This is a genomic window from Spirosoma litoris (assembly GCF_054776755.1).
Genome location: NZ_BAAHBI010000065.1, coordinates 1 through 57,671, shown reverse-complemented (window position 1 = coordinate 57,671; position 57,671 = coordinate 1). Strand labels below are relative to the sequence as shown.

Below are 57,671 nucleotides of genomic sequence, written 5' to 3'. Positions count from 1 at the left end.
TTTATTTTTACAATAATAGTCATATCGTTCTGCCTACCCTCTTTTCTAAAGAGTACTGCTCAGGCGGCTTCCATTGACTCGTTGCGCGTAACAGTCACGGAGGGAACAAATATGGCAGCAGACCTCTCGCCCGATAAAAAATCTATAGCCATTGATTTGCAGGGAACGATCTGGGTTTTACCCGCTTTGGGCGGAACCGCGCGTCCTGTAACCGACCCACTCGGTGATTGTCGGCAGCCGAGTTGGTCGCCCGATGGCAAGCAGATTGCGTTTCATGCCTTTTGGGATGGTCGCTATCACATCTGGGTAGTTTCTAAGGAAGGTGGTAAGCCCAAACAGCTGACTACGGGCATTTATGACGACCGGGAACCTCACTGGTCGCCCGATGGCAAGCAACTGGTTTTTGCTTCTGACCGTAGCGGCAATTACGACATCTGGCAGCTCAATTTGGCCGATGGAAAACTTACTCAGCTTACTAACGATTCGGGCAATGATTTCAGCCCAGCGTTTTCGCCAGATGGGAAACAAATCGCGTTCGTTTCTGACCGGACAAATGCGCCGGGTATTTATGTAATCAACCCTGGACAACCTGAAAAACTGGTTTCGTCGACGAAAGGGAAACTGGTCGGGCCAGCCTGGCAGCCCGATCGATCGCACCTGTTCTATAATGTGCTGAATAATTCACAAAGTGGCTTAGAAGTCGTTTCACTGGCCGACGGCAAAACCCAGATGCTAACCGAAGCGTCGGAAGATGTATTCCCGTTTCGGGCAAGCTGGTTCTCGTCCGATGAATATTTATATACCAGCAGTGGTTCCTTGAAACGACGAAAAATTGGTAGCTCAACTGCGCAGATCATTCCATTCCAGGCGTTAATTAACCTACCCAAAACGACCTACAAACGAAAAACTTACGACTTCGATAGTCGGAAGCCACAACCCGTTCTTGGCATTAAAGGCCCCGCCATTTCGCCCGATGGAAAACAGATTGCGTTTGCGGCTCTAGGTGATTTGTGGCTCTTGGCAAAAGGGACAAAAAAACCTGAACGTCTAACTCAGGGGCAATCGATGGAATTGGAACCAAGCTGGTCACCAGATGGAACCAAACTGGCTTATACGTCGGACAGAAATGGCAACATGGATGTCTGGATTCGGGATCTAAAAACAGGACAGGATCGGGTTTTGGTGGATATGGGAGACGATTTACACTTTCCGAGCTGGTCGCCCGACGGTAGTAAAGTTGCTTTTTATCAGAGTGACCCTCGCAATGCCTGGGGCCGCAGTACGCTCTACACCGCTGACGTTACTTACACCGCTGATGTAACAGTGCCCAAAACCCAAAAACTGCACGAATCGGTGTTTGTACCCAGTCAGGCAAGCTGGTCGGCAGATGGGAAAACGATTGCTATATCGGCCCTTCACCCCTACTCGTCGCGCTATCGCGAGGGGGTGAGTGAAGTACTACTGCTTTCGTTCGATGGCAAAAACGACCGATACGTATCACCCGCACCAGGTCATAGTCTGGCAACACGGAGCCAGAACGGTCCCATCTGGTCGCCCGATGGCACAAAGATGGCCTATGTTCTGGATGGTCTGTTGTGGATTACAGACGTGCAACCTGACGGAACGATTATAGGAAAACCCCGCCAATTAACCACAGAACAAACTGATACGCCCACCTGGACGGGCGACTCGAAGAGCCTGTTATTTCTGGCAACCGACGTATTAAAGCAGGTTTACCTGGCCGACGGACACATTGAAACGCACCCGATGGACCTGACCTGGCAAATTAATCAGCCAGCTGGTCAAGTAGTAGTTCACGCGGGGCGGTTATTCGACGGCAAAGCGAACACCTACCGTACCAATGTCGATATTCTGATTGAAGGTCATCGAATCAAGTCCATTTTACCTCATCAGGCTGGTCGCCCGGGAACGCTAGTTGATGCATCAACGAAGACGGTTATTCCCGGTCTGTTCGAGATGCACACGCACCAGCACTCGATGGTTGGCGAAAAAATAGGCCGCTTGTGGTTATCCTTTGGCATTACCTCCATTCGGGAACCTGGTGCCGATCCATACGACGCCCTCGAACGAAAAGAATCGTGGGCGAGTGGTGTTCGACCTGGTCCGCGCCAATTTTTCACAGGTGGCTTAACCGACGGAACCCGAATTTATTACGGCGCAGCCACCAGCATCAACTCCGACGAGCAACTTGATCGAGAACTGAATCGCTCAGTTAAATTGGGTTACGATCTCATTAAAACCTACGTTCGAATGCCTGATGCAATGCAGCAACGCATCACAACCTTTGCGCATGCGCATGGGATGCCCGTATCGTCGCACGAAATTTTCCCGGCCATGCGCTACGATGTCGATGCGGTTGAGCACATTGGTGGTACCAGCCGACGTGGCTATTCGCCCAAGATTACGGCCATGAACCGGAGTTATCAGGATGTTATTCAACTGCTCGCCAAATCGGGCATGAATATTACGCCAACAGCTTCCTTGCAAGGCGGTTTTGCCGTATTGACGACCAAAGACCCAAGTTTGCTGGAGAATCGGCAGTATAAGGCGTTTTATTCCGAAGAGTTCACGAATGCCTTACAGGCTGGGTCGGCTCAATATGCCAAAATAAGCCCCGGCTATTTAAGTAATTTCGGGAATCTTCAGAAAGGCGTAAAAGCGTTGGTTGATGCGGGTGCCCACGTTACTACCGGAACCGATAGTCCATTTGTCCCCTACGGCATGAGCCTGCATACCGAACTTCAGGTATTTGTCGATGCAGGGTTGACTCCGTATCAGGCGCTCCGGTCTGCCACGCTTTGGGCTGCCGAGACAGTAGGTGTTAGTAAAGATCTAGGTTCCATCGAGCCGGGCAAGCTAGCCGATTTAGTCATCGTCAACGGCGATCCACTCACCAATGTGCGCGACGCCCTGAATGTGGAACAGGTAATCAAAAATGGCGAGGTTTTGCCAATTGATCGCCTGCTCACGCGCCCTTAAGCATAAACAGTGTCTAAAACCAGTCGTCATAAAGCAGATAGATACCTAGCAAACAAAAGTCCCCTCGTTCGACCATGAGCGAGGGGACTTTTGTTTGCTAAGACCTCCGTCAAACAGCGCCAAAGAAGCTTATTCAAAATTTACTCATACTGGTAAAATCTTCAAGTATGGTATAACTACAAAAATGGCAATCAATTAGAGTAATTATACCATTTATAAAGATGAGCATTAACACATATATACTACTGATTACCAGTAATTTTATAGAGATACGCGCAACCTACTAAGATTAAAATTCGATAAAAAGAAGGTTAAAATACCTAGTATTTATACCTAAATAATAAATAATTCTAAATAAAATCATATACCTAAAATATAGTTTCTATATAATCATATTTATTAGAATAAAATTTCGTAAATAGTCAATTGAATACTATTTCATAGAACAAAAACCGCATTTGTTAACTTAAACTAAAACTATGATGAAATCACTACTCATGAGCCTATTGCTGGTGGGCTTAAGTTGTTCATGTGTGTGGGCGCAGGGCCGTAAGATAAGTGGTACTGTTGCTGCCGAAGAAGGCGCAGGGGGGTTTGCCGGTGCTACGGTCGTTATTAAAGGGACAACCATTGGCACAGTCACCGATGTAAAGGGTGAGTATAGCCTAAATGTCCCACCATCGGGCACCACACTGGTTTTTTCCGCAGTAGGTATGCAAACGGTTGAAGAAGTCATTGGCGGACGGGCGGTCATTAATGTTCAGCTGAAGACCGATACCAAACAATTATCGGAGGTTATCATCACCGCGCTTGGCGTTAAAGAAGAGCGCGACAAATTTGCGTCATCCGTTTCGACGGTGGAAGGGAAAAGCATCGCCAAATCAGGTGAAACGAGCCTTCTGACTGGTTTAAGCGGGAAAGCCTCGGGGGTAATTATCACCCGAAATGGTGGTGACCCAGGCGCAGGCGCTTACATTCAGATTCGTGGCCAGAATACAATCAACGGTAACGCCCAACCACTCTTTATTGTCGATGGAATTCCTGTCAGTAACTCCAGCGACAATACCGGGTCGGCAGCAGGGAACTCTATCGTTCAGCAGTCGCGCATTAACGATATCAACCCCGAAGACATCGAAAGCATGGAAGTACTGAAAGGTGCTTCGGCAGCGGCTTTATGGGGCACACGGGCGGCTAACGGGGTAGTTGTTATCACGACTAAAAAAGGGAAAGACAGTAAAGGGAAAGTGAATATCACCTTCAAGTCGACCGTTTCGTTCGACCGGGTGAATAAAATGCACCCCCTCCAGACAACCTATGGCCAGGGTACCAATGGCCGATACAGCCAGGGAAACAAAGTTAGCTTTGGCGACCTGATTTCCAGTCGGGCGGGTGGGGCCGATACGTACATAACAGACCCGACAGCAGCTGGTTATCAGGGATTTGTAACGTTCCCGGATGGAACCAAACGCTACGCCATTGCAGCCGGAACAGCCGCTAATCCGCATGGTGGCAAAAACTCAAGAGACGTTTTTGATCACGTCAACGACGTGTATCAAACCGGTCATTTTACGGATAACAGCATCAACCTGAGTGGAGGAAATAACCGGTCTAATTTCATGATCAGTTATTCCAACCTCAACCAGGAAGGTATTGTAAAAGCCTTCAGTAATTACCAGCGCAACACCGCTCGGGTCAATGTAGCCAGCCAATTCACCGAATGGTTTCGGGCTTCGGCCAACGTGGCTTACTCGAAAGTATTTTCATCGCGTAACCAACAGGGTGACAACCTCGACGGTATTCTGTTAGGCGGAACCCGTACTGCTCCTGATTTCGACAACTCGTATTATACCGGCACGTATACCGATGTAAATGGTCAGGTTTTCGCCAACGAGCACGTTTCGTACCGAAACCCGCTGGGTAAAGATCAGAACTCGATTTACTCGAACCCGGTCTGGAATATTAACAACAACAAAAATACCACCGACGTTGACCGGATTACGGGTAACATTGAATTAGGAATTACGCCAACTTCCTGGTTAAGCATTACAGGCCGGACCGGTATCGATAACTTCACCGACGCTCGTCTGGAACGTTTTGCCCGTAACTCATCGACCTACCTTGGCGGTTATTTGTCGAAAAACTGGATTACCGAGAAGCAATTCAACACTGACGTGTTTGCCAACGCCAACAAAACATTCAGCAATAACTTTAGTGGTTCGCTGTTAGTTGGTGTTAACTACAACAGCCGCCGGAAGGCTATCCTGACTGATGCGATCACGAATCTGATTGTGCCCACAGCTCCTGATATTCTGACCAATGCCTTAAACTCGAACCTGTCGGCATCTAACTACAACTCCCTGATCCGCACGTATGCCTACTACGCACAGGCCGAAGTACAGGCATATAACATGCTGTTTTTGACCCTGACAGGCCGGAGTGAAAGTGCTTCGACATTTGGCTCTAAAACAAACAGTAGCTTCTTTTTCCCATCGGCGGCCCTTGCCTGGCAATTCAGCAAGTTAAAAGGGCTGGAAACGAGCTCGGTGCTGAGCTTTGGTAAACTACGCCTGACCTGGGGGCAAGTGGGTATTCAGCCACAACCTTACCAAAACTTCACGACCTTCTCGCCAGCCTCTTATGGCGACTCCTTTGCGGGTGGTTTATCATCGGCCAGTTCGCTCTATGGTGGCGGTTATGTTCGGAGTACAACGGCTGGTAACGACTTCCTGCGTCCAGAACGCAAAACGGAATCGGAAGTTGGGGTCGACCTCCGTTTCCTCAACAACCGCATCAATTTCTCGGCAACAGCTTACAGCAACAACACGAAAGACGTAATTCTATCGCTGAACGTTCCGAACGAAACAGGGTACACCGTCCGGAACATCAACGCGGCCGAATTATCGAACAAAGGACTTGAACTCGAAGCTGGTGCCGATGTAATGACCCTGGGCAATTTCAAATGGAATCTGTCGGCCAACTTCTCCCTGAACCGTAACAAGGTTATTTCATTGGCGGGAGCCAGTGTGTATATATTACCTGACAGCTATCAGGAAAATGCATCGCTCATTCCGGGACAACCGTTTGGCGTTTTCTATTCGACTGACTTCCTGAAAGATGAATCGGGCAAGTACAAGCTCGATGCCAACGGTTTCCCACAAGGTGGTACTGATAACGAAATCATCGGCAATCCGAACCCGAAATGGCGGGGTGGCTTAGGAAGCACCTTCTCGTACAAAGGATTGTCACTTTATGTATTGTTTGACCGGGTTGCGGGTAATGATTTTTACAATGGCACACGCGGTGCGCTGTACAACATTGGCACTCATGGCGATCAGGGACATACGGTGGTAGCGCCAACAGGTGGCTTAAAAGATGTGACCGGTGCTACGATAGCTGCAGGTACTTCGTTCCAGGGTGAAATCAAAGATTTCGGCGCAGGGCCAGTAGCCATCAACCAGGCTTGGTGGCAAGGGCGGGGAACGGCTTTCAACTCAGCTTCTTATAAGCAATTTATTGAAGATGGTAGTGCTACCCGCATGCGCGAAATAACGCTTAGCTACAGCCTCCGCAGCGCAGGGTTCCGCCGGTTCACGCACCTATCGAACGTCGATTTCAGCTTAACGGGCCGTAACCTTGTTTTATGGACCAACTATACCGGCACCGATCCTGAAGTAAACATTACGGGAGCTGGCTTATCGCGCGGTCAGGACTGGTTTACTAACCCCAACACAAAGTCACTGCTGTTCTCCCTGAAAATCACGTACTAACCCTGGTTAAGGTTTTCAGCGATTCGTCGCTCTGGTTCATGGCACGTTCGCCAATGAATCACCTGAACTAGTAAACTCATTTAGAACCATGAAAAAATCATTTTCTCATAAAGTTGTCATGGCAATGCTGGGCGTTTCGCTCTTAAGCAGTTGCAGTGATTTGTTTAATGAACAGAATATTAAAAGCAACCCGAATGCGGTTACGGATGTAGACGTAGCTACCCTTTTGTCGGGAACGCTTCTGGGTGTTTCCATGCTGCATGAGGATACCGACGTGCGGATTTCGGCCATCTGGGCAGGCGAGTTGAACGGACTGGCCCGGCAGCATCAGGGCTATGCCGAATACATTGTTTCCTCCCAGAATTTCTCCTGGAATCCACTTTACCCGGCTGCCAGTCAGGCACGGCTGATTCAAACAAAGGCGGATGCTCTCGGCGATAAATGGACCAAAGGCGTTGGGCAGGTATTGGAAGCCCTGCTGATTGCCAAAGCGACGGATCTTTACGGCGATGTTCCTTATAGCCAGGCGTTTGACGATGTCAAATACCCAACCCCCGTATTCGATAAGCAAGCGGACGTTTATACGGCGCTCCATACGACGCTCGACAACGCGATTCAGAATCTGTCGGCATCGGCGGGTTTAGCCTTTGCCACGCAGGATTTCATTTATGGCGGTAATGTTTCCAAATGGAAAGCGGCTGCCTATACCCTGAAAGCCCGGCTTTATCTGCACACCGGCGATTATGCCAAAGCCGTTACCAATGCAGCTTCAGGAATCAGCAGTACGGCAGGCGATGCGCTGGTTCCGCATGGTACCAGCCAAGGGGTCGATTATAACCAGAACTATGATTTCTTCCGGGTAAACCGGGCGGGCGATACGGGCTTCGATGGCGCTTATCTGCCAACTCTGATAAACTCCCGAATTAACTCAGCCAATACCAAAACGGACGAAACGGCGCTCTATAATTTCTATTTCAAGACGGGCATAACGGCAACGGGTAGTCTAGATCCAAACGTTGTTGATGGGGCATTTAAGTCAACCGCTCCGCATCCTATTCTCACGTACTATGAGAATCAGCTGATTATAGCAGAAGCACAGGCTCGTTTGGGCGACACCGATAAGGCATTAGCGGCCCTCAATCTGGTCAGAAGTGGACTTGCCAAAGGGTATCTCAACGGGCAGACTATGTCGACCACGGGCCTTAAATACGACGCTTACGTAGCATCCGACTTCGCTCCTACCGGTCTGGCCAATCCAACGAAACTGGCAACAGTGCAAACAGCTATGCTCTATGAAATTGTTACGCAGCGCTACATTATTTTCCTGATGCAGTACGAGGCTTTCAATGATGTGCGCCGAATGGCAAAGGCAACCCCAGTTGTTCAATTACCGATTCCGCTCTATGCGGGTACGCAGAAGCCGCAACGGTTCATTTATCCACAAGGTGAGGTTAACACCAATCCAAACGTGCCGAAACCACTTCCCGATCAATTTACCAAAGTGTCAATCTTCCAATAAATACGTTTAGTTGTTAGGCAACACTAGTTAAAAGGCTACCTTTTTAGGGTAGCCTTTTCTATGCTTTCGTTGTAAATTTGTCCAATCCATCAATAATCTATTTTCAGCCTGTGTCGCTCAGAAAACGCCTGCCTGCCTTACTACTTGGTCTTTCGCTTAGTTCAGCTTTAGTTGCTCAGGTTCCTTATGGACCAATTAAGCCAACTCCTTCCAGTGAAATCCTCTCGAATCTGAAGAAACTGAACGTTCTCGGCACGGTGCTCTATGTAGCCGCCCACCCCGACGACGAAAATACGCTACTCCTTGCTTACCTGGCCAAAGATCGACTCGTTCGAACGGGTTATCTTTCCTTAACACGGGGCGATGGCGGTCAAAATCTGATTGGGCCAGAGCAGGGTGAAAATATTGGTGTTATCCGTACCCAGGAACTTCTGGCGGCACGTCGGGTCGATGGGCCTGATCAGTTTTTCAGTCGGGCGTATGACTTTGGGTTCTCCAAATCGACCAATGAAGCCGTGCGGACCTGGGGACAGGATAAAGTTCTGGCCGATGTGGTCTGGATGATTCGCAAGTACCAGCCTGATGTGATTATCACCCGATTTCCACCCGATGCCCGCGCGGGTCATGGTCACCACAGCGCATCGGGTTTTCTGGCCGAAGAAGCGTTTAAAATCTCAAATGATCCGACCAAATTCCCGGAGCAGTTGGCCTTCGTGAAGCCCTGGCAGGCCAAGCGAATTTTCTGGAATATGTTCATTCCGGGCGCTTTCCTGAGCAATAAAAAACCCGACGAAGCGGGCAATCTGGTTGGTGTTGAAACGGGACTATATAACCCACTGTTGGGTAAGTCGTATGGCGAGATTGCCTCCGAAAGCCGCAGTCAGCACAAAAGCCAGGGATTTGGCGTAGCGCCAAATCGGGGTGAAAAAGTTGATTACTTTCTGCTAAAAGGCGGTGACCCTGTTCAAAAAGATCCGCTCGAAGGCATCGATATAAGTTGGAAACGGGTTAAAAATAGCGACGCTGTGCAATCGCTCGTCACCCAAACAATTGCCAGCTTCCGACCCGACCAACCTGCCGCTTCAGTTCCGGCATTGGTGCAGCTTTATGGCGCGATCAGCAAGCTAGACACGACCAATATCTATGTAAAAGCCAAACGTCAGGAAGTACAAACGCTCCTTCAGCAATGTCTGGGCCTTTGGTTCGAAACGAATCCTGCCGACTATGCAGCTACGCCCGGTGAAACCATCAAAATTTCGACTAACGTTGTCAACCGGGTCAATGCGCCCGTTAAGCTGGTTAGTATTCACTATTCAACTGGTAAAGACACTACGCTCAATCTGGCGCTTAAACCCAATGACGTTATCCTTTTCCCAACTACACTGGCGATTCCTAAAACGCAACCAATTTCGCAACCTTACTGGCTTGAGAAACCAATCGATAAAGGCTTGTTTCAGGTCGATAACCAGCAGTTAATTGGCCTTCCAGAAAACCCGGCAGCGGTAACGGCCAGTTATACTTTCGAGATTGGTGGTCAATCGTTTACGTATAGCCGTCCCGTTGTTTACAAATCCACCGACCCGGTTGATGGGGAAATTTATCGTCCGTTCATCATTCAGCCTGCCGTAACAGCCAACCTCACCGAACGGGTGTATGTGTTTGCTGACAATACAGCCAAAACGGCTGAAATTGTGGTAAAAGCTGGGCAAGCGAATCAAGTAGGAACGCTTAAGCTCGACGTTCCAACAGGCTGGCGCGTAGAACCAGCATCTGCTCCTTTTTCACTAACGAACAAGGGCGATGAGCAACGGATAACCTTTAGTCTGTCGCCAACGGCACAGGCCAAAGATGGCAAATTACAGGCCATTATGACGACGGCTAGCGGCACTTTTACAACCGGTCTGCGCCTGGTTGCTTACAAGCATATTCCAACGCAAACGCTGTTTCCGCCTGCTTCGGCCAAATTGGTTAAGCTCGATGTAAAAGTAACCGCGAAAAACATTGGCTACATAGTTGGTGCGGGCGATGAAGTGCCTGCCGCGTTACAGCAAATGGGTTGCCGTGTTACGTTGCTTGGCCCCAATGATTTAATTGGTAACCTTTCGGGTTATGACGCCATTGTCGTAGGCGTTCGGGCTTACAACACCAATAGCTGGATGGCTCGGGCTCAACCCCAATTGATGGATTACGTCAAAAACGGCGGAACGATGATCGTGCAATATGTTACGCCCGTTAACTCGTTCTTCCGGAATGAAGCCCCCCTACCCCAACTTGGCCCCTACCCATTTAAAGTCGTAAATGAGCGTGTTACGGAAGAGGATGCACCGATGAACTTCATCAATCCGCAGCACCCGCTACTCAATTATCCGAATAAAATTACAGCCGCTGATTTTTCGGGCTGGATTCAGGAACGCGGCATTTATTTCGCGCAGGATTGGGACAAAGCCTACGAACCCATTTTCTCGGCCAACGATCAGAACGAAGCGCCCAAACAAGGAAGTTTGATTTATGCCAAATACGGCAAAGGCCACTTCATGTACACAGGTCTAGTCTTCTTCCGCGAATTACCCGCTGGTGTACCGGGCGCTTACCGTCTGTTCGCCAACATGATCTCAGCGGCAAGTGATTCTGCGGCTTCGGTGTCGGGTTCTTCGAGCAAGAAGTAGAGACATATGTATGGCCTTCGTGGCGTCGATGACTCTCGTGGTGTCGGGTTCTCAAACCCGACGCTGTGAGGTTTCTTAAAACCGAATGACATCTATTCTCGAGGTTTTGAGAAACCTTGCCGTGTCAGGTTCTTCAACCTGATACCACAGCAACCACAGCAAAACATTTCCGAGACGTGACGTCGGGTTCTTCAACCCGACATCATACATTTTGCCATCAGTTCTGGTTTAGCTGCTGTAAACGCAAATACTGTAACAGCATGATCGTCTTACCGTCCATGATATCACCGTTTTTAATCATGGCCATCGCCTGACTAACAGACAGTTCCAATATGTCAATTTCTTCTTCGTCGATGCCGCCCCCTGCATTTCGCTCGGTGTCGGCGGTGTAGTGAGCGAGATAGAAGAATAGCTTTTCGGTCACAGAACCTGGGCTCATATAGGCTTCCATGATTTTCTGGACCGATTGAATCCGGTAGCCGGTTTCTTCCTCCATTTCCCGTCGGATGGCATCGTCCGGATGCTCATCGTCGAGCAGACCTGCGCAGGCTTCAATCAGCATACCCGACTGGTTACCATTCACGAAGGTTGGTAATCTGAACTGGCGGGTCAGAATCACCGTATCGGTTTGCGGATTGTGTAACAAAATAGTAGCCCCATTGCCCCGGTCATAAGCCTCGCGTTGTTGCGTAGTCCATTTTCCATTCTTACCCAGATAATTGAATGTAAACCGTTTAAGAATGTACCAGTTGTCAGAAAGCAATTTCTCCTCCGTTATTTGCACACGTTCAGTAGCCATTTGTTTAAAATTGTTCAATTTTGTTTATTTTTGAACAAAAGAAGTAAATCGGGTATGAATTTCCAACAGCGAAAGCAACTTATTGTACAAACGGTCGAGGAACGTGGCTCGGCGGATGTGGGTGAATTGGCCGAATTGGTACAAACGTCGGAGATGACTATCCGGCGGGATTTGGTTCAATTGGCGGCTTCAGGTCTGGTTTACCGAACAAGAGGTGGCGCCATGAAAGTAAGCCTGGCCACCGATAAACACCGATTTTCGAACAAAACCGCTGTCAATTCCGAACGGAAAGATTATATCTGCCAGTTGGCCGCCCAGGAAATTCAGGAAGGCGATGTGATTTTCATGGATTGTGGCAGCACTGTGTTTCGACTTTGTCCATTCATTCGCAATAAACGTATCACAGTAATCACAAATTCGCTACCCGTCGTAGCAGAATTGATGGAGTCAGAAGTCTCTGTCAATCTGGTAGGTGGTGAAGTCGACAAAGAGCGGCAGGCGGTTCATGGGTTAATTGCCGAAGAACACATGGCCCGCTATAGAGCTAACCGGGCGTTTATGGGCGTCGATGGTATCTCGTTGGCGCATGGGCTGAGCGCGAACAGTGAGAAGGAAGCGAGCATAGCAACGGCCATGGCCCGGCAAACCGAAAAAGTTTATCTCCTCTGCGATTCCTCGAAATTAGAAACCAACAAATACCTCTATTTTGCGCCATTAAGCCTATTCGATGTGTTGATTACAGACAAGGAAGCGAACCCAGAACTTGTAACAGCTTATCGACAGGCGGGAATTACGCTGATCAATTAACCCATGTACCAAATCTGGATTGATACGGGCGGCACCTTTACCGACGGCCTCGCTCTTGACCCCAACGGGAATTTACACCGAACCAAAGTGCTGAGCAGTAGCCGCCTGCGCGGTCAGTTGATCGACGGTAAACTTGTAGCGCCCTGGTTAACGGCACCTATTTTTGATGGGTATCAGCTACGGGTTATTGAAACCGATGAGCTGTTTACGATAGAGTCATTAGCCGTTGATGGGACAGTGAGGTGTAACGCGGACAGGATGTCCGCGTTACACCTCAGCACGTTACAAACAGTCGAACTCTTCACAGGCGAAGAAGCCCCTGTTTTGGCAGCTCGTTTATTGACACAAACGCCCATCAGTCAACCGTTTCCACCTTTGGAAATGCGCCTGGGAACGACCAAAGGAACCAACGCCCTACTCGAACGGAAAGGCGGACGCGTGGCGCTTCTTGTTACAAAAGGTTTTAAAGACCTCCTTAAAATTGGCACGCAACAACGCCCCGACTTATTTCAACTTACCATCCCACCCGCCGAAGTCCTATATGACTCCGTACTGGAAGTGGACGAACGTATAACCGCTGATGGCCAAGTGCTGACGCCTTTATCCAGCCAGACGATTGACGTGCTTGTTTCACAAATTCAGGAAACGCAACCGGATGCCATTGCGATTTCCCTATTGAACGCCTATAAAAACCCGATTCACGAACAACAACTCCATACAGCTATAACCGAAGCTGGTTTTACTTACATAACCCACTCCACCAACGTTTCGGTGACTCCGCAATACGTATCCCGCACACAGACAACCGTGGTCGATGCTTACCTGACTCCGGTAATGCGGTCTTATCTGGATAACGTTCAGTTGCAACTCGGTGGTGCTAACGTGCGAATTATGACCAGTTCGGGTGGACTGGTCCGAGCGGATTTGTTTCAGCCAAAAGACAGCTTATTAAGTGGGCCAGCCGGTGGTGTTATTGGGGCAGCTTCCATTGCGAATAGTCAGCCGGTATTAACCCTCGACATGGGCGGCACGAGTACTGATGTCGCCCGGATTCAGGGAGGAGCCGATTATCGGTTTACGACCAAAATTGGGCCGTTCGACTTGCAACTGCCTTCGCTGGCTATTGAAACGGTAGCGGCTGGCGGTGGTTCCGTTTGCTGGTTCGAGAGTCACGGAGCCACGTCTGGTCAATTGCGTGTAGGGCCTCAGAGTGCCGGAGCGAATCCCGGCCCGGCCTGTTATGGTGCTTCGGCTAGCGGCAAACCACTGCTGTTGACTATTACCGATGTCAATCTACTCTTAGGAAAACTTCATCCAAAACAGTTTGGTATTCCTGTGTTTCCTGAAAAAGCTCAGGAAGCCTTAGCAGAAGTCATCCAGCAAATTGAAACCCAAACGGGTAGCCGACCTGACAAATTAACAGTCCTGCGCGGTTTCGAGCGGATTGCCAACGAAACGATGGCTGGAGCCATTCGCAAGATTTCAGTAGCACGCGGTTTCGATCCAAAGGACTATAGTTTGCTGGTCTTTGGTGGAGCTGGTGGATTACACGGTTGCGCCATTGCCCGATTGCTAGGCATGGAGCAGTTGATTTTGCCGTTCGATGGCGGTCTGCTAAGTGCTTATGGGATTGGTCAGGCCCAAATCGAGCGCATGGCAACACGGTCGGTGTTACAGCCCTTATCGGTTGTAGAAGCTGATCTACCAACCCTGATCGACGGATTAATTCAGAGCGCAACCGAGGCTTTGCGGGAAGACGTTGGGGCCGATGTTCCTATTAACACAAAGGCCATCTCCTTGTTTCTGCGTTTGTCAGGTCAGGAAGCGACTGTTGATATTCCATTTAGTACGAATCTGAAAGACGATTTCCGTGAAAAGTATCAACGCTTATACGGCCATTTCCCTGAGAATCGACCAATCGAACTGGAAAGTATCCGCGTCATTGTCAGCACGGTGAGCCCCGAAAATCCAGTAAGTAGTTCGCCCGTGAGCCATCATCACGCTGCACCAACTTTCCAGACAGAGGCTTACCCGGCCTACGACTGGACGAAACTACAGGAAGGTGATACGTTTCGCGGACCAGCGTTGCTCCTTAACACAACCTCATCGGCTTTCATTGAACCCGGTTGGCGATTGGTTGTTCAGGAAAACAGGAATGTATCTGTTGACTACATTGCGGATAATGCCGACGAAACCATTGTCGAATCGAACGAGGTCATCCAGCTAGAATTATTCACCCAGCGGTTCCGGGCAATTGCCGAAGAAATGGGCGCACAATTACAGCGTACGGCCTTCTCCGTCAACGTCAAAGAGCGACTTGATTTTTCCTGTGCCCTGCTCGATGCTACTGCTGAACTGGTGGCTAATGCGCCACACATTCCGGTCCACCTGGGTAGTTTGGGCGTTTGCGCCCGCCTGAGTTTGGCAGCCATGCCTACACTAGAACCGGGCGACGTTATCATCACAAACCACCCGAAATACGGTGGTTCGCACCTTCCCGATGTAACATTACTTAGTGGTGTTTTTACCGATGAGAATGAGTTAATTGGCTACGTCATAAACCGGGCGCACCACGCCGAAATTGGCGGTAAAGTGCCGGGTTCAATGCCACCCGACGCGGTGTCGCTTATTGAAGAAGGAGTTGTTCTGGAACCCATGTATGTTGTGAAGAACGGGCAGTTTTTGTGGGAAGATACGCTTGCCCAACGCTTTACAAATGTCCCCTACCCAACCCGTGCTCTGGCTGAAAACAGAGCCGACATTGAAGCCGCGCTGGCCTCGCTAAAAGCAGGCGAAACCGCCCTTCAACAGCTCGTTCGGCAGTATGGCCTATCAACGGTGAAACAGTATATGAAGCGGTTGCAGCAATCGGCCACGGGTGCTATTTCGGCAGTTCTGAAGCCCTTAGCAGGAAACGTCTACGAAGCCGAAGAAGGGTTGGATGATGGACACAGTATCCGCTTGAAAATCCAGATTTCGGAAGAAAGCATGGTCGATTCTACGCCACGCATTCAGTTCGATTTTACCGGAACCTCAGGCGTGCACCCGCATAATCTCAACGCCAACATTTCCATTCTATACAGTGCCGTATTGTATGTGCTGCGCTTATGGTGCGGACGCGATATTCCGCTAAATGAAGGCTTAATGGTTCCCGTCGATCTGGTTTTACCCGAGTCTTCCTTCTTGAATCCGATTTTTCCCACAGATTCATCGCTTTGCCCGGCCGTGGTAGGTGGTAATACAGAAGTCAGCCAACGACTGGTCGACACTTTGCTGAAAGCTCTTGGACTAGCTGCCTGTAGTCAGGGAACGATGAACAATTTCCTGTTTGGGAAGTCGGGAGCAGGTTCGGGCAACTTCGGCTATTACGAAACCATTGGCGGTGGTGCAGGGGCTACCGACGGTTCAGATGGTCGCTCGGCGGTACACCAGCACATGACCAACACCAAACTCACTGACCCCGAAGAATTCGAACGACGCTATCCGGTACGCCTGCATCAGTTCGCCATTCGAAAAGGTTCTGGGGGCGGTGGACAATGGCACGGGGGCGACGGAATTATCCGCGAAATTGAGTTTCTGGAACCTGTACAAGCAACCCTTTTGAGTCAGCATCGGGTGGTGGCGCCCTATGGGTTAAATGGTGGAGAATCGGGAGCCACAGGCTCTCAAACGTTGATTTTAGCTAACGGTCAAACAGAAAGTCTGCCAGGCATTTTCACCCGCGCTATGCAGCCTGGAGAACGTATCCGAATTGAAACGCCAGGGGGCGGAGGGGCTAACGCTAAATGATTAAACTATGGAGGATCAAATAAAAGGGGCTTTTTTCGGAGCGGCTGTTGGTGATGCCCTGGGAGTTCCCGTTGAATTCAATTCGCGGAGTTCATTGAGAAATAACCCCGTTCAGGATTACATTGGGTATGGAACCTGGAATCAGCCTCCGGGTACATTCTCCGATGATAGTTCGATGTTATTCTGTACGGCTGAAAGTCTTTGTCATGGATTTAACCTGACCGATATGGCAAATCGATTCGTTCGCTGGTATCGTTTTGGTTATTGGAGCGCTCATGGGACCGTGTTTGATATTGGAAATGCAACTAGTGGGGCGATTGATCGACTCATGAATGGCACTTCTCCCTTAGTATCAGGAGGTATGTCGGAAACAAATAATGGTAACGGGTCACTCATGCGTATTCTGCCAATGGCTTTCTACACACAGTCAGAACCAGATATAACCATTCGTTACGATTTGATTAAGCAAGTATCTGGCATTACTCATTATCATTTACGTTCGATTTTGGCATGCTTTATTTATACAGAATTCGCCATAGGGCTGTTAAAACAGTTAGATAAATCTGCTGCTTATGAACGAATGCAAGAGCTTGTTAATCAATTCATAGAGCACCAGTCATTTTCTAATCGTGAAGTAAGTCTCTTTGACCGTATCCTTCATGATGATATTAGCCAGTTAGATGAAAATAATATTCGGAGCTCGGGCTATGTTTTGGATACCCTGGAAAGCAGTTTATGGTGTTTTATGGCTTCCTCTTCTTACTCTGAATGTGTCCTAAAAGCAGTTAACTTAGGGGAAGACACCGATACAACAGCGACTGTTGCCGGTGGTCTGGCCGGACTATTTTACGGTTATCAAGACATTCCAGCCCACTGGATACAGGGAGTAGCAAAACGGGAGGAGATCGCAGACTTAGCACAGCGATTCGCTCTTCGTTGCTCGTAACTAACCAAGATAGTGACTATGCGCTGAGACACAAGATATTGACCAGACAGACAAATTAGCTGGTCATTCACGTTAGTCTAGTTGTTGCCCATCACCTATCTATCTGCAAATCAGCTTATGAATCGTTCTCTGCTAGTTGTCCTACTTTGTTTCATTTGCCTTATTGAAACCTCTCTCTATGCCCAATCGACAGAGGAAGACAAGGCAACGTATAAAGATTTTATTCTTGACGGTGAGAATGTCTGGCTGCTCACAACAAACGGCATTCTAAAACAAGTCAATTTAAACTCTGGGCAGTTAGTAAAGTCAACGACTACTATTGATTCAATGGTGGTGGCGATAACCAAAGACCGAAAGGGTGCTATCGTTATAGGCGATACAGCTCATCACCTGAAACAATACGACAAACCAACGAATCAGTGGCGTGACGTAGGCACGTATTCTGGTAAGCTAACTGGTATTCTTTTCGACAGCAAAAACCGCTGTTTATTAGTAACCAAAGGTGGGCTTGTTGATCCAGATAAACGGCAGACGTATTTCCCCGATAACAATTATTCTGGCAACAAAAGCATTCGGTTTATTAAAAAAGGATGGGTTGCCACACCCGCTTACTTCATAGATAGCCATGATCGTATTTGGCTAGGATTCAATTACGGTGAATGGGGTGGTGATGTTTTTGCCTTCGATGCTATCAAGAGAAATTATATTCCGCTTAAAAAAGATAGTATCCAACTGGGTTTGAATCCCGTTCTTGGCTTTTGTGAAGACCCAGCCAATGTCTATATCTCTGGTGGAGTCAGTCATATGTTCCTGACTCATGGCAGTATTTTGAAAGTTAACCACCAAACAATCGGCCCTATGCTCCTATCTAAAGACCGCGAAACACCAGTCAAAGTTACGGCTATGCAGCCTGATGGGACGCAAAAAGAGGGAATCATGACTACCTGGAGAGGAGGCCATCGCATTGGCCCGGTTGCTTACAATCCTGTAGACAAATGCCTTTATTTTTACTCACAATTAGGGATTCATAAGGGCGAACTAACTGCTGATTTGTCAGATATAAAGCAGTGGCAGACTATACTCCAGCCGAAACTTCAGGGAAGTGGAGGCCAACAATTTGCTGCTGGACCAGGAATGAATGTACAGAAGATGACCATTATCGCTGATGGTACTTTATTTTTTCTGGCAGATCATGAAGGACTGGGTATTTACCAAAACAATGAATTGCGTTTTGTAAAATAGACTTTACTGGAAATTGGGGTGACATCTAATTAATAGATGTTAAATCTAACTTACTTCTGACCAGAATAAATCATAAACTCCTTTACAATCACCTAAGTAATTCAATTAAAGAGTTTTCTTTGAACAAGAGAAGCAACGAATACTTCCTTTTTTAACTCTTTTTGAATAATATCCTTATACCTAATGAATGCTAGCGTAACACTTGATGAAGAATGGCCTGGTCAACAGTCTGTTGTTGATTACAAAAAGAAGCAAAAACAACGGGATGTACTGGCCCATTTATACACAGAGGGCACTTGCACGCTAGCCCATTTAACAAAAGCATTACATAGTAGTGTCCCATCAGTTACCAATTTGGTAGAGGAGCTAATCGACAACAAATGGGTAACAACGCTGGGCATGGCCACTGGTAGCAACGGTCGAAGACCCGTGCTGTTTGGCCTGAATACCAAGCATAACTATGTTGCCGTGCTGGATGTCAGTACGCACGACACCAAGATCTTGTTCATGAATACGCAACGTGAAGTAGTGTTCCGTGGCGACTATGATCTTCGATTAGTGGACAATCCTACCTTTCTGGCTTCATTGGCCACTTATTTTGCCAATGCTCTGACCGATTCGGGTTTATCTGCCAATACGATTATTGCCGTTGGCGTGTCAATGCCGGGTTTAATTGATACCCGGCGTGGCCTCAATATGACCTATAAGCATTTAAGCCCGGCCAATGAATCAATAACCGACTGGCTGTCAAGGCAAATTGGGTATCCCGTTTATCTGATCAATGACACTAAAGCGACGGTGCTGGGCGAGAGCCGATTTGGCGGAGCGAAGGGAAAGAAACAGGTGTTAGCCATCAATATCGACTGGGGCGTGGGCTTGGGAATTATTGTCAATGGCGAAGTTTTTCAGGGCGGGAACGGATTCGCGGGTGAGCTGGGACACATTCAGATTGACCCCGATGGTGAACTGTGTTATTGCGGCAAGATTGGTTGTCTAAACACCGTAACCTCCGCATCAGCCCTGGTGAAACGGGTCCAACGCGACATTCTGGCTGGCCAGGTTTCTAAATTAGCCACCTTCTATGACCGAGTCGAAGAAATTGATATCGACGAAATCATTAATGCAGCCTATAAGGGCGATTCATACGCTATCGATATACTTCATGAAACAGGCCTTCAATTAGGAAAAGGCCTTGCTATTGCCATCAGCCTGTTCAACCCCGAAATCATTATTGTTGATGGTGTGCTCGCCAAAGCCGCAACCTTCATTCTAAATACCATCGAACAGGCTATCAGCAAATATTGCCTGAGCGATTTTCGAACTGACCTAACCATCGAACTCACCAAGCTAGATAATACGGCCAAGTGGTTAGGCACCCACGCCTATATGATGGAGGCTATTTTTGCTAATTATTAATGAGGAGTTTACCTCACCCCCAGCCCCTCTCCTAATTATAGGAAAGTGGAGAAAAATGGGCTAGTTCTACTCCCCTCTCCTTATTTCAAGGAGAGGGGTCGGGGGTGAGGTAAACTCCCTACTTCGCCTTCAGATACGCAAATGGGATAATCATTTCTTCCAGCGATACGCCCCCGTGCTGGAACGTATTCCGGTAATGGTTTACGTAGTAATTATAGTTGTTTGGATACGCAAAGAAGTAATCTTCCAGCGTAAAGACGTAAGCTGTTGATACGTTCGGTTTGGGCAGGAACAATCGCTCGGGCTTACGGCCTACAAATAGATGGTTGTCGTCGAAACCGAGGTTCTTGCCTTGTTTGTAACGCAGGTTCGTATTGGTTTCGCGATAGCCAACAATCTTGGCTGGCTTCTGCACCCGAATCATGCCGTGATCAGTTGTGATAATCAGACGCCCCCCTTTGGCAGCAATTTTCTGTACGAATTCCAGCAACGGCGAGTGAAGGAACCAAGACCGTGTGATCGAACGATAAGCCGACTCATCCGGAGCCAGTTCTTTAATCATGGCCATGTCCGTTCGGGCGTGCGAAAGCATATCCACGAAGTTGTACACAACCACATTCAACTGATTCTGCAACAGATTATTGAAGTTATCAACCAGCGATTTCCCCTGGTTAACGTTCAGAATCTTATGATAGGATGTTTTGATATTCAGTCGACTCTGATCGAGTTGCCGACGCAGGAACTCATCTTCATGGTTATTCAATCCTTCATCTTCGCTATCATCATTAACCCACAAATCAGGGTGTTTGCGTTCCATCTCGCTCGGCATCATCCCCGAGAAAATAGCGTTACGGGCAAAGCCAGTCGTGGTTGGCAGAATAGAGTAATACGACGATTCTTCTTCAACTGTAAAGTACTCAGCCAAGAGAGGTTCAATAACCTTCCACTGGTCGTAACGAAGATTATCGATCAAAATAAAGAATAAGGGAGCCGCGCTACCAGCTTGTTCCACCAGTGGGAATACCTTCTTCCGCATTAATTGGTGCGACATGACCGGGCTGCTCATTTTAGGATCATTCAGCCAGTCTTCATAGTTGTCGATCACGAATTTGCAGAACTCCGAATTGGCTTCGCTTTTCTGCATATTCATAACTTCTACCATGCTCTTATCCTGCGAATTATCTAATTCTAACTCCCAGTAAATAAGCTTTTTATAGACATCAGCCCATTCTTCGAAATTCATGCGGTCATTATACTGCATGGAGATATTCCGGAAATCCTGCTGATACCCAATGTTTGTCCGTTCGGTTACGAGTCGTTTGTTATCCAGAATTTTCTTGACCGAAAGTAGAATCTGATTAGGATTGAGCGGCTTAATGAGGTAATCGGCGATTTTGGAGCCGATAGCTTCTTCCATGATGTGCTCCTCCTCGCTCTTGGTAATCATGACGACAGGTAGGTTAGGACGCATCTGCTTAATTTGCGCGAGCGTCTCCAGTCCCGTCATACCGGGCATCATTTCATCTAGAAAAACGACGTCATAGTTAGTCTGTTCAACATGATCGAGTGCATCAGCGCCACTGTTGACAGAGGTAACATCGTATCCTTTATTCTTCAAAAACAGAATATGGGGCTTCAGGAGATCAATTTCATCGTCGGCCCAGAGTATCGAATAATTTTGCATGCGTTCGTGGGGTGTTTGGTAGTGTAGGCAGTACAGTATCGAGTTACAGCATACTACCTTAAAAACAAAAACTCTTCTTTGTTTAACTTTAAACGTCCGGTTCTGTTCGGGCGGTTCGGCATTAAGCTTTTTTAACAGCACAAATATATTGCCAGGGACTCTGGCAACTAAAGGCTTTTGACGCCTACTTAGTTACTTTGTTTCTTAGCTTTTGTAAATCAGTGAAATCACGCTCGCCGAATGGTCGACAAGTATAGTCGGCTAATCCGGAGGGCAGGATAGTATTTCTGCCTTACTTTACGTTATTTTTACGAACAACGCCGTTTATAGCTAACAGTCGAACACCCGGTCGTATCTCGACTGATAATAATCCATGAACAGAATCCACTTCACATACGCCTTTTTTCTACTGGGCGGTATTTCCTTCACGCATACTATCCAAGCCAAGCCAACTGCCTTTGTTCACCCGCCAATTATCGACTCGGTCGGTGTCGAAAAAAGAGACGGCAAACGGTTCATTCTGCACCGCGTCGACGAAGGGCAGACGCTTTATGCCATAGCTCGGCGATACAAACGCTCGGTTGCCGAGATCAAAGCCGCCAACCCCGACATGAAAGATGCGGTTCGGTACGACCAGCTTGTTCGCGTTCCGATTCCTGATGGTGCCCTAAGCCGGAAAGAAGAAAAAGCCATCGACAAAGCCGTTAAGAAGAAGGAAAAGGAAGAAAAACGGGAAGCCAGAGCCGCCGAGAAAGAGAAGGAATTGATGGCTAAACCCGTAGCGAAAGCCGAAAAAGAACCGGAGAAAGAGCAGAAAAAAACCGATGATCCGGCACGATCAGGTATACACGTAGTTGAAACCGGCCAGACACTCTACAGTTTGGCGGGTCGGTACGGCGTACAACAGTCCGATTTACGCAAGTGGAATAATCTGTCGGGCAACAACGTACTGATTGGTCAGGCACTGATCGTTTCCGAAAAAGCGTATTTAGCCCGAACGCCTTCGGCACCAACTCCGAAAACAACCGAAACACCTACCAAGGAAACGCCTACAAAACCAGCAACTACTTCGCCCGAACCCCGTTCTAACGAGCCACGAGCAACTACGCCCACTGAACCAAAACCAGAGCGTCATCCAGAGCGGGAAACCACAACTTCGCCAACGAAGCCATCAGCAACCGACACAAAACCAGCTGAGGCCGAAGTAGAACCTCCACGGCCAGGGAACGACGCTCCCATGCCTACGCGTGGACGGCGTATTTCGGCCAGTGGTATAGCCGAAATGATTGAGGCTGATGGCTCCGGGAAATACCTGGCATTGCATCGCACGGCACCGATTGGTACGCTGGTACAAGTCAGAAATGAGTTTAATAATCAGAGTCTTTGGGTAAAAGTCATTGGCCGATTACCCAACACAGGCGTCAATGATAAGATTCTCATTAAATTATCGGCACAGGCTTTCGCGAAACTTTCGCCCGATGATCGGCGTTTTCGAGCTGAGGTAAGTTACATTGCCCGTTAGCCTGACTAAGTTATGGAAAAAGAAACGAAAGAGGAACGCATCGCCCGGCGCCATCGCGAACGCGATGAGCAAATGAAAGCCTCACCGGGTTATGTAACATTCAGCATTATGTTTACGCTGGCCTATCCGTTCATTGCGGTCTTTACGTTTGTTATGTCTACCTTACTCGCTATTTTCTCGGGTATATCGCGAGCATTTGCCTGGGTTGTTAGCGGGGGAAGTAGTAAGTGAAATGAATGATGCTACATACACGAAGTTATTCTTCTTTAAAAGATTTTTTAGATGCGAAGGCCGATCAATACAATCGGCCTTCATTTATTGAACGCGACCCCATCAGCATTCCACATCGGTTTAGCAAGAAGCAGGACATCGAGATTATGGGTTTTTGGGCGGCTGTGCTGGCCTGGGGACAACGACCCACTATTTTAAAGAAAACCAATGAGCTGGTGGAGCTGATGGATGGTGTTCCTTACGATTTCATTCGGAATCATCAGGAAAGTGACCTGAAGCGGTTTCTGGCCTTTAAACACCGGACGTTTAACGCCACCGACGCGCTGTATTTCCTTCATTTCTTCCGTCAGTATTATCAGGAAAACGATTCGTTGGAGAACGCTTTTCTACTGACTAACACCGGACTAAAGTCCGGCGCAAATGATTCAACATTAACTGCACCGGACTTTAGTCCGGTGGAACAATCACTCATCGCCTTTCACGATCGGTTTTGCGGCCTCACCGATTTCTTTCCCGAACGAACCCGAAAACACATTGCCACACCTGCTCGAAACTCAGCCTGCAAACGACTACTAATGTTTCTGCGATGGATGGTGCGAGACGACGACCGAGGTGTTGACTTTGGTATCTGGAAGCAACTACGCCCTGATCAGTTAGTTATGCCCATCGATGTTCACGTCAATCGTGTAGCACGTCAGTTAGGATTGCTCAACCGGCCTCAAACAGACTGGAAAGCAGCTCTTGAGCTAACCGAAGCACTCCGTCAGTTTGACCCAGCTGACCCAGTTCGTTACGACTTTGCCCTATTTGGGCTGGGCGTCGAGGGCGAAATGTGAGCACCTCTTCCTTACACACATTAATAAACCTTAATAAACAATCATTGGCCGGAATAGATTACTTACATACCGACCTACGAACTGTATACTATGCCATTTCAGATTACCACTCAGCCTTTTGGCCCATTGCCAACGGGTGCCACTCCGCTAACAGAGTACCTACTCGAACACACAGAAACCGGCGAATTCATCACGGTTATCCCTGAATTTGGGGCTGTCCTCCGCCGATTAGTGTTACGCAAGGGCAAGCATGTGTTCGCCTTGATTGAAGGCCCTGATTCGCCCCAGGCTTTGATGGCCGACGAGAGTTATGCCAGTGCGCTACTTTATCCATTTCCAAGCCGTATTCGCCACGGCATTTATCATTTCGAAGGGCAGGATTACGCCCTAAAAATGAACGACACGCACCGCGACAATGCCATGCATGGGTTCGTACATGGTCGGGTCTTTTCGGTAGTAAGTCAGGAAGCAACAGACACGCACGCGCAATTGGTATTACGCTATGACTATACGGGTGATACATTCGGGTACCCATTCCCGTTTTCGTTGACAGTCACCTACGAGTTAGTTCAGGCGAACTTGCTTCGGCATGGAAGCAACCCCGATAAAGATCACATGTGTGCGCTGCGGATTAGCTACGAGGCTAAAAATACAGGCGTAACAAGCAGTCCGGCAGCGTTCGGCTGGCATCCGTATTTCAGGTTTTCTGAAGACATTGAACTCGCCAAAGAACCTATTGGCAAAATGCTGTTGACATTGCCAAGCCGCATTCCGATTTCACTTGACGAGTACATGATTCCTAATGGTCAATTACCTGCCGAAATGGCTGGTACAATCGAATTACATGATCAACACCTGGATACCGCTTTTCTGATTGAACCTACAAGCGGCCCAACTGATACTGAGTCGTTTGCCGAAACCATCTTAACATCACTCGTTACCGGTGCCCGACTGATTGTAGGGCAGCAAACTGGCGAAGGAAAGTTAAACTATCTGGTATGCTACACCCCAACCCGGCGCGACCGAATCGCCATTGAACCGCTCACAGCCAATGTCGATGCCTTTAATAATGGGCAGGGCTTAACCATATTGAAACCGGGCGAAGCACTCACAGGTACGATGTGGGTAAGACTTGATTAAGTGACGTGGTGGGGTGAGTGCTATTGCGTTTGTCCCACCACTCTACAATTGGCGAAGTTTAATATTGCGGTACCAGACGGTGCAACCCCAGTCTTGCAGACCGATACGGCCAGCAAAAATTCCTTTGCTGATCGGCGCATTTTTCAATTTGCTGGTAGCAATACGCTGTTTCCAATCCGCGCTGGTTATATCATGCTCCTGAATGCAAGCGCCATTCAGTGAAACAGTTAGCTTATTTTTCTTTAGAACAAAATGAATCTTGTTCCAGCCCCCAACCGGCTGAAGCTCCCGAGTACCGGCAGTGGCGATGCCGAACAAATCGCCCGAGCGATGACGGTGCTTTGTATCATCCGCTCCTTCATAAATGGCATCATCAATAACCTGAACTTCCAGCCCAGTATCAAAAATGTTTTTATACTGAGAATCTTCCTCAACAAAGAAGAAAATCCCGCTATTGGTGAACCGCTCGATTTTCCACTCGGCCTTGAACTCAAAATCGCCCGTTATGACGGCGTCGGTTACTAAGTCTCCCCCGTTAGACGTTTTTTTTCCAATCCGATTAGTAACGTTTAACTGCAACGCTCCCTGATCAATTTGCCAGGCCGATCCTACGACTTTAGTGCCGTAGCTATGCCATCCCGACACGTTTTTTCCATTAAACAGGAGTTTCCAGCCCTCTTTTTTTTCCTTATGAGTTAGTGTATTGAGTTCCTGTGCCCGTAAACTGACAAGTGAAAGGCTGACTAGAAAACCAATGGAAAAGATCTTTACAAACATAAGAGTTGAGAGTAGTTTGATTAGATAGGCAAAGTCATAATTCCTTGCTCATCGACAGTGTCAATTCATGCTAATAGAAATTTACCTGGTTCTCCTGGAGTAGCGCTTTGTTAGTGAATTGAGTAGAATTGCGATGGTCAAGTGCCGACGCATTGCAAAAAATATTTTTTGCATAAAACGCACTCATTTCCTTACTCTCGGTATCGGCAACCCAAATACCCTTTGCCCTCTGCTCATCATACATGATGGGAGGAGCCAACGAGTTTGGTAAAATCGTGAAATTATTGGTCCTCGCTATAACAGGTAAGGTAGCCGCATTACTGGCTTTATTGGCCCATCCTCTACTGATGCCAGAGACAATGACTGTGGCATCGTAAATATGGGGCTTGTTTACGGTGGTAGTTAAAGTAGGCATAAGGGAAAAAATAATGGCTGTCAGTTAAACTGACAGCCACGAATATAACCCAATTCTGGGTCATTAGTATGTTTCTCTTTTACCAGCTTTCGCCACAAAACCGAACGGTTAGTTTAACGTTTCCACTTCTTTGAGTAATTTCCCTCAGACCTGGATTTGCCAGCATTTCCTTGCTTGGGATTACCCAATAACCGATCGGCTAAATCAGGGCGTTTGAGTTTATTCAGGCGATTCCGAATCCAGTCTTTGTATTCAGGTTTGTACCAGAAGAAGTAACGATTCTGCGCCTGTTTTTCGTCGCGTGTTTTAGCCGTTTTGACGGGTTTCAACGTGTAGGGATGAACGCCCGAGTAATAGATCACCTCGGCTACGGTCATCGGTGTGGGCGTAAAGTCCTGTACCTGTTCGAGTTGAAAACCCAAGTCTTTGGTTTCGGCAGCCAGGTTGGCCATGTCCTGCTCTTCGCAACCGGGGTGCGACGAAATAAAGTATGGAATCAGTGGCTGTTTCAGGTTATGCTTCTCCTGAATCTTGTCGTACTTCTGTTTAAATAACTTAAAGTACTTGAACGACGGCTTCCGCATCACCCGCAATGTATCATCGGATGTATGCTCCGGGGCAACTTTTAAGCGACCCGACACATGGCGCGTAACAAGCTGCTCCATATACTCATCGTGGTTGCCATCGGCATTGTTCTTGTTAAAATCATCGACCAGCAAATCGTAGCGTACGCCCGAGCCCACAAACGCTTTTTTGATGTTCGGATTGGCGTCGACCTTGCGGTACAATTCCGTCATGGGTTTGTGCGACGTATCGAGGTTCGAGCAAATGACAGGGTGAATACAACTTGGGCTTTGGCAACGGGCGCAAATAGCCTCGTCTTTACCCTTCATTTTGTACATATTGGCCGAAGGGCCGCCCAAGTCCGAGATATATCCCTTGAATTCGGGGTGCTTCGTAATTTCATCCACTTCTTTCAGCACCGACTGCTCACTACGAGACGCTACGAACTTACCTTGGTGGGCCGAAATGGTACAGAAGCTACAGCCGCCAAAACAGCCCCGGTGCATATTGACCGAAAACTTAATCATGTCGTAAGCCGGAATCGGACCCCGTTTCTTGTATTTCGGGTGCGGAAGTCGCGTGTATGGCAAATCAAACGACTTGTCGATTTCGGCTTCTTCCATCGTTTTGAACGGCGGATTAATCACCAGAATCTGATCGCCCACCTGTTGAAGAATCCGATTGGCCTGCCACTTATTCGACTCTACCTCAACAATTTTGAAGTTGGCTGCATATTTGATTTTATCCTCCAGACATTGCTCATGGCTCGCCAGTTCAACTGAATTCCAGTTGTTATACTCACGCAGTTCGGCGCTGGCGTCATGCATGTAAGCAACCTGGTTTATGTTCCGCATCGACGAAAACGGAACGCCTTTCCGGGCCAATTGCAGGATTTCGCGAAGGGGTTGTTCGCCCATACCATACACCAGCATATCAGCACCCGCATCAACTAGAATGGAAGGCATAAGCCTATCCTGCCAGTAATCGTAGTGCGTAACCCGACGTAAGGAAGCCTCAATACCACCGAGCAAGACTGGCACATCGGGGTACAATTCTTTCAGAATCTTGGTATATACAATGGTGGCATAATCGGGTCGGAAACCTGCTTCGCCACCGGGTGTATAGGAGTCATTGGAGCGTAAGCGTTTGTTGGCGGTATAGTGATTCACCATTGAGTCCATACAACCCGCCGTTACGCCAAAAAAATACTTTGGTCTACCGAATTTCTTAAAATCGCGCAGATCGTCTTTCCAGTTGGGCTGGGCAATAATAGCCACCCGAAACCCTTCGCTCTCCATGATCCGACCAATCACAGCCGTGCCAAATGCTGGATGGTCAACATATGCATCCCCCGATACAAGCACAATATCAACTTCATCCCAGCCTCTTTTTTCGACTTCTTTCATTGTCAGAGGCAACCAGTCTGTAAGGGGTCTTTCAATCATGAGTACATGGTATTATATACCTGAAAACGTCTTATCTCGGAAATAATTCAATGAATGCGAGCCAATTGTGTAACCGCCTATGCTATTCAGCAACAAAGGTACGGGATTTACGTCCTGGTAAACCATCTGAAAAGACACAAAAAGCCGCCCCTCAATCTGGAGACGGCTTGCACGTTTTCTTAATTACCAGCTAAACAGTTATGGTTCTTCAATAATTGTCTGCTCCAACTCAAAACCGCTTTCGGCCGGAATAATCGTTAAGGTTTCCGTCAGTAGTTTAAATGTCCGTATTTCTGGCTTTGTCTGATATACCCATACCTCACGAACAACAGGTTCGCGTTCATCATTACCTGTTGTAGGAAGTGGTTTCACTTCGTAGGCAACCTCTAAAGGAATATCCCGGTTGAGATAGGCTGTTCTTATTGCCGCTCGTAGGGCCTGATTAGCCTGTTCAATGGCCGAAGATGGAGTATTGGGAAGTGAATGTTGCTCTTCCATGTTGTATGTGTGGTTTCTAGTAACGCTCAACGATAAGAAAGTAATAGTGTTGTATAACGATTTGTAACCGCTTTAGGTATATCTAAGACGATACTGCCTAAATTTGGTCACCCACGTCCTAGATAGTCAACTTAGTAAAACTAGCCTATCCATAGGATTCGTTTCGTGCTTTGCGTCACTCAAACCGGATCCTATACGGTTCGTAGCCAAAAAGTTGCAAGGTATAACTGAAGCTCAAAGATTTAAGGTAGATTTCCTGGCCAAACCTCCCTCCTATGAATGCGCTCATTATTGAAGACGAAAAATTGGTTGCACTTGAGCTAACAGCCAGCATTGCGGAAGTTGATCCGGGCATTAAAATTGTCGGTACTGTTGGGAGCGTAAAAACGGCACTTCGGTGGTTTGCCGAAAACGCCGAGCCAGACGTAATTTTTGCTGACATTCAACTGGCCGATGGCATCAGCTTTACCATCTTCGATAAGTTTAAAATTTCCTGCCCTATCATTTTCACGACGGCTTATAATGAATATGCCATCCAGGCTTTCAAGGTAAACGGCATTGATTATCTGCTCAAACCCGTCGATTGGGATGAACTAAAGCAAGCCATTGCAAAAGTTCGTGCCTTAGGAAAAATCCAGAGCCAAACAGCCATTGATGTCCAGAAATTACTAGATGCGTTAAACATACCAGCGGCCATTAAACCTGCTTACAAGGAGCATTTTCTGGGTAACGCCCGCAATAGCTGGGTACCTGTTCGGACGGTTGACATAGCTTACATTGTGCGGGATGAGCTTAATTTTATGGTAACAAACAGCGGAGAACGCTACATTCTGGACTATGATACACTCGATGAAATTGAGTCGCTACTGAATCCGAACCAATTTTACCGGGCCAGTCGTCATTGCATTGTCAACATAAATGCGGTACAGAGCGTGAAGGGGCTCGCTAATCTTAAACTGGTACTTGCGCTCAAAACGCCTAATCATCAGTTCAGTATCGACATCAGCCGCGACAAGGCCCCTTCCTTTAAAAAATGGCTGGAACAATGAGTTTTAAAACTCACCTTGGCTGGCTCGCGGCAAGCTGTTGGCTTTATTTCGGGATGCTGAGATCAGTAGCAGCCCAGACGAGTAACCTGCCCCTTGAGTTTCAGCATATTCAGGAAACGCAGGGACTTTCGTATAATATGATTAATTGCCTCTTTGAGGACCGCGATGGCTACCTCTGGATTGGCACCTATAGTGGCTTGAATCGCTTTGATGGTAGTCACTTTACGATTTTTAAAGCCGACCGGGATCGAGCAACCAGTTTAGGAAATAATATTGTTCAGGACATCTGCGAAGATAAAGAAGGGAATCTGTGGCTGGCAACAGACGACGGTATCAGCCAATATAGCCGTCGCACCGGTCAGTTTCGCAATATCCGTACCGTTGGTGCTCAGATTCTGGGGCAGTGTCTGAATATTCTCTGCGATCGCACAGGGCAAATCTGGTTTTCAACCGCCCGTACCGGCTTGTTCCGGTTAGACCCTAAAACCAATCAGTTTTGGCATCTTAGCTATCAACAAGCTAAAGTGACTTCGCTTTCCAGCAATGATATTACCAAGAACGGCTTGCTGGAAGACCCTTCCCATAATGGCCTCTGGATAACCACCGAAGAAGGGGGACTTAATTACCTGAACATACCCTCTGGAGAGTTTATCAATTACCGAAACAATCCCAATCAACTCCCTATCTTTCAAAACAATAACACCTCAGCATTGGCCATCGACGGAAGCGATCGGCTGATTTTTGCCGACAATACAGATCAACGTATTCAGTTCTATGATCTTGTCAAGAAAACAATAACCAAACAACTTTCATTAACAAGTCAGACGGGGCGCTCTACCTTCCCGATGGGTACCATCGTTGTCGATCATCGGCATCATTTGTGGGTCTCCTCCTGGACGTACACGATGTTTACTATCGAGCCAGAACAAGATAAAGTCCAGGAGTTTTTTCATGATGTAGCCAATAAAACCTCGATTTCGGGAGATTTTTTCTGGACAGCCTGGCCCCAAAAAGACGGAACAATCTGGATTGGAACGGTTAACGGCATTTCATACACCAATCCAGAAAAAACGTTTTATCAGATTCATAATCTGGCTCAGAAGCACCCAACGTTGGCTAAAGAATGGGGATTGTCTTCGTTTCTGGAAGATGAAAATGGGAGCTGGTGGCTGGTGTCGACCGATAATGAACTGTTTAATTATGAGCCTTCTTCGGGCAAGTTAACCGTTCACAAAATGGCGCCTACTCCCTGGAGTGATTACCGATTTGGCCTGCCCCAGTTAGTCTCGGGTTTGAATCAGAACGAATTCTTCATCTGTCGAACGCGATCTGTACTTGTATTCAATAAGCGAAGCCGACGATTTTCTTCACTAGCCCTTCCTCCCATGCTCTTCAGCCACGCCGACGATTTTAGGGCGTTAGTCCGGCAGGGCGATCTGCTCTGGTTATTCGGTGCCAGCGATGCGATTTTCAGTTATCATCTGCCATCGGGTCGCTGGCGCACGTATGGCCTGCCCTTTGGAAAAGCAAAACTTAACATCTGGTCGGCGGGTTTGGACCGAAAAGGGCGCTTGTGGGCCGATGTAGCCGATAAAGGATTTATCTGGTTTTCGGCTAAAGAGCAGCGATTTGTGAGTGTTCCACCTCAACCGGCAGCTACGGCCTTCTCTGATCACTTCGCGTTTACAACTGATCGGCAAAACCGAATCTGGACACCCATATCAGGCAAAGGTCTGGTTGAATTTGATCCGCAACTCAACACCTACCGCACCTGGACCGAACAGGATGGCCTATACACCAATGAATGCAAAGCTGCTTATGCCGATCCGTATGGCCAGATCTGGATGGCTGCCTTTAATAAATTTTCGATTATCAATCCGGCTCGCAGGTCGGTTCAGAACATTTCTCTGCAACTCAACGAGTCCAATATTGGGTACGTCGATTATATGTTTCCTTTGCGGAATGGCAACATTCTAACCACATTAAAAAATTATGTGGTTGAGTTCATGCCTCGCCGGGTCCAAAATCAGTCCACGCATGCCAACGTACTGATTAGTTCGCTTATCTTACCCGATACGTCGATTGTGGTGCATGCCAACAGTCCGTCGCTGGCGCTGGATGTTTTCAGGAATAATTTTAGCATTAATTACTCGATCTTAAACCGGAGCTACCAACCTTACACGTACTTATACACGCTGGAGGGATATGACGATCATTGGGTAAAAGCAGATGCGCGTACGGTGGCCAACTACACCAAAATACCGGGTGGAGATTACCTGTTTCGGGTAAAGGCCCTGGTGGGTGCAACAGAAACCCGCGAAGCCACCCTAGCCATTCACGTTGACACAGCCTTTTATAATACCCATTGGTTTCGCGTTGGCCTGGTTGGTCTGGTGTTGGCGCTGCTGTACCTGTTTTATCGAAATCACGTCCGGGAAACGGCACAGTTGCATCATTTCCAGATTCAGACAACTCGGCTGGAGCGCGACAAAGCCCAGATTCAGTATCAAAATCTCATTAACCATCTCAATCCCCATTTTTTGTTCAATAGCTTAACCTCGCTCAATAGCCTGATCATTACGAAACCGAAAGAGGCATCGGTATTTCTACGAAAATTATCTGTGATTTACCGATACATTCTGCAAAATAAAGACAAAGAACTTGTCAGTCTTCAGGATGAACTAGCCTTCGCCCAGAACTATATCGATCTTCAAAAGGCCCGCTTTGGCGATGAACTACAAATTAGTATCAACATAGAGGCTGCCTGTCTGAGCCGGATGATTGTGCCTGTCACCATCCAGAATCTGATCGAAAACGCGATCAAACACAACATTCTTGATGAGGAAACGCCGCTGTATATTCAGATTTATACCGAAGAGAATACCTTGTTTGTCCGAAATTACCTGCAACGAAAAGACTTTGTCGAAACGTCGAATAAACAAGGGTTAGCCAGTCTTAAGTCGTTATATAACTACTTAAGTGGGCGCGAGCTCAACGTGAATGAAACCAGCACTCACTTTCAGGTAGCCATACCGCTTCTTTAACGTGAATTAGACAAACGGTTTATGCCTGATTGATGACAGTTCAACCGACAAATCGAGGCCACTCATGATGAAACTTTTGCAAGATGGGCACGTTGCAATTAACATTTGTATCGTCAAGCACACAGGAAATGATTTATCCTGATGGCGCTCATAGCAATCATACACTCATCGCATTTATCATGAAAAAACTACTTGTCTGCCAAACCGCTACGACTCTGTTTGGAGTGCTTGCCGTTGTCGTCTACGTCAGACCGGAATTGATTGTTGAGAACCTACATAATCACAAATTGATTGCAGAAGCATTCGGGCTGCTCAGTGCCATATTTGCAACCCAATGGATAGAGTACCAGAAACGACTCGATAAGCACTCCGTTCGGGAGCATCTACCCAAGCTAGATATATCAACTGTTGTTTAGAAGCCATTCAGGGACCTATTTATATCATGAAACTCCTCCAGATTTTACTCTCTGTTTTAGGGCTCGGGATTCTTCTATCGTGTAAAAAATCTGGTTATCAGACCAAAAATGGCTCGGTCTATTACAAAGACTACCTAATGCGTTCGGCGGATTACGATTCATTTCAGGAATTGAACGCCGTATTTGCCAAAGACAAGGTCGTGGGTTATTACCGGGGAATTACACTTACCGGATCAACAGGGTTGAGTTTCATGGCACTTGACGAACGCTACGCGAAGGATAATGCTACCGTTTTTTACTGCGACAATTACATCGACTTCAAGCTGTTCGAAACAAGCCGAAAGGACAAAATCAGTCGGGTTTCGGGGACCGATGCAAACTCGTTTCAGGTAATCGGCTACGACTATGCAAAAGACAAGTTTCGAGCTTATTACAAAGAGACAGGCTTTACCGTGAACGATGTGGCTACGTTCAAACCGCTCGATTACATGTTTGGTCAGGATAAGGAAGTTGGTTATTTCTATCTCAAACCAATCTCGGGGAGTAACGGCAGCTCATTTGGCGTGTTAAGCAGAAATTTTGCCAAAGACGATAAGGCCGTTTATTACGCCTGGTCCATTCTGGACACCAGCGAGCCGCCCGGTACCCGCGTGATTAAGGGAGCCCAGCCCAGCTCATTTACCGTTGTTGGGCTGTATTACGCAACCGATGCCATTCATGCCTTTTATAAAGACAATGTATTGACTGCGGCCGATCCATCTTCCTTTAAACAATGGGGTGATGTATACACGGATTATGCCCACGACAGTACTCATGTTTATTTTCAACATCGCCTGATTACGGCTGCCGACAAAGCAACCTTTTCGATCTTATCTGACCAGTATGCGCACGACAGTAGAACGGTGTTCTATGAAGCGAACCCAATAAAGGATGCCGATTTAGCCTCGTTCCACATGCTGGAACACGGCTATGCCAAAGACGCCAACCGAGTTTATTATGAAGGTAAGGTACTGCGCGGAGCAGACCCGATTTCATTTGCGATGGTTAGTAACGAAGCCAATCGGGATGCGGCCGATAAAGTGCATTCTTACGCCGGAGGCCAACGGGTGAAGCTAGCGAACTAGTGCTTTGGCAAACTAGATTCTAAGGGATTCTATCGATTCTCGGGGCCGCCCGCGCGGTTGATTCTATTGTACTGATAATCAAAGACGATAGAATCCAAAGAATCGATAGAAACTCAATTGGACGAGTACTAGCTGTATTGTTAAAGTCTTCGGCGAAATCCTTAAAGAGAGCTTACTCCTTCTAAAATAATACTCCAGATGACCTGATCGGGCATCGCCTGCGCCTGTGGCGCATAAATCGTGATAGGTCTATACGACAGCCTGGCAGCAGTCAGACTGGCTTGATCGCAGCTAACGAAAAAGTCGCCGTTTGCCTGACGAATAATTATAAACTGAAGGCGTTTGCCAGGGTGGGCTTCCACCCACTTGTACCCAACGATAGACAAACCATTGCTATCTGGTTGGGAAGGAATAGAAGCTTCGTACCAATGTGATTCGATTTCTTTCATACGACTTGTGGAGTGGTAGCCCGATCGCTCAGGAGATGTAAACAAATGATTTCGCACTTTCCAGCATGGATTGGGTTATTTCATCATAACACGCCACCCAGGCCTGTTTCACGGCGTCGTTCCAGTCATTGCCAAGCCCTCGTTCCAGGGTCCATAGTAAAGCTTCTTTAACGGCTTCATAATGTTCAGGTTTTACGCCATATTCTTTATGGCTCCGGGCTACCTGGCTAATTTCCTGCGCTACAGCAGTAGGTCGGTCAAGTCGGGCCACGATGATGGTGAGCATATCAATAAACTTTTTGTATTGGCTTTCCATAGAACTGGCAAACATTGCTCGTGAGGCCGGGTAGGTTCGGAATAATTGTCCATAGAAGACATCCCCCAGCACGGTCGGATCGACATCGCGCAGGAGTTTCCAGCTTTGTTGAACAAGTTGAAGTTGTTGATTCGTCATGGTAAGTACCGTTCAATAGGTCGGTTAATCGTTATCGTGTAAATGACCGAATAAATGTGTATGGCATCAACTTTTCTTCTACCACTCGTCGGTATTGGCTGCTCAGTCGCACGAAAATGGACACGGTTAGTTATGATGCATACGAGACAATTGGCATGCCCGGCGGCTGGCCAACCAAAAGCCAACAGTTATTCCTAAAGTTCGATAATAGGATTTGTTGGTGGCACTACCCAAATCAACCAAACCATAATTATAATTAGCCCAATTACGAGCCGATTGACTTCGATACCAGCCGCTACGCTGGCTCCATACTCAAAATGGCTAAAACTATTACTCTCCACATTTCCCGAACCAAAAACTGCCTCACACTCGGCCAGGGAGTGTATGAAGAGGTCAGCCCGCCCCCCAGTCACGTATCGCCTACTACCTAAATCACATTTGCCGTTTACTCAAAGACTAACTCTATGCATTAACTGGGTGATTAATTTGCAGCATGACAATGTCATTAGTACGCTTTAGTTCAAACGCATTTAATCCAACCACCTTCGTCATGAATGCGTTACGTCTGCCTGGAATTATACGAACTGTTATTCGCCTGATTTGAACAACTACTGACCATTATGCATCGATATCATCTGTTACTCATTGGCCTGCTTCTACGCGTTTCGACTACGCTGGCACAACCAGTTGTTGCCTTGAACACGCGGAACAATTCTGACAAACCCACAAGGACGGAGATAGCACCCCGCAACACGAAGGCCAGCGAGGCACTCTTTTTTCTAAAGATGTATGGATTTTATAGCCTGTTGACACCCGGAACGGAGATTAATTATAGCTCATCACAAAGCCAGATCACGGCGCCTACTATTTACAAGCCGATCAATACACATCTGGGAGCGGGGCCACGAGCAGGTATCGGCGCGGGTCTTATTGTCAGCGATTTTATTAATATTGGAGTTGATGCCGAGTTATTATTTGGAACAGCCTTAAAAGCGGATTATAATGTGTTCGTTGGCAGCAGTAGTAGTAATGCCAGTTTTTATGCCATTACCTCCAATACAACCCTAAAGGTCCTCTCGGTTATACCCAATATTACCTTCAAAGCCCTTTCGCGACCTAGCTTCTACATCTACAATCGGCTTGGTCTGGTGGGCGGAGTCGTGCTCGATTACAAGATGGTTAGTAATACGCTTCAGACCCCACCCAAAGGAGCAACCACTACCTCAGTAAACACGACTGATTATACAAAAAACTCTTTGGCGTTGGGGTATCAGGCAGCCCTGGGGATTCAGTTTCGGTTGAGTCAGGCCATTCGGGGCTTTGTTGAGGTAGTGGCTTATAATCAATCGTTTAAACCCAAAGAACTACAGACCTCTACGACCAGCACAACAAATGGAACTACTTCTGTTCAGAGTTCTTCTACTGTCTTTAAAGATTTGGGCGATTATAATAAAGAGAACCCCTACGAGCAACCAAGCTTTAATGTCGCCATGAACAGTGTTGGCGTAGGGGCTGGACTGGTTTTTCGGTTCTAGTTGCGCTACGACTCCTTACTCCATTGCGATCGGATAGCCCCTATCGGGCTGTAACATTTAGCTTAAATCGTCAACCTGCTACCATGAATCGATTCATCACGCTTCTCATTAGCCTGATCCTATACACTGTATTAGGAAAAGCCCAATCTACTCTTTCGTCAAATGCCCTAAGTCAGTCGGCTGGCACCGTTTCACAAGAGGCTATACCTACCAAGACTGCCGCTGCCGAGTCTCCTGTTTATGTAAAGCTTTATGGGGTATATGGCCTCTTAACACCGGGAGTGCAGATCCAGTATAGTCAATCACAAAGTCAGACGGGCATTGCCTTCCCGTTCAAAACAACCAATAAAGGACTGGGAGCGGGTCCTCGCGCTGGCGTCGGCATTGGTCTGATTGCTAGCGATTTTATTAACATTGGTATTGATGCCGATATGCTGTTTGGATCAGCGGTAAACATTACGAATAGTTATGATGATGGTACTTATACGTACACAAACTCATCATCCACAACCTTAAAGGTCGTTTCGGTTATACCCAATATCACCTTCAAAGCGCTCTCGCAGCCGAGTTACTACATCTACAATCGGCTTGGTTTGGTAGGCGGAGTCGTACTGGATTACAAGACTGTCTCCAATGGCGTTAGTGTGGCTAAGAACGGAACCAGTAATACCTTTAATTCCACCAACAGTTATACCAGTAATTCGCTGGCACTAGGATATCAGGCAGCTCTGGGGATTCAATTTCGGTTGAGTCAGGCTATACGAGGTTTTGCCGAAGTCGTGTTCTACAATCAATCGTTCAAACCCAAACGGCTCGAAGTGACAACCGCCAATGTTATTGGCGGAAAACCCACTACGAGTGTCGTCGTTACAGACTACATTGATGAGGGTAGTATCGTAAATTCAACTACCCAACCGAACAAAGCCTTAAGCTATAACGTAGCCATGAACAGTGTGGGTGTCGGGGCAGGACTGGTCTTTCGGTTTTGATAGGCCTGTGTTAGCGATGTATGAATAAGAATTATCCCTTTACTTTGATGAGTATAAACTAAACTCATCAAGGTATGTATTTGGCTATAGGGGAATTAAAGGAGTTACTATTGGTGACACAGGCCCATTTACGGGTACTTGAACAGCTTGAAGCTGAGCGGATTGCTAAAGAAACGGGACAACCCTTACGCGTTATTGAGCAGCGGATTCAAACGCTGGCCGAAGAAATACTTGATATTGTTCGAGAAGAGAATCCTTAAGGTCTGTGAACGTGAACGTAGGAGAATCAGGTATTTAGTTACTATTGCTCCTTTAAAAGCGTTAGTACATGTTTATCGATTGGAAATGCTAAGTCATCCAAAGTCAGTGCACTAATCGTTTCCCAGCGAAAGGATTGTTGACTGTCCAGAGATGGGTCAAAATCGAAGGGCTTTGTTTTTATCGCACAGCGAAGCTCTTCGAGCAATCTGACCAAATAGTAAACACTAACAATTTGCTTATCATCAAAGGAAGACTTAACGAACATTTCTGTTGTATAAAAGTGACGAATTACCTCAACGGCAGTGTTACACTCTTCTATAAATTCCCGCTTTAGCGCATCCAATAAGCCTTCTCCAAATTCAACCCCACCGCCTGGAAACTTCGTATAGACGAGTCCATCCAGCATCTCGTCCGAAATTAAAATCTCTTGTCGCTCATTGATGAGTAAGCCATACACGCGAACACTGAAATCCATATAAATAGTCTGCCTGATTTCTTACTTTTCCTCTTTAAAATTAATAGCGGCAACATAGGCAGCAATCATAGCAACTGCTCCAAACACCCTGAATGCCTGATTCAGTCCAATAGTTACAATCAAGCTAAACACCAGACTGCCAAAACCATAGCCCATAAATAGAAAGAAGGCAAACAAACCCGTTGCCGCCCCTTTTTTGGCGGAGAGCGTTGTAATAATTGCCGCAAATAAAGGGTGGGTCAATTCGAAGCCGAACGATAATGTCATGATAAAGAAGCAAGAGGCAACCAGCGAATAATTCATACTCAGTAAAATCGCGGATAGCGCACCAATTAGAATACCGATCGGGATAATTCTAGAGCGGCCATACTTATCGGCAAGTTTCCCTAGCAGCGGTCCGAGTAACAGCCCCGGTATGCCGTATCCGAGAAGGGCCAGACCCACACCCTGTTCATCGAGCTGATAATTTTTGTAAAAGAATAACCCAGCCCAGGCGAAAACACCGCTGTGAAACATGCCATTGAACAGAACGAATAAATAAGTTCTCCAGCCACGGGGCAAGAAAAAAACCTCTTTAACCGACTGATATAGGGCGATAAAGCTACCAGAAGGCTCACTGTTTTTCTGAAGAAAATTCTTACGGTAACCAATCAGCAGAACTAGAATGAACACACCAATTCCTGCAACCGTCCAAAACAGTACTGGCCAGCCCACCTTAGCGGTAACCAAAGCGCCAACACTAGACCCAAAGGCAGTCCCTGCTGCCATGAACCCAAAAAAAATACCCAGTGCATGACCACGCCGTTCATAGGGAAATTTATCCCCAATCCACCCAATGGTGTTTGGTGCCACACCGGCAGCACCTATACCCGTTAGTAATCGCAGTATAATCATCTGCGTAATAGACTGGCAAAATCCGGTGTAGGCAGTCAACACAATAAAGCAGGTTAACGAACATAAGATGACCGGAAACCGGCCATACTTATCCGATAACGGTCCATAAATTAAGGTGGCCGAACCATAGCCCAACAAATAAGCAGGTTCAATAAAACTCACATGCCGGACAGATACGTGGAAAACCCTGGACAGACCCGGCAAAATAGGGGCAACCATAAACCCCTGAAAGAAGATAATGAATGTTCCTAGCGACAAGACAACTACCAGAAACATAGGAGGGGCAACATCACTCGTAAGTGGATGAACTAAAACGTTTTGTTGGTGAGTTGATTTCATGTTAAAAGTCTCTTTTCAGGACTATAGCGGGCCGCCTAGGCGACTAAACATACTGATGCCAGTGGTAGCTCATCGAGATGATCAATTTCCTGTTGCCGGGAGAAGCCTTTGCTTTCAAAAAATTCAATCAGCGGATTTTCGATATACTCATTTATCCATATCCCGATCCCTTCGTAGGACTTGCAAATGGTGAGGCACTTGTCGAGCAGAGAATCTCTGATAGCGGGCTCCGAATAGCTGCTTAGTACGCCAAAGTCTGCGATTCGGATAGCTCGTTTATTATCTAGCACCTGAGGCTTTTGCCCCTTTGTCGTAATTCGCGCATAGCCAACGGGCTTGTTATCCGCATAAACTACCAGCCACTGATTAGACCAATTGTTGAGTTCCTCAATCAGCGTCTGTTCATTGAAATTGTCCTCGATGTACTTTTTAAGTACTTGCTGACTGAGCAGGGATGAAAATTTCTGTGTTGCCAGTTCTTTGGTCAGCATTAAGAGAGCATCCAATCCCTGCTCTGTTGCTACCGTAAATTTTGTGATAATACGCATACCCATTACCTATGTTATAGGCAAATGTATGCGTATCAGGATATGAGTACACAGTACAAAATTTGTAAGAATAACCAGTACAGATGCTATGAATACTGAGCGGCAAGTTTAATCGCGTCTATTCTTTTCTGAGAAAATTTATCAGCAAACACTACCCGAAAATACTTATCGAAAGTCGATGAAAAGGAAAATGTGTAGCCGGGTGTGAATCTGACTCCGACTTTTTCACATCGATTATAGAAGCGGGTTATATCTGTATCGTCCGGCATTTTCACCCAGATATTGTATCCGCCCGCTGGGGTTGTCATGGAGGTTCCTTGCGGAAAATTATCAGCTAATAGATTAATGGTCAAGTAGGCATTCTTTGCCAGCTGCATCCTGAAAGCACGAATATGGCGATCATAGCTACTCCCGCTTAACAATCGACCGACGGTTTCCTGGTATACAGGCGAGACTGTACTACCCAAGGCAAATTTGACCTGTTCTGCGCGTTGCATATATTTCCCGGCCGCTAACCAACCCAGTCGTATTCCAGGGGCCAATGTTTTTGCACAAGATGAGTAAGATAGCACCAGGCCACTGTCATCGAATCGTTTTAGCGGAGAAGGTCTTGGTCCCTGAAAGTTCAAATCGCCATAGATATCATTCTCGATGAGGGCTACATTGTATTGATAGGCAATCGATAGCAGCGCCAGCTTTTGTTCATTTGTCAGTAATAATCCCGTAGGGTTGTGGAAGTTGGGCGTTACAATTGCCGCTTTAACGATGTTGTTCTGGCAGGCCTTTCTCAAAAAGTCAACATCGAAACCGGTTTGTGGATCAACCGGAATTTCTATGACTTTCAGATTGAGTACCCTGATCACCTCCAACACTGAAAATACACATGGGCTCTCGACCGCTATTACATCGCCTGCCTGACAAACAGACAGTAACGCAATAAAAAGTGCCTGTAATGCACCATCTGTAATCAGGAGTTCGTCTGGGTCAATAATGGTTTGATGGGTAGCAGCTCGTTTAATAATAGTTTCCTTCAGTTCCAGAGAGCCATTTGACGGGTAATACCGTAACAAGCCAGCGCCTTGTTCTCTAATTACCTGCTGCATAGTTCGTAGCAGTAGTTTTTGGGGAATCAACAGATCGCCCGGAGCCGCTACATTAAATTCGGACAGTTTACGCCCGGCCCGTAGCGAGGTAGTAAGCCCGAGATGGTGTTTGAAAATGGCATCTCGGACCACCGGTCGCTGGTTGGCCTTCTGGGGTGGATTTAATACCTCCACCTTATTACTGACATAGTATCCCGATTTGGGGACACTTTCGACCAGTCCACGGGCCATCAGATATTCATAGCCATTTTGTATCGTACTGATGCTTGTTTGATACTGCTCTTTTAACTCGCGAACGGAGGGTAACTTATGGCCTGGCTTAAAAACGCCTTCTTTAATATTTTTTTCAATGGCATTGGTAAAAACCTCAAATTTATAGGCCTTCATAACTATACCGGCAGTTTTTATAGATTTCCTATCTGTACTACTAATCTAAGCCATTTTCTTCCGGTAGAAAGTTGGGTTAAGGTGTATGATATAGGATGTATGAAGTACTACTGTGGCGCCAGCTATATCATATACCCTACATCATACATCCTATATCAATTTATAAATTTTGCCGTTTCAGTTCGCTTACGGCAAAATTGGCCGCTCGGGCAGTTAGCGCCATAAACGTGAGCGATGGGTTTTGACAAGCCACCGAAGCAAACGAAGCCCCGTCGGTAACGAAGATGTTCTTAGACGCCCAAAGCTGATTGTGCGCGTTGAGCATCGATGTCTTGGGGTCGCGGCCCATTCGAACGCCACCCGTTTCATGAACAGCATTGCCGGGTATTGAGTGATTATCGTACGTAGTGATATTTTTCAGTCCAGATGCTTCGAGCATTTCGGCGGCATCGTTCATCATGTCCTGACGCATACGCTCCTCATTTTCCTGGAATTTCACGTCGAATGTAACAGTCGGTAAACCCCACTTGTCAAGCCGATTATGATTAAGCGTAATTGTGTTGTTTTCATAAGGCAAACATTCACCGAAACCCATGATACCCATCGTCCACGGCCCCGGCTGTTCCGCTCGTTCCTTCAGAGCCGCCCCAAACGCAGCCTCACCCGTAGCGGTTTCCGCAATAAGTCGCTGCCAGCCGGATCGGGAAGCACCGCCCTGATAGCCAAAGCCACGCAGGTACGAACGTTTATCGGTTCCGATATTCCGATAGCGGGGAATATAAATGCCATTCGCCCGACGCCCGTAATAGTATTTATCATCGAATCCCATGCCATCGGCTTGTGCGTTGGCACCTATCTGAAAATGGTGGTCCATGATGTATTTACCTAAGGTGCCACTATCATTGCCAAACCCATTCGGAAAACGGCTTGAAACCGAGTTGAGCAGAATGAAATTCGTGGCCATAGCCGACGCATTCAGAAAGATAATCCGGGCGTAATACTCGGTTGTCTGATTCGTTTTTGAGTCGATAACCCGAACCCCAACCGCTTTCCCTTTTTTCTCGTCAAACAACACTTCCGACACAATACTATCGGTCCGAACTGTGAGTCGATTGGTTTTGCGGGCGGCTGGTAATGTAGCCGAAAGCGAACTGAAGTAGCCACCATACGGGCAACCTCTGACACACTGGTTCCGGTACTGGCATGGAGCGCGGCCAACCGAGGTGTGTATCGGATTGGCTTTCGACAGATTGGCGGTTCGGCCAATAGTCATCACACGATTCATTTTGGTTTTCAGTTTCCCCCGAACGTGCTCCTCTACACAGTTCAAATCCATTGGCGGTAAAAATTCACCGTCGGGTAATTGAGCCAACCCCTCCTTATTGCCTGAAATACCGGCGAATGATTCGACATAACTATACCAGGGAGCCAGGTCCTTATACCGAATGGGCCAGTCGGTGCCGAAGCCATCGCGGGCGTTTGCCTCAAAATCCATCTCACTAAATCGATAACTCTGCCGCCCCCACATAATCGACTTACCACCCAATATATCAGGGCGATACCAGAGAAATGGGTGTATTTCTTTGTAGGGTGCGTTTCGATTATCGAATACAAAATGGCCACTTTGTTCATTATAGCCCATAACCCGGAAATCAGGAGCTGGGTCATCTTTGGGTAGAATCGTACGATCGCGATGGGCAAACTCCCAGGGGGCCTTTGTTGCGGTTTCGTAACCTGTAACGTGCTGAAGATCACGCCCTCGTTCGAGCATCAGCACCTGCAATCCTTTCTGGGTGAGTTCTTTAGCGGCCCATCCGCCACTAACGCCCGAACCAACCACAATGGCATCGAACGTATTGTTGAGTTGTGCTTTAAGATTAAGGTTCATAAGGGGTTCGGAAATCCCTAATCGTGCTAACGAGTTGGCACAGCTAAGGCTTGTCTTTAGAGGAACGATTTACGTTCTAAAAAGACGAGGTTGGCTGATTATACCTACTCGATAAAAATGCAATGCTGTTTTACCATTTCTACAAATCTCCTTGTATCATCACTATGGTTTTGTTTCGGTATGACTCCACAGAAATTCTTGCTCATAGGGAAGTAAAACATATTCATGAATCAGGCTAACAAGCAATCGGTCCTTACATTAACGTGAATAATGGAGGATTTACGAATAGAATTATGGGCGTTTTTTGTCATCCCTCCTGCGTCGGGATGACAAAAAACAATACTATAAATAACTGATAATCAGTCAATAATTTCAGACTTTATCCATTATTCACGTTACATTAATCTCAAAAAATACTCCTTTGTGACATAAAAGCCTTTATATGCTTCAAAAAACAAGTGTTATAAGAAAAAAATTTTGTGTTCATTGCCAGTAAACTACGCTCCATAACACGTTTTCCTTTCTGTTGTTACTAGTACTTGTCCAATTTAGATTCTAAAGATTCTTTTGATTCTAATTGATGGTTTAGACATTGATTATCAGCACAATATCGACAATATAATCCGATAGAATCAACCGCAAGGACGCACCCGAGAATCTACTTTGGCAAAGCGCTAGTATAATTCTTGAACTCTTACTATTCAATAACAAGCAGGCATGCATAGGATCGATTCGTTACCGGAAGATTTTAGCCAAAATAGTCAATTGCCCATCCGAATTGTTTCTCCGGATTTTGGTCATTTATCTCCCCAAACTACAGATAAGTATGGGCTGACGCGTCGTTTATCGTACTACTACTTTATTTTTATCCTGGAGGGTTCTGCTCAGTATGCCGTTGACATGGAAAAGGTCGACCTCAGTAAGCATGAGCTACTTTTCGCGTTGCCTCACCAGATTCAACAGTTGCCCGTCAATGTACATGGGAAGGATTATTATAAACTGGGCTTTGATGAAGAATGCCTCTCCCGATTGCCGAAGCAATACCCTTTTCTGCTAAATCCCCTCAATCAGCAAAAAATAAGTTTTTCACCTACGGCTGCCAGTAGGCTTCAGGCGATTTTTGAACTACTTCTGGGTTTGTTAACTACTTCAGATACGGAGCCTGAGCTTATATTGGCCCATCTGAATAGTCTGATGACGGAAATTAATCTGGCTTATTTTGCCGGTGACAGAAAACCCTCGGACGACAAACTCGCCAAATACATCGGATTCAAGGTATTTGTAGAGAACAACCTCACTGATCACCTGCCTATCAAGGATATTGCCGAAAAACTTGCCCTAAGTACTGATAGCTTATACCACCTAGTGAAACATTACTCGGGACGATCACCAAAAGAATTTATTACGAACCGTCTTATCCTGGAAGCTAGACGCCGGATGTATTACGGAGAGCGATCTTCCGTTAAGGAATTGGCTTTTGAGCTTGGTTTCAATGACCCTGACTACTTTTCCCGCCTGTTTAAAAAGGAAACTGGCAAAACGGTTGCCGAGTTTTTTCAGGATTTGTCCTGAACTTGTCGGCTTTCGTCCGGCTCTGTTTACTGTACTCTCCCGAGCTTTGTTCCTACCATAAAACATGTAGGATCATGAACAGACAAGTAGGAAAAATACTGATAACCGGTGTAACGGGCCTGGTAGGCGAGCGACTGCTCCGGCGTCTTGCGGATGCGGGTATAGACTGCCGCGCGCTAGTGCGAGGAGGAAAGCGTGTTCTGGCCAGCGTAACGGCCATAGAAGGCGATTTATTCGATTCCGCATCGCTCAAAGAGGCAGTGACGGATGTATCAGCCATTATTCATCTGGCAGCCGTGTTCCGCACGCAAGACACGGATCTGATCTGGAAAAGCAATCTCGACGGGACGCGCAATCTGATTGAGGCAGCAAAGGCCTATGCACCTGACGCACGTTTCATTCTGGCCAGTACCACGAACGTTTATAACGCCAACAATTCGCATCCTGGTCGCGAAGATGACGAAGTAGGTCCCCAACAGGCCTACCCAGCCAGCAAGGTTGCAGCTGAGAAAGAGCTACGCGAAAGTGGTCTCAACTGGGTGGTACTACGTTTCCCATTTGTTTATGGTGATGGAGATGGGCATCTGGAATCATTACCCAAGTATGCGATTGCAGGCAAATGGCATCCGGCTATGCGGATGAGCACAATCCACCACCGCGACATCGCCACGGCGATGAACCTGGCCTTAGCTGGCGTAATGGACGGGCGCATCGTCAATATATCCGATGAGGCACCGACATCGATTTACGAATTAGCCCAACTGGTTGGTGGTTCACTGGAATCATCCTCCGAGCCGCTTGTGAACCCGTGGTACCTGCTTAGTGATAGTTCGCTTGCTCGTAGTCTGGGTTTCCAGCCTACAATCAGGACGGTCTATCAGGCTGTGCAGGAAAATATAATGTGATACCGCTTTAGAAGTAAGCTCCCCCTTCTTCTACGTTTTCCTAAAGCCGCCAGGTAGCTTCAGCCAATAGTAGCCTTCGATTAACATTCGGCAGCTAAGCTTACTTAATGTACAAAAACCTTGGTGTTAAGTAAAATAGTACACTATTCTTCCTTGTATTGCGGTAAAAAGGCTATTCAGATTAATTATGAAAACCCGCTTAACAATCATCTTGCTGATTTCGGCGTCTTTTGCTGCTTTCGGACAGGCTGCCTCAACCCCTAAGGCAAGGAAAATAGCTAACGAATGGAAATTTGGAGTAGCATTATGGACGTTCCATACCGTTAATTTCCAGGATGCGTTAGCGAAAGTAGACAGTGCCGGAATCACGTATATTGAACCGAATACATTTCACAAAACAGGACCTGCCTTAAAGGATTCGGCTATGAATCAACTCTCGCCGGGTGGTATTGCCAAACTCAGAAAAATGATTGATCAGCGACGCCTACAGGCCGGATCAGTCTATATTGCTGGCGATAAAACGGTTAATTCCTGGAAGAAACAATTTGAGATTGCGAAACAGCTTGGCGCCAAATTTGTCACTGCGGAGCCTCCCATAAACCTGTGGGACGAAATCGATAGCCTGGCTGGAATCTATAAGATGAAAGTAGCCATTCATGAACACTGGAAAGGAGTAAGTCAATATTGGCACCCTGATTCGGTATTGGCTGCCCTAAAAAATCATCCCAACTTTGGCGCTTGTGCCGATTTAGGGCACTGGCCCAAAAGCGGTATCAATCCTGTTGACGCTGTTAAAAAACTAAAGGGGCATATCATTGGCATACACTTAAAAGACATTGCGGCCTATAATGATCCTACCTTAAAAGATGTGCCGGTTGGCACAGGTGTGGTTGACTTTCCTGCCGTTTTCCAAGAATTGAAAAAGCAGAATTTTAGTGGTCCAATCTACATTGAGCGCGACGCAGAGGATAAGCCGAGTAATCTACCATCGGTACTTCAAACCAAAAAATACTATTACGAGCAGCTTAAACAACTGAACTAACCTACTACGCCCGGTCTAATTTGAAGGAACAAAATGTACGTATGAAAAGGGCCCAGTGCAGTACGCCTGCTGGGCCTTTTTTAGTTAGTTTTTATCCGATTTATGAGCCTTTTTTTAAACGTTCCACTATTTATTTTCGTTATATAAGTAAAAAATATCTCTAAATATTACTATCATGAACATCGAGGCTCACAACCCCATTCCTACACTCAGCCGAGAGGACGTACTACACTATGTGGCCACGCATGAGTTTAACGAGATTGGTGACCGGGAGTGGTTTCGCCTTACTCCCTACGGCAGCGATCTGTTTCGAACACCCGAATACGGTTTATTTTCGGGTATCGAGTTAACGGTAGGTGATATATTGTGGATAGCAGTCGGGCTTAGTACTGGTTTCCAGGCAAGGCTCTTTGTGGATGACCCTATCTCAGTTCCATCCCTAGCCGCAATACACTAGTAACTGATAAACCATTGGTTGATGCGATATATAAACAGGCCCGCTAAATCTAGCGGGCCTGTTTGTTTAACTTGAAGTATTTATAAAAGTATAAAACCAAGGTTAACTAAAAGGTAGATTTATCGATTGGTGTGAATAGAGCCCCCGGCGAGGAATTATGCTATCGATAGTATGGATTACCTACTGAATCCATGGCTGCCCAGGGGTAATGCCATGTATCCATGTACACGTTACCAGCTAAAAAGCGGTCATTAGCCTCCTGTAATTTCCGGGTTAATATAACCTCCAGTTGCCGCTGGGTTTGGGCTATATCAGGTCGATTCACCACGTTGGTCAACTGGAAGGGATCTTTCATATTATCGTATAAAAGCCAGGGACCTTTCAAGTCGCGCACGTATGTATAGCGTGCCGTGCGTACACCCCGATATTCGCGACCTCCCCGACCATATCCCCATTGATGAAAGGGTACAATACAGGCAATCAGCGCAGCATCGTTGGGCTGGGGCGCGCGGGGGTGCCGAATCAGGGCGGCATAATCGCGCCCCTGAACACTAGCCGGAATCGTCTGCTGACTCATCGATAAAACCGTTGGCATTACGTCCGTCAGGGTCATTGGTACGTCCAGTGTTCGGCCTTTTCGTCCGAGCCTGGCGGGGTATTTGAGCAGAAACGGAATCCGGATGGATTCATCCCACGGCTTCTGTTTATTCAGCTCCCCCTGCGAATACAACATATCCCCGTGGTCGGACGTGAAAATAAAGATGGTATTTTCATCCAGATTAGCCCCTTTCAGAGCGGCTTGCAAGCGACCAATACAATCGTCCAGCGCATTTATATGGGCGTAATACCCACGTAGCGCCCGACGGGCATTGGTCGTATCGCTGGCTGGGACATTAGGACGTAACGCAATAGCTTTGTCAGCATATTTTTGTCGGTATTCTTTAGGAGCAGTCTGGTAAGGATCATGCGGTGGTCCCCAGGCCAGCACCAGTAGAAAAGGCGATTTGCGCTGTTGGGTCATAAAGGCAATAGCCGAATCCGTCTGGCTAATAGCGTCATACTGCTGCCAGACAAAACGCGTGTTGACTTCATTATAGTAAGGCGAATCATTGTAATTGTGCGTGCATTCCAATGCTCGCCAGTAATCAAATCCTTGCCGACGTTCGGCCGGAATAGGTGCTATCCTCCCTGCCTCATAATTCTTGGTCAGGCTTCCATTAATGTGCCATTTACCAATAAAGCCCGTCTGATAGCCATTCTGCTTGCAGACCTCAGCCAGGGTAATGGCTTCATTCCGGAGTGGACGATCGTTGTAAAACACACCATGCGTATGCGCATGTTGGCCCGTCAGCATACTAGCCCGACTAGGTGAACAGACCGGGACTGACGCTACGCAAAAACGAGCGTTGGTTGACTCGCCAGCCAGCTTGTTCAGGTTGGGCGTAATGACGTCGCGATTCCCAGCATAGCCAAACGCATCGGCCCGCCACTGATCAGCCATGACAATAACGATATTGGGTTTACGGGTTGTCGTTGTAACTGACGTACTGGATTGAGTTGGTGGTGCTGAATGCCAAAGCAACCAGCCCGTCAAAAGGGCACTTGCCGCACCGAAGGTGAAATAATTCATTCGTAAACCGTTGATTGATAATAGAAAATGACAGCTCTATGACTATTAAAAGTGGTAATCGGAAGTCAACCCTGGTTTTCTACTTCGACGTCCAAAGCTGCTGTACAACAGCCTGGGCTTTACTGTTTTCTTCAGGCAAACCAATGGTTATCCGAACCCAGGTGTTATAGGGCGCAAAAGCCCGACCAATCTGTATCCCCTGTTGGGTAAACCGGGCGGCTACTTCCTCATAGGGCTTCTGTAAGTCGATGTAAACAAAATTGGCCTGCGAACTCGTATGAGGGATGTTCAACTTGTCAAGGATTATGTTCCACTTTGCCCGTTCAGTGATGATGGCCCGGTTAACCCTGGGAATAAATGCACTATCCTTCAGGGCGGCCAGTGTCGCTACAACTGACAGTCGATTTAAATCATGCACATTGCCCAAGCCCTGCGTACGTAGGTAGGTGGCTAGTTGTTTGGGAGCTACAGCGTATCCGATAGAAAGACCTGCCAGCCCATAGGCTTTAGCGAACGTTCGAAAAACCATCACATTATCGCCCTGCTTAAGATTAGTGATGGCCGTCCGCCCACTAAAATCGTCGGTAAATTCAAGATAAGCCTCGTCGATAATGACCAACGCTCGCTTAGACGCTTCGTGCAAAAACGCATGAAAAGCCTGTTGGTCGCTGACGGTGCCCGATGGATTGTGCGGATTGACCAGAAAGATAGCCTGCGTCCGATCATTGATTCGGCTAGAAATAGCTACCAGATCATTTTCTTTCCGATCTGTGAGTGGAACTTCCACAATGCGCCCTCCTACCCTGGCAGCAGCATTTACCAAAACCGGATAGCCCGGAACAGAATAAATAAATTCCCCACCTTGTCCGCCCTTCAAGCCAAGATAAAGGCCCAGCTGGTCAAGAATTTCTCCCGGAATAATCTGATCGGGATCAACACCTTCGCGTTTGGCGATAGCTGCTACCAACTCCGTCCCCTCATTACCTGTATACCGTGCCAACTGCTTTAACTCCTTTTCAATCGCCTGATTCACACCCGCTGGTGGGCCGTATGGGTTTTCGTTCAGGGATAGTTGAACGATCGGCTTTTGTCCAGGCTTAACCGATGGCTGTGCCCTTAATTCCGAAGCAAGGCTGAAGATTACCAGAAAAGCGAAGAATTTGTTCATACGACTAACAAGTTGGACTGGGTGAATCGTTACAAGTTGACCTATCTGGCTACTTTACAGGAATGATGGCATCGAGCAGGGGCGGCACCGGTTTAACACCAGCCTTGTGTTTTTCATAGGCCTTCTTTAAGTCGTCAATGACCTCCGGATGATCTTTTCCGACCTCAAATTTTTCAGAAGGGTCTACCTCTACATTATACAACAAAGGGGGATCGTGCGGTACTGGAGCTTCGGCCGAGTAAGACGGATGGGTAATAAAATGCGCCTTCCAGGGCCCTTTGCGAATGGCGTGTAACCGGTCTGAATCGTAGAAATAAACGACATCCGTTATGCTTGCCTTCTTGCCACTCAGTAACTCTCGAATGTCGGCTCCGTCGAGGGTTCGATCTGTCGGCAATTCAGCGTTAGCTAAGTGTAGAATCGTTGGATATAGATCCATCGAGGTAGCAAGAGCCGAGGATACCGTTTTGGGTTGAACAAGCCCGGGTCCCCAGGCAATAGCTGGCACACGCATGCCGCCTTCGTAGGTAGACCCTTTGGCCTCATAAAGCAACCCGGCCGAGCCACCCGTTCCCGGAGCGAGTGCTTTCATCTGCCAGGGACCGTTATCACTGAGGAAAATGACGAGCGTATTTTTGTCTAGTTTCTGCTCCCGAAGCGTCGTTAATACCTGACCCACGCTCCAGTCCAGCTCTTCGACGACATCGCCATACAAACCGCGCTTGCTCTTCCCAGCAAAATCGCTCGATGCATACAAGGGTACGTGCGGAAATGGGCTGGCATAATATAAAAAGAAGGGTCTGGCTTTGTTCTTTTTAATAAACGAAACCACCTCGTTGGTGTAACGCTTGGTCAGCAATCGTTGGTCGGGTTCGGTTTCAATGACTTCGTTATTTTTGTATAAAGGCAAAGGGGGATTCTGGTTGGTCGTATTAGGTACAGAACCAACCTTTCCCATGTCATTCGAATAGGGTAGGCCGAAATAATAGTCAAACCCATGTTGCAGGGGCAGATATTCAGGCTGGGAGCCCAGATGCCATTTGCCCACGAGTGCCGTCTGATACCCTTTAGTTTTCAGAGCTTCGGCAATGGTAATCTCACTATGCGGCAAACCATTTGCTGAATTGGTAAAGAAAACGCCACGCTTCCCAAAAATCCCATTTCGAATGGGTAGCCGTCCTGTCAGCAAAGCGGCCCGGCTGGGTGTACAAACGTTGGCCGCTACATAAAACTGGGTGAACCGGGTGCCTTCCTGCGCCATTTTGTCGAGGTTGGGCGTTCGTATTGTTGGGTGCCCATAGCAGCCTAGATCGCCATAGCCTAAATCATCCGCCAGAATGATAATGACATTCGGCGTTCGGTTCGTCTGCGCATTCGCAAACGAGGTCAATAAACTAAAAAGTAGGTTAAAGCAAGCGAGTTTCTTTGCGTAGTGAATCATGGATTAATTACAGTTTACTGTCCAGAAGTTGGAGGGCTCATTGTCTTTGTAGGCCTGAATCTGTACCCGAAGCTTTGCTTTCAGATCGGCAGTCAGGGATTTATAACCCGTCTGGCCGTACAGATTATGCATCTCGTTCGGGTCTTTTTTAAGGTCATACAGTTCCCAGAAGTCTTCGGGACCATAGACCAGCCATTGTTTTAATCGTCATATAACTTTAGGGTTTATCTTGAGAAAGTATATCGGCTGGCCACCGACCTTGTTGACCTGTTTTTTTGAACGTCGGCATCTGTGCGTCCCATTTTCGGTAAATCCAAAAAACAGAATTAGCATCAAACTATCTATCAGCCAATCAATTACAATACCAGCGTTACTCATGTCCGTCATTTTAGTTCAGATTGGGGCTCTGGTCGTTTTCACCTTATTACAGTAAAAAGCACCTCCTAGATTAACGCTATTTTTCATAGACTTTGTCATCATTGGAGAATATAGCAATATATTCTATAGATTTTATAGGAATTAAAAAGACATTCATCGTAGAACTGGTTGCTTAAACATAGGCGGCAAATAAATACTATATCGTCTAAGAAATCAACAGAATCTATAGAATAGACAAAATAGTACTATTTAAGTCAGGGTAAATGCAACGTAAATCAGCTAGTAATCGATAGACTACTACTGTTTTCGGTGAATTTTGATAGCCTTTTCAGTAGTTAATTTTATTTTCCTACTGAATCGATGAATATTATTTGTGCTTCGAAAAAACACGCCCCACTCCGTAAGCCCTGTGAATCTCTGTATATAGAGTTATCTTACTCACACCCGATTTGAACTACAGGCAACTAATTACAATTGACAGTCATTAAAATCTCGCGTTTTAAATTTGATACATTTCTACATATCGGGAAAAGTCGATATATTTGCAACATGGAGCAGGTTGATATATTTAAAGCACTGGCCAATCAGACACGGCTGCAAATGCTGGAATGGCTCAAAGAGCCCGAAATTAATTTTCCGGGCCAGAAAGAATATGGCTATGACCAGGGCATATGTGTCGGACAGCTACAGGCGAAGGCCAACCTAACCCAGTCAACGGTTTCCGAATATCTCTCAATCCTGCAACGGGCGGGGCTTGTTAAGGCAACCCGCAAGGGCCAATGGACCTATTACAAACGCGACGAAGCGGCCTTTGAGCGGTTAAGTAAACTTATTTCTACTACGTTATAATACACCTGAAAAGATGAGTACCCAAAGTTTGTTCAGACCGTTTCAGTTAAAATCACTGAACTTAAGGAATCGCATTGTTATGGCGCCGATGACGCGCTCATTTTCACCTAATGGCATACCCACTGAACAGGTAGCTGCTTATTATCAGAAACGAGCCGAAGGAGAAGTAGGCCTGATTTTATCGGAAGGCACCGTCATTGACCGTCCTTCTGCCTCAAATGATGCTAATGTGCCGCATTTCTATGGTCAGCAAGCGCTGGCTGGCTGGCAACACGTTATTGACGCAGTCCATGCTAAAGGGGGACAAATGGGCCCCCAAATCTGGCATATGGGCATTATGGCTAACCACCGCTCCGGATGGGTGCCGCCTGTACCTTTTGAAGGGCCGTCGGGGCTCAACCGACCCGGTTTCTCGAATGGTACCACGATGACCCAAAAAGATATTGACGATACGATTCTGGCCTTTGGTAAAGCCGCTGCTGATGCCAAAGCCGCCGGTTTTGACTGTGTTGAACTTCACGGGGCGCATGGCTATCTGATCGACCAGTTCTTTTGGGAGGCCACCAACTTACGTACTGACGTTTATGGCGGCAAAACCCTGGCAGAACGCACGCGTTTTGCTACGGATGTGATTAAAGAAGTAAGAAAACAGGTAGGCGAGGATTTTGCCGTGATCATCCGACTGTCTCAGTTTAAACCCGCCGACTATACCTATAAACTGGCCAATACACCCCAGGAAATGGAGGCCTGGCTTGAGCCTCTGGTGGATGCAGGGATTGATGTACTTCACTGTTCACAACGTCGTTTCTGGGAACCTGAATTCGATGGGTCTGATCTCAACTTTGCTGGCTGGGCAAAAAAACTGACCGGCAAAACCACGATTACCGTAGGTTCGGTGGGGCTTTCGGGTGAATTTTTCGCGGCTTTCGCAGGTGAAAGCTCAGAACCTGCTTCGCTGGATGAACTGAACAGACGGCTAGATCGGGGTGATTTCGACCTGGTTGCCGTCGGCAGGCCTATCCTGGCTGATCCCAATTGGGTAACCAAAATTAAAACAGATCAGACCAGTGCACTGAGAGGTTTTAGTAAGGAGGCTCTTGCCGAACTTATACTGGAATAGATTTTTGATAGATCACAATTAGTTTATTCGCAAGCTGTATATAAGGCATCCGAGATGCCTTATATACAGCTTAAGTGCTGAAATAAATCAATCTTCGTGATCTGTGTTGTTTTTTGTTCCTCATCTGTATTTTCATTTTAAGAGCACTCAAAACTCACTCCATAAATACCTGGTTATCAAGCAACAAAAAAGCCGCCCCTCAATCCGGGGACGGCTTTCACGTTTTCTTAACCTAAACTAAGTCCGTTGTTGTTATGTATGATATATGATGTAGGAAGTATGATATGACCTGCCGGTGAAAACAATACACCCTATAGCATACATCATAAATCTCTTTAATTCTGTCCGCCTACCCGGTTTTGCTCGGCCGAAGTAGCTGAATTGCGTTGACGGGCACCTTTTACGTTCTGATTACCAAATCGGTAGGTGAATGTCAGGCGGAACTGGCGACTCTCCCATCGCGACTGTACCCGGAAATCAATGTCCTGAACTGCTGCCCGACCGTTGAAGTGGTTCAGCCAAAAGGGGTCGTTTGCATTCAGTTTCAATGTACCCTTACCATCCAGCACTTTCTTCTGGACACCGATGCTGAAACCACCCATTGGCTGCGCCCGATAGAAGCCATATTGTGAAGCGGAATTATACCAGCCCGATATTTCTGCCGACAGCGTTTTGCTCATCGTGAAATTGTTCGACATGTATAAGTTATAGGCGACTAATTTCACTTCGTAAGGTGTACCCGAGTATATGGTTTGGTAGTGCTGATAGTAGGTATTGATGTTGTTCTGCATCCGCCACCATTTAGCAACCATTACAGGAAAGCTCAGATTCAAACTCACATTATCCATAGAACCCAGGTTTTCGGGAGTTACGTAGGTAATGTTTTCCGAGGCAATCTGACGGGGTGTTTCCTGGTTAATGAAATCCGTAGTGCGGCTGTAATTCAGGGTTGTTGTAAAGGCATTTTTGAATACGTGGGTCAACTCAATCGAATTGGTATACTGAGGCCGCAGAAATGGATTCCCTTTCTGATAAGTGTATGGGTCCAGGTAGAACACGAAGGGGTTCAAATTCTGGTAATCAGGGCGGTCGATCCGGCGACTATACGACAGATTCAACACGTTGTTCGTATCCAATTGACGCGACAGGAACACAGTAGGGAATAGGTTCAGGTAGTTCCGATCAACGGTCTGGTCCAGCGTAATTGAATGACCAATCGAATGCGTATGTTCGGCCCGTAGTCCTGCCTGAACTTTCAGCTTACCGAATTTACCAGCGTAGTTAAGGTAACCCGCGTTGATATTTTCATTGTACTGAAACTGATTGGAACGACTAGCATCTGGCAACCACTGCCGATTTTCCTGTTGCAGCGTATCGTAAATCGTGTTGTTGTCGGCACTAACGTAGCTACTTTTCAGCCCTGCTTCTACTTTGCTTCCATTTTTTAACGGATGCACATAATCGGTTTTAAAGGCCCAGATATTGATGGTCGATGGCATGTTACTTCGCACATCCTGATTAGGCCGATAAATGACGTTTTCAGAATTAAAATACTGAGTAGCCAGGTTGTTGCTATTCTTGCCACCATAGTGTACGAAATCTCCATCTACAGTCCATTCGCGACCTTTACCCCAGTCAAATTTGTAGTTAACATTACCTGTCAGGTTCGACAAAAGGTTACCCTGATTTGTCTGCGTAATGGCTTTACTGGTCAACTGATGGTTATCGTCGCTGATGAGCGTATTGTTCTGACCCGATGACCGCCAGTCGTTCGAGAAACCATTTACCAATACCCCAATCGTACTTTTCTCGTTGATGAAGTAATCCATACCCGCTTTATACGAATGGCCGGTAAACTGGTTAGGCCGAAACGAATTCTGATCGAAGTAGGTCGTATGGCCATTGTATGGAATGTTCCGGATAATCTGATTGCTCTGGGAGCTCTGCCGATTTACGTAGCTATAGTTTCCAAACAAATTGATCTTACCCTCACGGTGGTTAATATTCAGCGACGAGTTGAATTTAGGCAGATCATCACGTGCCCCGCTAAGATTTTTCACCCAGCCGTAGCCAGTTCCCAAAATGAAGGTTCCGTTGGTACCGAAATTCTTGTTTTTCTTCATTTTGATGTTGATAATCCCCGAGTTACCAGCGGCATCATATTTAGAGCCAGGATTCGTAATAATCTCGATGGATGCAATGTTATCGCTCGGCGTATTTTTGAGCAGATTCGATACTTCCTGTTGCGAAAGGTAGGTCTGCTTGCCATCGATGTAAACGATTACACCCGCTTTACCTTTTAGCTGAATCTGATCGTTCTGACGATCGATGGTTACACCGGGAGCTTTTTCCAGTACTTCTAACGCGGTGTTGCCACTAGCCACAATGCTATTTTCGACGTTCATTACCGTTCGGTCAACCTGTTGCTCAATGAACGGCTTCTGCGCAACGACTTTCACTTCGGTCAGACTTTTCGTCTCATCGGCCATTGCCAATGCGGGCAATTCACGAGTTGGATGCGCTTCATCAATCGCGAACGGTGCACTATACGTTTTGCGGAAACCAATTTGTTGAGCAGCTACCAGATATTGACCTGCGCCCACATTTTCGAAAGCGTATTTCCCGTCGACATCGCTAATAGCGCCTTTAACGAGGGTTGAATCTTTAGCTTTGAGGAGCATCATGGTAGTAAACTCGAGGGGCTTGCCGGCAACAGTGCCCACCTGCCCATTGACAGTTCCCCGTGTCAGAACCTGCGAAAACGCGGTGGTGAGCGTCAGCAGGCTAAGGATTGAAAAGGAGAATATTGTCTTCATATGTATTGCTGTTTTCAGAAGGTTGCTTTGTTTTTGTATCAAGTACATGGCAAAGGTAGGTAGTATGCATCACAAAGTACCTGTTCTTACACAAGCGGTCTGAACGGCAGGATGAGTGGATTTTACGAGGGGGTTGGCACTTTGAGGGGAAACTTCAAGCTAAAGACACAAGCCGGAAAGCAAACGTTGCATGTCTGAACCAGGATTTTAACAAGGAAGCTGTTTAAACTTTCCGTTTTCGATTGATTTTTCGCAGGAAAATGACCGAGAATGCA

Annotated in this window: 44 protein-coding genes; 26 read left to right on the top strand and 18 right to left on the bottom strand. The window is 47.0% G+C overall.

Annotation, left to right across the window (positions count from 1 at the left end):
* The first annotated feature begins 111 nt into the window (after positions 1–111).
* The 4 genes from ACYVGR_RS31815 to ACYVGR_RS31800 all read left to right on the top strand — a co-directional run bounded on the left by ACYVGR_RS31815 (position 112) and on the right by ACYVGR_RS31800 (position 10,952).
* Positions 112–3,000 carry a DPP IV N-terminal domain-containing protein gene (locus tag ACYVGR_RS31815; protein ID WP_460964092.1) on the top strand — a complete coding sequence of 963 codons (2,889 nt, stop codon included), beginning with the start codon at positions 112–114 and terminating at the stop codon, positions 2,998–3,000.
* A gap of 479 nt (positions 3,001–3,479) precedes the next feature.
* Complete coding sequence (locus ACYVGR_RS31810; RefSeq protein WP_460964091.1) at positions 3,480–6,767, top strand: SusC/RagA family TonB-linked outer membrane protein; 3,288 nt, start codon at positions 3,480–3,482, stop codon at positions 6,765–6,767.
* Positions 6,768–6,855: 88 nt separating this feature from the next.
* Positions 6,856–8,286, top strand: coding sequence for a SusD/RagB family nutrient-binding outer membrane lipoprotein (locus ACYVGR_RS31805; RefSeq protein WP_460964089.1), 1,431 nt, complete (start codon positions 6,856–6,858; stop codon positions 8,284–8,286).
* 110 nt (positions 8,287–8,396) lie between these two features.
* Positions 8,397–10,952, top strand: a complete 2,556-nt coding sequence (locus tag ACYVGR_RS31800) for a PIG-L family deacetylase (RefSeq protein WP_460964087.1) — start codon at positions 8,397–8,399, stop codon at positions 10,950–10,952.
* Positions 10,953–11,169: 217 nt separating this feature from the next.
* Here ACYVGR_RS31800 and nudK read toward each other — a convergent pair whose 3' ends face one another.
* Entirely contained in the window at positions 11,170–11,751 is a 582-nt protein-coding gene (gene nudK / locus ACYVGR_RS31795) for a GDP-mannose pyrophosphatase NudK (RefSeq protein WP_460964085.1), read from the bottom strand.
* A gap of 54 nt (positions 11,752–11,805) precedes the next feature.
* On the opposite strand from nudK, the gene ACYVGR_RS31790 reads away from it, so the two are divergent.
* The 5 genes from ACYVGR_RS31790 to ACYVGR_RS31770 all read left to right on the top strand — a co-directional run bounded on the left by ACYVGR_RS31790 (position 11,806) and on the right by ACYVGR_RS31770 (position 19,951).
* On the top strand, positions 11,806–12,558 hold the full coding sequence (locus ACYVGR_RS31790; RefSeq protein ID WP_460964083.1) for a DeoR/GlpR family DNA-binding transcription regulator: 753 nt from the start codon (positions 11,806–11,808) through the stop codon (positions 12,556–12,558).
* Positions 12,559–12,561: 3 nt separating this feature from the next.
* Positions 12,562–16,347, top strand: a complete 3,786-nt coding sequence (locus tag ACYVGR_RS31785; protein WP_460964082.1) for a hydantoinase B/oxoprolinase family protein — start codon at positions 12,562–12,564, stop codon at positions 16,345–16,347.
* 7 nt (positions 16,348–16,354) lie between these two features.
* Positions 16,355–17,293: an ADP-ribosylglycohydrolase family protein gene (locus ACYVGR_RS31780; protein WP_460964080.1), complete on the top strand. Its 939-nt coding sequence runs from the start codon at positions 16,355–16,357 to the stop codon at positions 17,291–17,293.
* Positions 17,294–17,410: 117 nt separating this feature from the next.
* Complete coding sequence (locus ACYVGR_RS31775; protein WP_460964078.1) at positions 17,411–18,535, top strand: hypothetical protein; 1,125 nt, start codon at positions 17,411–17,413, stop codon at positions 18,533–18,535.
* 183 nt (positions 18,536–18,718) lie between these two features.
* Complete coding sequence (locus ACYVGR_RS31770; RefSeq protein ID WP_460964077.1) at positions 18,719–19,951, top strand: ROK family transcriptional regulator; 1,233 nt, start codon at positions 18,719–18,721, stop codon at positions 19,949–19,951.
* 118 nt (positions 19,952–20,069) lie between these two features.
* On the opposite strand, the gene porX is transcribed toward ACYVGR_RS31770, so the two are convergent.
* Positions 20,070–21,635: a T9SS response regulator signal transducer PorX gene (gene porX, locus ACYVGR_RS31765; RefSeq protein ID WP_182457491.1), complete on the bottom strand. Its 1,566-nt coding sequence runs from the start codon at positions 21,633–21,635 to the stop codon at positions 20,070–20,072.
* Positions 21,636–22,008: 373 nt separating this feature from the next.
* Here porX and ACYVGR_RS31760 point away from each other — a divergent pair, with 373 nt between their 5' ends.
* From ACYVGR_RS31760 to ACYVGR_RS31745, 4 genes are all read left to right on the top strand, one after another.
* Positions 22,009–23,157, top strand: coding sequence for a septal ring lytic transglycosylase RlpA family protein (locus tag ACYVGR_RS31760; protein WP_460964074.1), 1,149 nt, complete (start codon positions 22,009–22,011; stop codon positions 23,155–23,157).
* A gap of 12 nt (positions 23,158–23,169) precedes the next feature.
* A complete protein-coding gene (locus ACYVGR_RS31755) occupies positions 23,170–23,388 on the top strand; it encodes a hypothetical protein (protein WP_460964073.1) in 219 nt (72 codons plus the stop codon).
* A 5-nt stretch (positions 23,389–23,393) separates the two neighbouring features.
* On the top strand, positions 23,394–24,224 hold the full coding sequence (locus ACYVGR_RS31750; RefSeq protein WP_460964071.1) for a TIGR02757 family protein: 831 nt from the start codon (positions 23,394–23,396) through the stop codon (positions 24,222–24,224).
* A 90-nt stretch (positions 24,225–24,314) separates the two neighbouring features.
* Positions 24,315–25,364, top strand: a complete 1,050-nt coding sequence (locus ACYVGR_RS31745; protein WP_460964069.1) for an aldose epimerase family protein — start codon at positions 24,315–24,317, stop codon at positions 25,362–25,364.
* Between the two features lie 42 nt (positions 25,365–25,406).
* Here the strand turns inward: ACYVGR_RS31745 and ACYVGR_RS31740 are convergent, their stop codons facing one another.
* From ACYVGR_RS31740 to ACYVGR_RS31725, 4 genes are all read right to left on the bottom strand, one after another.
* Positions 25,407–26,141: a 3-keto-disaccharide hydrolase gene (locus tag ACYVGR_RS31740; RefSeq protein WP_460964067.1), complete on the bottom strand. Its 735-nt coding sequence runs from the start codon at positions 26,139–26,141 to the stop codon at positions 25,407–25,409.
* Positions 26,142–26,211: 70 nt separating this feature from the next.
* On the bottom strand, positions 26,212–26,556 hold the full coding sequence (locus tag ACYVGR_RS31735; protein ID WP_460964066.1) for a hypothetical protein: 345 nt from the start codon (positions 26,554–26,556) through the stop codon (positions 26,212–26,214).
* A 113-nt stretch (positions 26,557–26,669) separates the two neighbouring features.
* Complete coding sequence (locus ACYVGR_RS31730) at positions 26,670–28,565, bottom strand: YgiQ family radical SAM protein (protein ID WP_460964064.1); 1,896 nt, start codon at positions 28,563–28,565, stop codon at positions 26,670–26,672.
* Between the two features lie 198 nt (positions 28,566–28,763).
* Positions 28,764–29,063 carry a hypothetical protein gene (locus ACYVGR_RS31725; RefSeq protein ID WP_460964062.1) on the bottom strand — a complete coding sequence of 100 codons (300 nt, stop codon included), beginning with the start codon at positions 29,061–29,063 and terminating at the stop codon, positions 28,764–28,766.
* Between the two features lie 275 nt (positions 29,064–29,338).
* On the opposite strand from ACYVGR_RS31725, the gene ACYVGR_RS31720 reads away from it, so the two are divergent.
* The 4 genes from ACYVGR_RS31720 (at position 29,339) to ACYVGR_RS31705 (ending at position 34,696) form a co-directional block, all read left to right on the top strand.
* Complete coding sequence (locus tag ACYVGR_RS31720) at positions 29,339–30,112, top strand: LytR/AlgR family response regulator transcription factor (protein WP_460964060.1); 774 nt, start codon at positions 29,339–29,341, stop codon at positions 30,110–30,112.
* A 53-nt stretch (positions 30,113–30,165) separates the two neighbouring features.
* Entirely contained in the window at positions 30,166–33,156 is a 2,991-nt protein-coding gene (locus ACYVGR_RS31715) for a ligand-binding sensor domain-containing protein (protein WP_460964058.1), read from the top strand.
* 179 nt (positions 33,157–33,335) lie between these two features.
* Positions 33,336–33,572 (top strand): hypothetical protein, encoded by a 237-nt coding sequence (locus ACYVGR_RS31710; protein ID WP_460964056.1) that lies wholly within the window; start codon positions 33,336–33,338, stop codon positions 33,570–33,572.
* 26 nt (positions 33,573–33,598) lie between these two features.
* On the top strand, positions 33,599–34,696 hold the full coding sequence (locus tag ACYVGR_RS31705; RefSeq protein ID WP_460964054.1) for a DKNYY domain-containing protein: 1,098 nt from the start codon (positions 33,599–33,601) through the stop codon (positions 34,694–34,696).
* 161 nt (positions 34,697–34,857) lie between these two features.
* Here ACYVGR_RS31705 and ACYVGR_RS31700 read toward each other — a convergent pair whose 3' ends face one another.
* Positions 34,858–35,145 (bottom strand): hypothetical protein, encoded by a 288-nt coding sequence (locus tag ACYVGR_RS31700; protein WP_460964052.1) that lies wholly within the window; start codon positions 35,143–35,145, stop codon positions 34,858–34,860.
* 28 nt (positions 35,146–35,173) lie between these two features.
* A complete protein-coding gene (locus tag ACYVGR_RS31695; RefSeq protein WP_460964050.1) occupies positions 35,174–35,599 on the bottom strand; it encodes a globin domain-containing protein in 426 nt (141 codons plus the stop codon).
* A 620-nt stretch (positions 35,600–36,219) separates the two neighbouring features.
* Between ACYVGR_RS31695 and ACYVGR_RS31690 the strand changes: the two genes are divergently transcribed.
* The 3 genes from ACYVGR_RS31690 (at position 36,220) to ACYVGR_RS31680 (ending at position 38,383) form a co-directional block, all read left to right on the top strand.
* Entirely contained in the window at positions 36,220–37,134 is a 915-nt protein-coding gene (locus tag ACYVGR_RS31690; protein ID WP_460964048.1) for a hypothetical protein, read from the top strand.
* Between the two features lie 83 nt (positions 37,135–37,217).
* Positions 37,218–38,123, top strand: a complete 906-nt coding sequence (locus ACYVGR_RS31685; RefSeq protein ID WP_460964046.1) for a hypothetical protein — start codon at positions 37,218–37,220, stop codon at positions 38,121–38,123.
* Between the two features lie 74 nt (positions 38,124–38,197).
* The gene (locus tag ACYVGR_RS31680; protein WP_460964045.1) at positions 38,198–38,383 is read left to right on the top strand and encodes a hypothetical protein; all 186 of its coding nucleotides are present in this window, start codon (positions 38,198–38,200) and stop codon (positions 38,381–38,383) included.
* Between the two features lie 41 nt (positions 38,384–38,424).
* On the opposite strand, the gene ACYVGR_RS31675 is transcribed toward ACYVGR_RS31680, so the two are convergent.
* From ACYVGR_RS31675 to ACYVGR_RS31655, 5 genes are all read right to left on the bottom strand, one after another.
* Positions 38,425–38,859 (bottom strand): NUDIX domain-containing protein, encoded by a 435-nt coding sequence (locus ACYVGR_RS31675; RefSeq protein ID WP_460964043.1) that lies wholly within the window; start codon positions 38,857–38,859, stop codon positions 38,425–38,427.
* A 21-nt stretch (positions 38,860–38,880) separates the two neighbouring features.
* Positions 38,881–40,092 (bottom strand): MFS transporter, encoded by a 1,212-nt coding sequence (locus ACYVGR_RS31670; protein ID WP_460964041.1) that lies wholly within the window; start codon positions 40,090–40,092, stop codon positions 38,881–38,883.
* A 35-nt stretch (positions 40,093–40,127) separates the two neighbouring features.
* Positions 40,128–40,640, bottom strand: a complete 513-nt coding sequence (locus ACYVGR_RS31665; protein ID WP_460964039.1) for a GNAT family N-acetyltransferase — start codon at positions 40,638–40,640, stop codon at positions 40,128–40,130.
* 86 nt (positions 40,641–40,726) lie between these two features.
* The gene (locus ACYVGR_RS31660; RefSeq protein WP_460964037.1) at positions 40,727–42,130 is read right to left on the bottom strand and encodes an aminotransferase-like domain-containing protein; all 1,404 of its coding nucleotides are present in this window, start codon (positions 42,128–42,130) and stop codon (positions 40,727–40,729) included.
* A 160-nt stretch (positions 42,131–42,290) separates the two neighbouring features.
* The gene (locus ACYVGR_RS31655) at positions 42,291–44,018 is read right to left on the bottom strand and encodes a GMC oxidoreductase (protein WP_460964035.1); all 1,728 of its coding nucleotides are present in this window, start codon (positions 44,016–44,018) and stop codon (positions 42,291–42,293) included.
* A gap of 717 nt (positions 44,019–44,735) precedes the next feature.
* On the opposite strand from ACYVGR_RS31655, the gene ACYVGR_RS31650 reads away from it, so the two are divergent.
* The 4 genes from ACYVGR_RS31650 (at position 44,736) to ACYVGR_RS31635 (ending at position 47,994) form a co-directional block, all read left to right on the top strand.
* Positions 44,736–45,590 carry an AraC family transcriptional regulator gene (locus ACYVGR_RS31650; RefSeq protein WP_460964034.1) on the top strand — a complete coding sequence of 285 codons (855 nt, stop codon included), beginning with the start codon at positions 44,736–44,738 and terminating at the stop codon, positions 45,588–45,590.
* A 74-nt stretch (positions 45,591–45,664) separates the two neighbouring features.
* Positions 45,665–46,495 carry an NAD-dependent epimerase/dehydratase family protein gene (locus ACYVGR_RS31645; RefSeq protein ID WP_460964032.1) on the top strand — a complete coding sequence of 277 codons (831 nt, stop codon included), beginning with the start codon at positions 45,665–45,667 and terminating at the stop codon, positions 46,493–46,495.
* Positions 46,496–46,682: 187 nt separating this feature from the next.
* A complete protein-coding gene (locus ACYVGR_RS31640; protein WP_460964030.1) occupies positions 46,683–47,537 on the top strand; it encodes a sugar phosphate isomerase/epimerase family protein in 855 nt (284 codons plus the stop codon).
* Positions 47,538–47,712: 175 nt separating this feature from the next.
* Complete coding sequence (locus ACYVGR_RS31635) at positions 47,713–47,994, top strand: hypothetical protein (RefSeq protein ID WP_460964028.1); 282 nt, start codon at positions 47,713–47,715, stop codon at positions 47,992–47,994.
* Between the two features lie 160 nt (positions 47,995–48,154).
* Here the strand turns inward: ACYVGR_RS31635 and ACYVGR_RS31630 are convergent, their stop codons facing one another.
* The 4 genes from ACYVGR_RS31630 to ACYVGR_RS31615 all read right to left on the bottom strand — a co-directional run bounded on the left by ACYVGR_RS31630 (position 48,155) and on the right by ACYVGR_RS31615 (position 52,365).
* Positions 48,155–49,624: a sulfatase family protein gene (locus ACYVGR_RS31630; RefSeq protein ID WP_460964026.1), complete on the bottom strand. Its 1,470-nt coding sequence runs from the start codon at positions 49,622–49,624 to the stop codon at positions 48,155–48,157.
* 79 nt (positions 49,625–49,703) lie between these two features.
* Complete coding sequence (locus tag ACYVGR_RS31625) at positions 49,704–50,792, bottom strand: pyridoxal phosphate-dependent aminotransferase (RefSeq protein ID WP_460964024.1); 1,089 nt, start codon at positions 50,790–50,792, stop codon at positions 49,704–49,706.
* A 49-nt stretch (positions 50,793–50,841) separates the two neighbouring features.
* On the bottom strand, positions 50,842–52,233 hold the full coding sequence (locus ACYVGR_RS31620; protein WP_460964022.1) for a sulfatase family protein: 1,392 nt from the start codon (positions 52,231–52,233) through the stop codon (positions 50,842–50,844).
* A gap of 3 nt (positions 52,234–52,236) precedes the next feature.
* Positions 52,237–52,365, bottom strand: coding sequence for a hypothetical protein (locus ACYVGR_RS31615; protein WP_460964021.1), 129 nt, complete (start codon positions 52,363–52,365; stop codon positions 52,237–52,239).
* 795 nt (positions 52,366–53,160) lie between these two features.
* Between ACYVGR_RS31615 and ACYVGR_RS31610 the strand changes: the two genes are divergently transcribed.
* Both ACYVGR_RS31610 and ACYVGR_RS31605 read left to right on the top strand, forming a co-directional pair.
* Complete coding sequence (locus ACYVGR_RS31610) at positions 53,161–53,460, top strand: ArsR/SmtB family transcription factor (RefSeq protein WP_460964019.1); 300 nt, start codon at positions 53,161–53,163, stop codon at positions 53,458–53,460.
* Positions 53,461–53,473: 13 nt separating this feature from the next.
* Entirely contained in the window at positions 53,474–54,580 is a 1,107-nt protein-coding gene (locus tag ACYVGR_RS31605) for an NADH:flavin oxidoreductase (RefSeq protein ID WP_460964017.1), read from the top strand.
* 335 nt (positions 54,581–54,915) lie between these two features.
* Here the strand turns inward: ACYVGR_RS31605 and ACYVGR_RS31600 are convergent, their stop codons facing one another.
* A complete protein-coding gene (locus ACYVGR_RS31600) occupies positions 54,916–57,396 on the bottom strand; it encodes an outer membrane beta-barrel protein (protein ID WP_460964015.1) in 2,481 nt (826 codons plus the stop codon).
* Between the last annotated feature and the right edge of the window lie 275 nt (positions 57,397–57,671).

Excerpts from the sequence above, each read along its gene's own strand:
- ACYVGR_RS31775 (WP_460964078.1), top strand. The coding sequence starts at position 17,411 with ATGAATCGTTCTCTGCTAGTTGTCCTACTTTGTTTCATTTGCCTTATT.
- ACYVGR_RS31730 (WP_460964064.1), bottom strand. The coding sequence starts at position 28,565 with ATGATTGAAAGACCCCTTACAGACTGGTTGCCTCTGACAATGAAAGAA.
- ACYVGR_RS31735 (WP_460964066.1), bottom strand. The coding sequence starts at position 26,556 with ATGCCTACTTTAACTACCACCGTAAACAAGCCCCATATTTACGATGCC.
- ACYVGR_RS31620 (WP_460964022.1), bottom strand. The coding sequence starts at position 52,233 with ATGATTCACTACGCAAAGAAACTCGCTTGCTTTAACCTACTTTTTAGT.
- ACYVGR_RS31615 (WP_460964021.1), bottom strand. The coding sequence starts at position 52,365 with ATGCATAATCTGTACGGCCAGACGGGTTATAAATCCCTGACTGCCGAT.
- ACYVGR_RS31790 (WP_460964083.1), top strand. The coding sequence starts at position 11,806 with ATGAATTTCCAACAGCGAAAGCAACTTATTGTACAAACGGTCGAGGAA.
- ACYVGR_RS31635 (WP_460964028.1), top strand. The coding sequence starts at position 47,713 with ATGAACATCGAGGCTCACAACCCCATTCCTACACTCAGCCGAGAGGAC.
- ACYVGR_RS31710 (WP_460964056.1), top strand. The coding sequence starts at position 33,336 with ATGAAAAAACTACTTGTCTGCCAAACCGCTACGACTCTGTTTGGAGTG.
- ACYVGR_RS31715 (WP_460964058.1), top strand. The coding sequence starts at position 30,166 with ATGCTGAGATCAGTAGCAGCCCAGACGAGTAACCTGCCCCTTGAGTTT.
- ACYVGR_RS31700 (WP_460964052.1), bottom strand. The coding sequence starts at position 35,145 with ATGAAAGAAATCGAATCACATTGGTACGAAGCTTCTATTCCTTCCCAA.
- ACYVGR_RS31705 (WP_460964054.1), top strand. The coding sequence starts at position 33,599 with ATGAAACTCCTCCAGATTTTACTCTCTGTTTTAGGGCTCGGGATTCTT.
- ACYVGR_RS31675 (WP_460964043.1), bottom strand. The coding sequence starts at position 38,859 with ATGGATTTCAGTGTTCGCGTGTATGGCTTACTCATCAATGAGCGACAA.
- ACYVGR_RS31725 (WP_460964062.1), bottom strand. The coding sequence starts at position 29,063 with ATGGAAGAGCAACATTCACTTCCCAATACTCCATCTTCGGCCATTGAA.
- ACYVGR_RS31815 (WP_460964092.1), top strand. The coding sequence starts at position 112 with ATGGCAGCAGACCTCTCGCCCGATAAAAAATCTATAGCCATTGATTTG.
- ACYVGR_RS31630 (WP_460964026.1), bottom strand. The coding sequence starts at position 49,624 with ATGAATTATTTCACCTTCGGTGCGGCAAGTGCCCTTTTGACGGGCTGG.
- ACYVGR_RS31665 (WP_460964039.1), bottom strand. The coding sequence starts at position 40,640 with ATGCGTATTATCACAAAATTTACGGTAGCAACAGAGCAGGGATTGGAT.
- ACYVGR_RS31610 (WP_460964019.1), top strand. The coding sequence starts at position 53,161 with ATGGAGCAGGTTGATATATTTAAAGCACTGGCCAATCAGACACGGCTG.
- ACYVGR_RS31660 (WP_460964037.1), bottom strand. The coding sequence starts at position 42,130 with ATGAAGGCCTATAAATTTGAGGTTTTTACCAATGCCATTGAAAAAAAT.
- ACYVGR_RS31755 (WP_460964073.1), top strand. The coding sequence starts at position 23,170 with ATGGAAAAAGAAACGAAAGAGGAACGCATCGCCCGGCGCCATCGCGAA.
- ACYVGR_RS31600 (WP_460964015.1), bottom strand. The coding sequence starts at position 57,396 with ATGAAGACAATATTCTCCTTTTCAATCCTTAGCCTGCTGACGCTCACC.
- nudK (WP_460964085.1), bottom strand. The coding sequence starts at position 11,751 with ATGGCTACTGAACGTGTGCAAATAACGGAGGAGAAATTGCTTTCTGAC.
- ACYVGR_RS31760 (WP_460964074.1), top strand. The coding sequence starts at position 22,009 with ATGAACAGAATCCACTTCACATACGCCTTTTTTCTACTGGGCGGTATT.
- ACYVGR_RS31670 (WP_460964041.1), bottom strand. The coding sequence starts at position 40,092 with ATGAAATCAACTCACCAACAAAACGTTTTAGTTCATCCACTTACGAGT.
- ACYVGR_RS31625 (WP_460964024.1), bottom strand. The coding sequence starts at position 50,792 with ATGAACAAATTCTTCGCTTTTCTGGTAATCTTCAGCCTTGCTTCGGAA.
- ACYVGR_RS31695 (WP_460964050.1), bottom strand. The coding sequence starts at position 35,599 with ATGACGAATCAACAACTTCAACTTGTTCAACAAAGCTGGAAACTCCTG.
- ACYVGR_RS31680 (WP_460964045.1), top strand. The coding sequence starts at position 38,198 with ATGTATTTGGCTATAGGGGAATTAAAGGAGTTACTATTGGTGACACAG.
- ACYVGR_RS31720 (WP_460964060.1), top strand. The coding sequence starts at position 29,339 with ATGAATGCGCTCATTATTGAAGACGAAAAATTGGTTGCACTTGAGCTA.
- ACYVGR_RS31780 (WP_460964080.1), top strand. The coding sequence starts at position 16,355 with ATGGAGGATCAAATAAAAGGGGCTTTTTTCGGAGCGGCTGTTGGTGAT.
- ACYVGR_RS31645 (WP_460964032.1), top strand. The coding sequence starts at position 45,665 with ATGAACAGACAAGTAGGAAAAATACTGATAACCGGTGTAACGGGCCTG.
- porX (WP_182457491.1), bottom strand. The coding sequence starts at position 21,635 with ATGCAAAATTATTCGATACTCTGGGCCGACGATGAAATTGATCTCCTG.
- ACYVGR_RS31805 (WP_460964089.1), top strand. The coding sequence starts at position 6,856 with ATGAAAAAATCATTTTCTCATAAAGTTGTCATGGCAATGCTGGGCGTT.
- ACYVGR_RS31750 (WP_460964071.1), top strand. The coding sequence starts at position 23,394 with ATGATGCTACATACACGAAGTTATTCTTCTTTAAAAGATTTTTTAGAT.
- ACYVGR_RS31640 (WP_460964030.1), top strand. The coding sequence starts at position 46,683 with ATGAAAACCCGCTTAACAATCATCTTGCTGATTTCGGCGTCTTTTGCT.
- ACYVGR_RS31745 (WP_460964069.1), top strand. The coding sequence starts at position 24,315 with ATGCCATTTCAGATTACCACTCAGCCTTTTGGCCCATTGCCAACGGGT.
- ACYVGR_RS31770 (WP_460964077.1), top strand. The coding sequence starts at position 18,719 with ATGAATGCTAGCGTAACACTTGATGAAGAATGGCCTGGTCAACAGTCT.
- ACYVGR_RS31690 (WP_460964048.1), top strand. The coding sequence starts at position 36,220 with ATGCATCGATATCATCTGTTACTCATTGGCCTGCTTCTACGCGTTTCG.
- ACYVGR_RS31785 (WP_460964082.1), top strand. The coding sequence starts at position 12,562 with ATGTACCAAATCTGGATTGATACGGGCGGCACCTTTACCGACGGCCTC.
- ACYVGR_RS31740 (WP_460964067.1), bottom strand. The coding sequence starts at position 26,141 with ATGTTTGTAAAGATCTTTTCCATTGGTTTTCTAGTCAGCCTTTCACTT.
- ACYVGR_RS31685 (WP_460964046.1), top strand. The coding sequence starts at position 37,218 with ATGAATCGATTCATCACGCTTCTCATTAGCCTGATCCTATACACTGTA.
- ACYVGR_RS31810 (WP_460964091.1), top strand. The coding sequence starts at position 3,480 with ATGATGAAATCACTACTCATGAGCCTATTGCTGGTGGGCTTAAGTTGT.
- ACYVGR_RS31605 (WP_460964017.1), top strand. The coding sequence starts at position 53,474 with ATGAGTACCCAAAGTTTGTTCAGACCGTTTCAGTTAAAATCACTGAAC.
- ACYVGR_RS31655 (WP_460964035.1), bottom strand. The coding sequence starts at position 44,018 with ATGAACCTTAATCTTAAAGCACAACTCAACAATACGTTCGATGCCATT.
- ACYVGR_RS31650 (WP_460964034.1), top strand. The coding sequence starts at position 44,736 with ATGCATAGGATCGATTCGTTACCGGAAGATTTTAGCCAAAATAGTCAA.